This is a genomic window from Paenibacillus sp. MT124 (assembly GCF_058792755.1).
In genome coordinates, this window is record NZ_CM179500.1 from 3,455,662 (window position 1) to 3,513,332 (window position 57,671).

Genomic DNA, 57,671 nt, shown 5'->3' on the forward strand with positions numbered 1-57,671 from the left:
TACCCTCTATATTTCGCAAGATATAGTAAAGGGGCACGTAATGAAATCGCCATATATTCAATATCGCGCTGTGCCTGACGCCGGGATATTTCAAATTCACGGGCAAGCCAGCTGCTGTTCGGAAAACGTCCGCTTCGAATCTGCTCGTCAAACCAGTGAATCCGATGCATATTACTCATTTTACAGGCCCCCATTGATTCCACATTGTGCTAAACGTAAACCCATTATACCAAACGAATGGCCCGCTCCGAAGAACAGGCCTGCTACGTTATACGGTTGCTCTATCCACTCTGGATTGCACAGCTTTGGAACATTTCTTGCATACTTTCAGACTTGTCCCATCTGTTTTCGTTTGCGAATACAACAGTTTTATACGTGTGCTGCTGCATACCGGACATGTTCCCCGCCCCCTGGAAGGAATACTCCACAAGACGCGTCCTCTTTTGGTTTTTGCCAATGGTGTGAACCTCTTTTCGATGTAGTTTGTGTGTTCACCGTTATTATAGAGGTCATGGTACGACATAGAATGTCGCAGCAGTTCGTATTGAAATCAGATCGATCTACAAAAAAGAAAAGCTCGCACAGGCAGGGTATGATGACTTCCCTGCCCAATACGAGCGTCTACTTCAATTTTGCATTCAAACGGTTGGATCCGTGTGAGTACGTTTAGCAATAGTTCATTTCATAGAGCGATATTCCAGTAAATCCGTCAAATTGGAGATCTTCTGCAGCAGCTTCTCCCCGATATTGGTTTCTCTCACCAGTTTCCGCGCCAGTTCTTTGTCCACCAGTCTTTTTATAGATAATACATCCGTTCCGTTACAGAGCACATCTTCTTTTGAATTAAATTTCTGATGGGCGACGAGCTGCATGCCGAAGGAATTATACAGCAAAGTATATCCCGCGATGCCCGTTGTGGATTGATAAGCTTTGGAAAAACCACCGTCAATGACGACCATTTTTCCATTTGCTTTTACAGGGCTCTCTCCACGAATTTCTTTCACTGGCGTGTGTCCGTTAATGATATGTCCATGATCCGGATTCAAACCAAACTCCTGCAGGATCTTTCGACAGATCTCTTCCTTTTCACGTAAATGGTAGTATGGGTTCTTTCTCTCCTTATGCGCATCCTTATCTTGGATAAAGTACCGTTCAAAAGTGGTCATTTCCCTCTTGCCAAAGAGTGAGGAACATTCCCCTGTCCAGATGTACCATACCATATCCGTCGCCAGATCATCTGTCTCTTCCGGATGCGCAAAGGCGTAACGTAAGTTATCCTCAAAAACATCGAGCAGCTGGCGACCCGCATACGTCTTGTCTTCAATCTGCATTTCTTCCATATTTCCTTCTTCATCCAAAGGAATACAGCCGTGGATTAACAAATTCCCATTGTATTTTAAATAAAGGCTGCCCTTTTTCATAAGGAAATTCATATGCCGGGCCAGCTTCTCGGAATGCTGAACGGAGAACAACAGCTTCTCCATCACCTGGCGTTCTTCCTCCAGCAATTGTTCAGGGTTCTGCGGATCTACGGTTGCAAAACAGGTGTTTTCCAGCTGGTACGTTTTTCCGCAGATGTTGATTTCATTGTTGTCGTAATCGATCTGCTCCAGCAGAAGTCTTTCAGACATATTAAAGTCTGGGCGTCTTTTGATAATCGGGATTTCAAGCTTAAACTGAATCATGGCAATGGCTTGGTGAATCTTGGTGATCTGCAGAATTTCCTGCTCCGATACATTATGGCCGCCCTGCAGCTTAGGTCTGAAAGGTGGATTATCTTCATAGTATTTCTCCGCCAGGTTTAACAGTGGGCGAAGATTGATTCCGTATACATCTTCGATGATGTCCAGATTGTCGTATCTCGCGCAGATCCGGATAATATTCGCAAGGCAGACCAGAGAACCTGCATAGGCGCCGATCCAGAGCACATCATGGTTTCCCCACTGAATGTCTACAGAATGGTAGTTGATTAACGTATCCATAATTTTATCGGGGTCTGGCCCACGGTCATAAATATCGCCAACCACATGAAGGTGGTCAACCACCAGACGCTGGGTCGTATAAGCAAGGCCGATAATGAGATTGTCCGCCTGACCCAAGGATATAATCTGCCGATATATTTCCTCGTAATAAGGATCCTTATTGTTGGTTGTATCCGTCTTGTATAGAAGCTCTTCTATAATATATACGTACTGTTTCGGCAGAGCTTTCCGCAATTTGGAGCGTGTATATTTGGAAGAAGCATAAGAAACAAGCTTAAGCATGTTTTCAATCGTTTGTCTGTACCACTGGTTCAAAGCCTGTTTATTGCTCAGGTCCCCTATAACCAGCTTTATTTTTTCTTCCGGATAATATACTAACGCCGCAAAATCATTAATTTCCTGCTCTGTCCAAATCTCACGAAATAATTCTTTGATTTTCTCTTTCACGGTACCTGAACCGTTTCGTAGTACATGCTGAAAAGCCTGGAACTCGCCGTGCAAATCACTGACAAAATGCTCGGTTCCCTTCGGAAGATTGGATATCGCTTCAAGGTTGATAATCTCTGTTATGATTTTTTCTTCCGTATCATATTTCTCAGCAAGTAGATCTAAAAATTGCTCATCCAAAACAGATGTCCCCTTTCAAGGAATGATCGTGATGTATAGTTGGGTCCAATCTTTGCAAATGCAATTATAACCACTCTATATATGTTTTTTACCAAACACGGAATTCCTTCTACATGCTATCCGCAAAGGTCATTATACTCCAGTTTCTCCTGGTTCAACAAATTTCATTGAATAAATGTACTTGGCGTTTGCTTTATCTACTGGACAACATCAGTCCATATGGAAGCAACGTCAAGCTATGGCTGAATTCACATTTATCGTTTAAGTTCATTGTAGTTATTTTGAAATAATAATTGTGTTTACGCTATTCATACTTATGAAACCAGGATTTAGGAAGGAAGCGAGATTATGAGCAATCTTTCGTTAATGGGGTTTGCCCCTGCACTAGGATGGAATTCATGGAATACCTTCACGTGGGACATCAATGAGCAGTTGATTCGGGATGTTGCCGATGTGTTTGTTACAGAGGGTTATCTGGACGCCGGATACGAGTACATCGTCATTGACGATTGCTGGAGTCTGAAGGAACGGAATGCAGATGGCAATCTGGTCGCAGACCCCGCCAAATTCCCGAGTGGAATGAAGGCGCTTGCAGATTATATCCACGACAAAGGTCTGAAATTTGGCATGTATTCCTGTGTTGGTACACATACTTGTGCAGGTTATCCAGGCAGCTTCGAGCATGAATTCCAGGATGCTGCGTTATTCGCCGAGTGGGGCGTGGATTATTTAAAATATGACTACTGTTTCAAGCCGCGACATATCTCAGGTGAGCTGTTATACAAGCGCATGAGCCTTGCACTCAAAAACTGCGGGCGGGATATCCTGTTCTCTGCCTGCAACTGGGGAGAGGACAACGTATATGAGTGGATTCGTGAATCAGGGGCTCATATGTATCGCTCCACCGGTGACATTCGCGACAACTGGCAATCGGTCAAGGACCTGGCGCTGTCTCAGCTCGGCAAACAAAGCTACACTGGCTCCTTCTGCCATAATGACATGGACATGCTCATTGTTGGCATGTACGGCGGAAGCAATAACGACTTTATTGGAACCATTGGCGGCTGTAACGACACTGAATACAAAACGCACTTCTCGCTCTGGTCCATGATGGGATCACCGCTCATGATTGGATGTGATGTCCGCAAGGCCAATCAGTCCACGAAGGATATTCTGTTGAACCCGGACCTGCTTGCCATCAACCAGGATGCAGAGGCACGCGGTGCCTATCGCATCAAACCCGAGCCTCAATGGTTCCATACAGATGATGTATTCATGCTGGTGAAGGTGCTGACAGACGGAGATCTTGCCATCGGATTCTTCAACCTGAGTGACAGTCAACGCGAGCTGTCTCTTCAATTTTGGGATATGGGGCTGCCTTACGCCGCGGGTTATTCCCTGTCACTCTACGATTGCTGGGAACATAAGGAGCTGGGTGTATTCCGCGAGCGTTATGCACCGGTGGTTGGGGCCCATGATTGTCTCGTCGTGCGAGCCAAACTGGTGAAATAAATGGTACAGAGCCGGCTCTGCACCACTTGCCAGGTTCCGCTCTCGTCGGATGATGTGGGCATTTATCTCAAACTGGTCTCTCGCACAGCCCAGCAATTCCTCTGTATCGACTGTCTCGGTGTGAAGCTGAATTGCGGGCGGGATCCGATTGAGAAGCTGATTCGTTACTTCCGTGAATCCGGAAACTGTGCACTTTTTCGATAAAAGCAATATGTAATCTGTCTATCCGTTAGTGTACCGACCGTATTCCCTTACAGTTCTGCTTGTTTCTGATGTAACAGCATGTAGGCTGATGGTGTACACGATGTTGCCTTTTTGAATACTCTCGAAAAATAAAGCGGATCATTATACCCAACCGAATAGGCTATGGATTGAATGGACAAACTGGAAGACTTCAGCAGCTCACAGGCGCGCCGGATACGGCATGCCGTTATATACGCCGAGATGGATTCGCCTGTAGCTTCTTTGAACTTGCGGAACAGGTAGCTCCGCTCCAGATTCACGGCCTGTACAATCTCCGCAACCGTCAAGGTCGATTTCCAGTAGTTCTGCTCAATATAGGTTCGCGACAGCCACACATAATCTCGGGCTTCCTCCTGCGTCTCGCGTGGGAAATACTCCATGTAATAGGATAATAACAGGTGCAAACGCGCATCTGCCCTAAACACTTCACTTGGTGATGCCCCCGCATTCCAGGCCAGGTGAAACCAGGGTTCCAAGCTTTCCGGCGCAGCTGGCAGTACGGGATGCTGGACCGAAAACTGCGTCAACTCTATAAGTCGTCCTGCGTCTCGTCCGTCGAACTCCATCCATACGTATTCCCAAGGGTCGGCCGGATCGGGGTAGTAATAGATTTCTTTTTGCGGAAAAATAATAAAGCTCTCTCCGGCACCCAGCCGAAATTGCTGGCCCCCGGTTTCCAGTGTACCCTGCCCTTGCATGATATAATGCAGCGCATAAACGTCACGCACGCCCGGTCCCCACTGGTGAAGATTGACGGGTTTATGGGCGCCGCTTATAAAATAAACCTGACTCGCCCTGCTCCCGTCTGTCCATAATGAGTCCACATCCGGCTCCTCCCTTCTTGATACCAGTCATTATATATGATTTTGTGGAGTTTTTGATTTATTTTGAAGCTAGAAACTACCTTTCAAGTTGCTTATGATCGAGATAGTGGTCTCATAACCCAACAGATATATGTAAGCGCAACCACAAACATCTTGGATCGACATGAATAAAAATGCTCAATTCAGAGAGGAGAATGTTGTGTTGCTTAGAATCGTTCAGGTAGAAAATGGCCAAGTTCAGGGACTGCCTGCCGCAGACCCACGTGTTACCAGCTTTAAAGGTATTCCATTCGCCGCCCCACCGGTAGGCCAGAACCGCTGGCGTGCACCACAACCTGCATCCGATTGGGATGGGGTGCTGCAAGCTTTTGATTTTGCCCCCACCTCGATGCAGGCCCCGACCGTCATTGACGATAATAACATCTATACGCGAGAGTGGTCTGTTGATCCCGATCTGCCGATGAGTGAGGATTGTCTGTATTTGAATGTGTGGACACCTGCCAAACGAACGGATGAGAAGCTGCCTGTGTTTGTCTGGTATTTTGGTGGTGGGCTTCAGGTGGGTCATACTGCTGAAATGGAATTTGATGGTGAGCGCATTGCACGCAGGGGCATTGTCGTGGTTACCGTGAATTACCGTTTGAATGCGTTTGGTTTCCTGTGCCACCCGGAGATTAGCGCTGAATCCCCACAAGCACCTGCGAACTTTGGACATCTGGATCAACAGGCAGGTACGGCCTGGGTGAAACGTAACATCGCTGCCTTCGGCGGTGATCCGGATCAGATAACCATTGGTGGACAATCTGCAGGCGGTGGCAGTGTGCTAAGTCAGATGACTTCCCCGCAGAACAAAGGCCTGTTCCAGCGAGCTGTCATCATGAGTGGAATTGCGACCGAACTGTATCCTAATGTGCGCGTACCATCTGTCCGCGGCACACTGCGGGATGCCGAACAGAAGGGCGTTGATTTTTTCCGTTTTCTGGGCGTATCCAGTTTAGATGAAGCCAGACAGCTGGACGCCGTCACGTTGCGGGATAAAATCCTGGAATATCAAAGCTTCTGGGGAACAGTCATCGATGATCAGTTCTGTACGGATGATCCGTTCATTCGTTTCATGCAGCATAAGCGCGAACTCGTTCCCGTTATGCTTGGGCATACCTCTTCCGAGTTTTGGACCCAGCCTGCGGTAAGCAGTATGGAGGAACTGAAGCAAATGGCGACTGAACTGTTTGGCGAGGATGCGCCCGCCTTTTTGCAGCGCTGTGGAGCCGATACTGAAGATCTCGATCATGTATTTCAGCAGGCATCGATCCGCATGATTGAGCATGCGATTCAACTTGTGATCCGCTCCAATAGTGGTCATCCATCCGAGACACCGCTCTATTATTATAATTTCGACGCGGAGATTCCGGGCTGGGATCAGCCAGGTACGTTCCATTCCGTTGATCTGTGGTTTTTCTTCGAAACTCTCGCCAAATGCTGGCGGCCTTTCGTCGGTAAACATTATGACCTGGCACGCCAGATGTGTAATTATCTGTCCAACTTTATCGCGACAGGTGATCCGAATGGTCTGGATTCCACGGGCAAACCCTTGCCCTATTGGATTCCAAGCAGTACCGAGCAGCCTTACCGCATGGAATTCGGTGATACGTCCCAGTTACAGCGTGCAGAGCCGGGGCCTGTACTTGAATTGGTCATTGAACAATATTTCAAAAAGCAGAATGAGCCTGTTGTGTAAACATTCATCCGTGTATATGAATCAGACAATGAAGAGCCATGCAAGTATGCATGGCTCTTCACGTTGTCTCGCCTTTTATTGCTTACTCTACTTAGTCAAACCATAGATGATTGATGCGTTTGAAAAAGTACGAATCTGACTGAAATCAAACCTTTTGCTTTTTGCGGGACCAAACGACAACTGGAATAAGCAGCAAGGAAAGGAACCCTCCGATAAAAGAAAGGGTTGTGTAACTGGATTGGGCCACGACCATACCCGATAATGCTCCACCAGAAGCACCAGCTAGTGCGATTAACACATCCACTGTTCCCTGTGTTTTTGCCCGTGATTGAGGGGGTGTAGCGTCAATAATAGCTGCTGTTCCACTAATTAATCCAAAGTTCCACCCTAAGCCAAGAAGTGCAAGACCAAGAATGAGAAGTACCATTGAATCGCCTGGAGCAAGCGCAGACACCAGGCCAGCTAAGAGCAAGGTTATACCTGAAGCGTAGGACATTAATGTACGCCCGTATTTATCGACAAGTGCACCGGTAATCAAGGAAGGCAGATACATTGCTGCAATATGAATACCAATGACAAGACCAACATCTCCTAAACCATGCCCATGATGCTTCATATGAACCGGTGTCATGGTCATAATGGCTATCATGACAATTTGAGTTAGTACCATCACTGTAGCTCCTACGATGATACCAGATTTATTAATAATTGGTTCTTGAGGAGTTGTTCCATCCACACTGTTTTGGATGTCTTTTGCACGCTGTGCTTCTGCTATAGCTTTGGAGACGATAAATGGGTCCGGTCGTAAAAAAATGAGAAGAACCACTCCGGCAATGATATAAGCCAGGGACGCGAGCATAAATGGTCCTGTAAGGGCTGGTGCCCCTAGTGAAATGGCCACTTGCCCCGTGATGTTTACGAGATTCGGTCCGGCTACTGCACCAAATGTTGTGAAAACCATGGCTGCACTAATGGCTTTGGCACGCTGTGTGGGCTGAGCCAAGTCTGTACCCGCGTAACGAGCCTGTAGGTTTGTTGCTGTACCAGCACCATAGATTAACAATGAAATAAAGAGCAGCGGTAAATTGTCCATTACAGCAGCTAGTACAACTCCGATTGCTCCAATTCCTCCTCCGATGAATCCGGTCGCTAATCCTGCACGACGCCCAAAGTTCTGAGAAAGGCGACCAACCAATAACGCAGCACCTGCTGAACCTAATGTAAATAGTGCTGCCGGCACTCCCGCGAAACTGTCCGTTCCTAGCATATCCTGGGCAAGCAGCGCGCCCACCGTCACGCCCGCAGCTAATCCAGCTCCTCCGAAAATCTGTGAAAGAATAACGATGATCATGGTTCTTTTATACAATTGACGCTGCTTCTCAGGCGACTCCACATATTTTGTTAGTGATTCTGAGATATTTGTTTTGCCGAAGGAATCTAATGAGTGTTCAGACATTTCCTGTTCTCCCTTATGTTATATCTAGCGGTATTCAGAGTAATTTTTTGTTTTCCCATGATCGACTATCCCTCCATATATGATTTGAAAAATCCAGAGTTCCCCGCATTACTTTCCCCAGACACCTCATTAGATTGATGTCATAAACTGACACAACTGAATGTAATGCTTATTAAAATCTATTATAAATTCGAATCTCTGGTTCAGCTTGAAGCAAGTCTTTCAGTCCAACAACAACATCATTCGTGAAAAGGTCACTTTCTAAGTATGCTTTAGCTTCAGCCTCGCTGTTAAAGCCATGAAGAACTTGTACATCTTCATCACGGACTAACAATTCCTTAGATACGGCACCAGCAATACCTGAAAGAAATGGCTCTTTATATTTTGTATAAACATTTACAGCCTCCTCGCGTTCCTGTGCATTAATTATGAGTGTAATTTGAAGATATGCTTTGGCCATAATTGTAAAACCTCCATTAAATAATGTATTGATTGCATAATTCAAATTATCAATCAATTAATTGAATTATATTTCACTATGAATTACTTCGTCAAGTAAATATCTTTTGACCGGTTCTTGATTACATGGAAGAACATGATACAATTTTATTAATCAATTGAATCAATTCAATCATTAAAGCTAATGATTGATGATAAACACATTTCATATCATGTCAGAATATTATTACTTAGAATAGAGGTTATTCACGATGGAAGATAAATTGGATACAGCAAAAGCATTAAAGGAAGAACTGTATAGACAGCTCGCCCGAATCGGCAAAAGTTTATCAAGCGACAAACGACTTGAAATATTGAATGTACTAGCTCAAAGTCCTAAGACTGTTGAAAAGCTGGCACAGTTCACAGGCATGAATATAGCGAACGTATCACGCCATCTGCAAATTTTGCTTGATGCCAAGCTTGTTAAGTTCACCAAAAAAGGGACATATGCCATTTATTCCATAGCAGATCCGGAAATTATTGATTTTATGTCTTCGCTTTGGCGTATAAGCGAGAAGCAACTTCCAGATATCTCGAAATTAAAAGATGATTTTATAAATAACCTCAATGATATTCAAACCCTCTCCATGGATGAAGTCATGGAGAAAGTTGATAATGAATCCATCATCCTAGTGGATCTACGTTCGAAGGAAGAATTTGAGACAGGACATATTCCAGGAGCCATTTCAATGCCCATGGACAAGCTGGATATCATGATGCGAGAACTCCCAAAGAACGCTGAAGTCGTTGCTTACTGCCAGGGACCCGTTTGTGCATACTCAGCAATCGCGGTAGAAAAATTGCAACAAGAAGGTTTCAAAGCCTATCGTATGGATGCAGGTATCAATGAGTGGCAAAGCCATTTCATCAATTAAGCCTTCTAAACAAAAACCACCTAATCATCATTTTGATGAATAGGTGGTTTTTGTATGCAAATAGACTTCTTGCTCTGTTTATTGAACTACCGATGATATATAGCCAGAGACGAGCGAATCATAGTATCCTATCTCACCCGAAGTTCTGGATAACAATTGAGCACCTTGTACAAATGCGATAAGTGTCTTAGCTTGTCCCAGAGCAGAATTAGAGAACGAGAATTCGCCATCTGATTTCCCTTGTTCAAGTACATCATGGGCCCAAACCGTATTGGCTTTGAAAAACTGGTTTAATTCATCACGAATTTCAGTCGGAAACGAATTCAGTTCAGCAGCCATCATGGAGCACAAACAGAGCTTGGTGTTGTTTTCCAAAGTTTCACGATAGAGTTTGAAAAAAGATTCTAACTTCTGCTTTCCACTCGGATCTTGAACGTTGATTTGTTGAAGTTTATCCATAAATTCTTTGCGGTATCGTCTCAAAACAGCCTGAACCAAGTCTTGTTTAGATGGAAAATGATAATGAATACTCGCTTTACGTATTCCAATAGCATCGGCAATGTCAGCATAGCTAAATCCATTATACCCCCGCTCTTGAACCAGGATGAGGCCTGTATCCATAATCTCCTGTAATGTATTTCTTTTATTAATCATTAACGATCTCTCCATTGTCATTTATTGAATGTACCGTTTAATGATTTCATTTGCGACTCTTTCGGCTGATTGTAGAGCGCCTTCAAGATGACCTCCTTGCTGTGATGCCATTTCGGTTCCAGCGAAAAAAATATTCTGTAACGAATCTTTTTTGTTTATTACGGGACCGTAATTTGGAAAATCGAGCAGCGGCTCTGAGTCCTTCTCTACTGCAGTGTGTATATCTGAAGACCAATCTTTGTATAGAATTGCTTTTACATGTTTAGCTGATGGGCCGAATAGATGTATCAGTTGATGCATCGCAAGTTCAATGATCTGTTCTTTTTCCATACTTAAACGCATCCTAGCAGAGAGGCCAAAGAAGCCAAAAAGTGCACCAGAACCACTAGAAGGTGAGGCATCATGTATTTCCTGTAGAGGACCTACTCTACTTGAAACAAATCCGGAAAGTCCTTGATCACGCCAGAAGGGGTTATCGTAAACCGCTACAATCTTCGCTTGACCACCCATCCAGGTCGGTTTATTTATTAAATTGGATTGTATTTCAACAGGCATTTTGGGTAAGAAAGAGATATTTTGTTCAATCACCCTAGGCGGGAGAGCAATGATAAGTGAACTTGCATGAAATTCCTTCTCATGCGTTTGAACTTTCACCTTGCCATTGCTCTGCTGATGAATAGCAGTAACTTTAGCATTCAAATGAATGGCTTCGGTTGGTAGTCTGGCAACTAATGCATCAATAAGTGCTTTTACTCCACCTACAAGCCGAAATGAATAATTCATCGCTCCTGCGGGCAAATCATGCTGTAATGGCGGCTCGGTTCGGGATCGTTCTACCAGCATCTTTCCTTCAGTGAATTGTTCAAATGTCTGCAAATCAAGCTCTTTGACTAAGCGGTCCATTGCATATTCATAACGTGGCCAGTACCAAGTCGGTCCCAGATCAAATGTTCCTAATGCCGGATCCCCTTCAACCGCTAAGCTCAGGACCCTTCCTCCAATGCGATCCCTCGCTTCCAAGACCATGCATGGGATTCCCTGTGCATGAAGTAAATGAGCAGCACGAAGCCCACTTAAACCTGCTCCGACGATGATTACAGACTCATCCTTGTTATACTGCATTTTCATTCGAATACCCCTTTATAATGATAGAAAAATCCAGACTACTCCATAAAGAATTAACGAAGGCGAGCAGTAACGCCGCCATCTAAAGGCATAACTACACCTGTAATCCAGGAGGCCGAGTCACTAGCCAAGAACAAAATGGCTTCAGCAACATCATTTGTTGTTCCGTTTCGTCCGATGGGATGAAATGCATTGAAACTTGGCAACACTTCGGCGACTTCTTCTTCACTCATAAAGGTGTTGTAAATTGGGGTTTCAACAACGGCTGGTGCCACTGCATTCACTCGTATATGATCCCCAGCAAATTCCACTGCCAAGTTTTTAGTCAAAGCATGTCTACCTGCCATCGCTGCTGAATATGCAGAGGATGGTGTGGATTCAACCGCACTAATGGCCCACATTGAACCGGTATTTACGATTGCTCCGCCACCTCTTTTTTTCATCTCAGGGATCACGGCTTGTGAAGGATAGAAAGTCCCTTTAATGATTGTATCCAAATATGATTGCAAATCATCTTCCGTGTGGTCCAGAAATGGGGTTGGGTTGAATTTTCCTGTGTTATTTACTAAGATGTCCACCCCGTCAAACGCTTCAACAGCTGCTTGAACCAATTTTTTCGAGGTTTCTGGCAAGCTTATATCCCCTGAGACAGCGATAACTTTTTTGCCAGATGGGTCAATTTCCAGGGCAGTCTTCGCTAAAACATCTTCACGGCGTCCATTAATGATTACATTAGCTCCTTCTTCAAAAAAACGTTGTGCAGTTGTTTTACCAATCCCTGTTCCTCCACCAGTTACAATTACCGTTTTATTCTCGAATTTCATCTTTCTGCATCTCCTTTTTTTATCTACCAGTAGGTAGTTTGAGTTTATATTTTCTGTCTTTCATATGTTTTAAAAAATAATCAGCAACAATGTAGGTTGCTGCTGATTCCCTTATCCATTAATTATTGGATAAGGTTAAGAATTTTGGTTTTGATTACATCTCTTTGATGGATTCCAATCATTGTTTCAATCAGTTTGCCATCCTGAAACAAAAGTAACGCTGGAATGCTCCGAATACCAAATTGCGAGGCAAGCTCAGGTTGTTCATCCACATTAACCGTAGCAATTGTAGCTTTTCCTGCTAGACCATCAGCTAATTCGTGAATGATGGGAAGCTGAACTTGGCATGGACCACACCACGCTGCCCAAAAATCGATAAGCGTAATGCCTGACTCTATTTGTTTTTGAAAGGTCTGACTATTTAATGAAACTGCACTCATAAGGAATACCTCCTATTATATATATTATTCAATCGATATTATATTCAATTGATTGATTGAATTATAGAACAGCAAAAAACTTATGTCAACATCGTTTTATATTTACTATTTATTATGAACTCCCCCCGTCTCAAGTTTGTAGACCATTCTTAAGTGAAAAACCACGAAGGGAATTCGTTCGAGGAACACAAAACATAGCAAGGTGATTTCACATTTTTATTCAGACATACTTAAGACTGCTCGAAATCTTGTCTTTGCTGATATCATTTTTTCATATGCTTCACTTGCCCGTTCTAGAGGAAACACTTCAATGATTGGCCGTACATCAGTCAAAACGCTAAACTGGACTGCTGCTTCAATTTCTTTAGACTTTCCAGTGAATGTTCCCTTCACAGAATGAGACCCCTTTAAGAAATCCATTGCTGATAACTCTAGACGATCCCGTGATCCCGCTACAATAATCAGTTCGCCGCCCGTATCCAGGCCATGAATAAGAGAAGAAATTACGCTAGCATTTGGTGCCGTGGCAAGAATAACTTTTGCTCCACCAAGTGTTTTTAGAGCTGTGGCGGGGTCTTCTTTTTCCGAATCAATGTAAATATGTGCCCCGAGTTCTCTGGCCAAGCCTTCTTTATCCCCTCCACGGGATATTGCCACTGTTCGGTAACCAGCTTTGTTCGCATATTGGACGGCAAGATGTCCCAATCCACCAATGCCCGAAATGGCAACTACATCACCTGGACGCGCCGGACTATTTCTTAACGCACTAAATGTAGTTTCACCGGCACACAGTAAAGGAGCCGCCTCTTCAGAAGAGACTTCGTCGGGTATAGAAACGAGCGCATCTTCATATGCGATCATGAACTCTGCGTACCCACCGTCGATGGTCAATCCTGTCACTTGATCGTGTCCACCATGATACCCCAAGCCTACACGCTGCCCAATCTCCCACTTTGTCGATCCATTACCTCGCTCATCAACTATACCAACGACTTCGTGGCCAGGAATTCGCGGATACGCTGGAGCAAATCCTTTGATTGTACTTGAATCCCCGCTACAGATTCCGCATGCTTCTATTCGAAGAAGTACTTGCCCTTCTGCAGGTTCAGGTACCAAAATTTCAACCAATTTCATAGGTTCTCCTTTGGCCGGAACTTGAATTGCTCTCATTTTCTTCAATCGTTTTTCCCCCTATTTCGGTTAGTAATAGTAGTATAGAGAAATAATCAATATTATTCAATTGAAAGATTGAATAATTGATCAATTTAACTTCTCGTACTACAAGTTCGAAATACAGCACCATTGTCTATATATCGAAAATGTTGATCAATATAGAGTGTTATCCTGTAAGTGATTTAGATCAGATAAAATGACCATCCAGTTTCAGCAGTCTTTCCGCGAAAACCTCGTTTGCTCTGGTAGGAATATGACCTATCCGGCGAACTAAGGAAAAGTTTCGTTCGATGTGGATATCTGGAATGGTGATTTCCTTCAACATGCCAGCGGATAACTCCCTTTTTACAACCCAGCGGGACAACATGGCGATGCCTAATCCAGAGAACACCGCTTCTTTGACGCCCTGACTGCTGTTGAACACGTATGAACGGTTTACTCGGAGTCCCGTCTGAGCCAGAAATCGATCACTAGACGATCTGGTGCCGGAACCCATCTCGCGAAGTATCCACACTTGATCTTGCAATTGTTCCAGATCCGCATTCACCGAAGTGTGAAGAGGATATCCTTCCGATGCCACAATAATCAATTCGTCCTTCATGAATGGTGTCACGTTCAGATCTTGGGCCTCAATGTCCTCTTCAATCAAACCAAAATCCATATGATTACTTCGAATAGCTTCAACAACTTGAGATGAATTTCCGATGAATACTTCCATGGCCACTTCAGGGTATTGCCTGGCAAATGACGAAAACAGGCGAGGTAAAACATATTCTCCAATCGTAAAACTAGCCCCAATCTGCAATGAGCCGCTAACATTATCCTGCAATCTGGCAATATCCAATTTCGCCGACTCGTATAGATTCACCATTTCCTTGGCACGTACATATAGCAGCTCCCCAGCCTCCGTCAGTTTCACCCATTTGGGCGAACGATGCATTAACTTTACATCAAATTCCTTTTCTAATTTACGAATGTGTAAGCTAACACCGGGTTGCGATAAATGCAATAGTTCTGCCGCTCTAGAGAAATTCCGCTGTTCCACTACAGTTATATATACTTTCAAGCTTTCCACGATCATATAATGCATCTCCCTGATAGTATTTAGCCCCAAATATCATTTCAATCATTATGATTCGTTATGATCAGCATTTCATTCCGGTATTTCTCTTTTCAATCATAACTAATTATAGTTACAAGTGAACAAGAAATAAAGAAATCGGACGTGATATCCATGAATTCAACTTCTGTCTTGCTGCAAGAAAAAAAGAATAAACAAGGGGTTGTGCTGGGAATTGGGCTTACTCTAATGCTTGCCCTTGCTGCCAAATATGCAGCCAGCTTACCTTTTTTGCACATCATGGGCCAGCTTGTACTTGCTATTTTGTTCGGCATGATCTGGAGAGCGGTCCGGAATGTACCTGATCATATGGTGAGCGGAATTTCCTTTTCAGCTAAAAAGCTTCTGCGATATGGAATCATTTTGCTTGGCATGCGGCTGAATTTGAAGGATATTCTTCATGCGGGGCCCAAGGTTGCCTTGATTGCCTTTCTGAACATTACCATAACCATTTTTGTTGTGTACGGCATTGCAAAATTCTTCAACGTGGAGAGACGTTTAGGGTTATTAACTGCATGTGGAACAGCGATATGCGGAGCTGCAGCAGTTGTAGCCATTGCACCTCAGATCAAAGCCAGAGACGAAGAAACCGCCATCGGTGCAGCTACTGTAGCGATTCTGGGAACATTCTTTACGATGGTTTACACCCTTCTATATCCATTTCTACACTTGTCTGCATCCGAATACGGCGTGTTTTCAGGCGCTACATTGCACGAAATCGCACATGTGATTGCAGCTGCAGAACCTGTGGGCCCAGATGCTGTGGACCTGGCTGTCATTGTTAAATTAACGCGTGTAGCCATGTTGGTGCCCGTCGCTATCTTGATTGGATTCTGGACGAATCGTTTGGATCGCTCCAAAAATTCAGGAAACAGCAAGATGAATAAAAGAAGCCTGAAATCCCTCCCGATCCCTTGGTTTATTTTCGGATTCCTCATGATGAGTGCTCTGAATACGCTGCAGGTTATTCCTTCAGGCTTGACGAATCTAATCATTCTTGCAGCTTATATGCTGATTGCTATGGCCATGGCTGGTCTGGGCCTAAGTGTAGATACAGTTACGTTTCGGCGATTGGGCCTAAAAGCTTTTGCAGCCGGCTTTATTGGCTCCATCGTTCTTTCCCTCATCGGATATGTATTTTTAAAGCTATTTCATCTTGGCTGATGAAAATAGTTTGCCATCTATCTCACTATATAACCCCATAAGCTGGACTAACTTTACTACGACAAATAGAAAAAAGCCGCTAATGATAGCGGCTATACATGAAAATTTCTCTTGCCTAGCAATATCAATAAAGCTTTGGCAGTTTGTCCAGTGTAATGGCATAGTCACAATGATATGCGCTGCGTAACTCATTATTGGTCGTAAACTTCTCCGTCTGTCCAAAATCACGGGACCACGTCATAAACCATAACCATGGAATACGCGATTCGGATAAGTTTCTGATGCTCGGTATGGGTCCAATCTCCCCGATGGCAGCCAATTTGGGAGTGCGTGTGACACCTATCAGTTCCTCATACTCCTCACGTAAATCGGTATGTTGATGGGCCGGGGGATACATATCCCTGGAAATGATGTCCACCACGTCATCTCCGACATAACCTTCAACTAAAGGTGAATTCCAAACCCAAATCAAATGATTCAAATTATGATCATACGTATATCGCTTATACATGATACGGTACAACTCTTTCGCAATAGCCGGGCCTTGACTCCCCCACCAAAACCAGGTACCTTCCGCTTCATGAAAGGGTCTCCACAAGATAGGGATGCGTTTATCACGAAATTCCCGGAGAATCACGGCCATATGATCCATGTCGGACAATAAGGCTTTGTGTTCTTGGGTCCCCTCTACAATGGCTTTCCTCACATCATAATCTGTATGTTCCGTATAAAAACTTTTGTCCCGTCCACCAAGAGGAGAAAACCAGTGCCATGTAAACGTAAGCAGTCCTCTTTTTTTCTCCGTCCACTCCCAGGCTTTTTGCAGTGTATCCTGATTTTCAGCGACTTCCAGCAAACACTCTTCACCACTATCGTCATAATTGATGTTTGGAGAATAACCGAGGAGCTCAAATCCACATAGCGCCGGCCATTTCCCTGTTACCCGATTAACGTAGTTCAATTCTTCCTGCGCCATGGTTTGTGTATGCTGTCCTGTAATGATGCCCTTTCCTTGAATCTCGCTCAAATAGTTGAGCACTGACCGTACTTCTTCCGATGCATTAGGATTGCAAGGTATCGTTTTCATCTTTGCCTGCCTTTCTGTCAATCATGGAAGGGTTATTGGCCGCTCCATAGTTTAACGCGGTCTTTCACATACTGACCAAAAGCCTCTTCCATCTCTTCTACTCCTGCTTTCTCCAATTCAGCCATGTACTCATCCCAGACTTTATCGAAATTTTCCGGTTTGGCCATGACTGCCTCAGGAATTCGTTTCCAAGTGATATCCTTCATTTTGGCCATTAGAATTGTTGCCTGACTATCACTTGGCAGTGTAATATTGTATACCGCACCAGCCTTCCTTTCAGGAAACTCCTCTTCTTTCGGGAAAAGATCTCTCCAGTGCTCGACTTGGTAAGCAGCCAAGGCTTCTTTTTCGGGTGCACTATAGGTGGCTGTCAGAAGATCACTGTTCGTTTTCGTAAAATAATTGCCTGTCGAGTCCTCAATGCCATCCCCATAATGAACCGAAAGGTTCCAATACAGGCCAAGACCGGATTCCTTCATGTAGGCACTACCTTCACGGTCCATCTTTTCTTGAACTTCCTTCGGTACAATTCTTTTTCCGTTCTCGACAATATAGTCTTGTCCCTCGATCCCCCAGTTCATCAGAATCTGACCTTCTTCCGAAGCGAGGTAATCCAAGAATTTGATGGCAGCTACCGGATCTTTGCATTCGCTGGAAATCGCTATTCCATATCCCCCATCAAAACCAGCGGACCAGAAATTTGTATCCTTATATTCCTCAGACAACGTTACTGGATAATGACCATAAGTCTGGTCAAATTTGCCCGCAGCTTTCAGTGCTTGTTGAGCATCGCCATAATCCCATGCAGGGTCGATCAGACCAAGCACACGACCGGATGACACTTTGGATTTGAACTGATCCGTCTTTTGCACGAAACTTTCCTTATCCAGTAAACCGATATCATTCATATGGTTCAACCAGCGGAAGTATTCTCTCTCCTCCGGACGTCGGAAATGGTACGTTACATCGAATGTTTCTTGGTCCACATAGTATTCACCATCATCCGGCGCGCCTGTCGTAAAGAATCCCATGTTCGTCACCTGATACATATGCCAGTCATCCGCATTAATGGTGAGTCCGATATTTTTATTGCCGTTTTCATCTGTTGGGTGTTTAGCCAAATAGTCTGTAATTACCTTTTCATAGTCTTTTACTGTACGGATTTCGGGATAGCCGGCTTCCTTCACCACACGGTGCTGCAGCTGGAAACCACCGTCGGCTTTGAACTTTCGTTCTTCGATGGCAGACCAGGTTGGAATCGCATAGATGGCCTGATCCTCTAAACTGTACTTGGCACGGACGATTTTATCGCCAAGCATTTTTTTAATATTGGGCGCATGTTCTTCAATTAAGTCAGTTAGGTCAAGGACTGCTCCTACATCCACGAGCTTGCCCAGATCAGCCTTTGCAGCTATAAGATCGGGGACTTCCCCGGTGGCAGCCATGATCGATACCTTTTGCACAGGGTCTCCCACTGCGAATTCAGCATCCAATATGACCCCTGTTTTCTCTGTAATGACTTTTCCTATACGGTCCTTCATATTGTTCCAGTTAGGACTCCCATCCTCTGAAAAGTAAGTAAGCGTAATCGGATCCGATCCGTTTCCAGTGGCGGATTCCCCTCCACTGCTTCCACTGCAAGCTGCGAGCTGACTGATTAACAGACCCGCTGAAAGTATGGCTGCCGTTGTTTTTCGGGTTCGCTTTTTCAAAACAAACACTCCCCATGATTCATATTATTTAAGGTAAACAGGCCAATAACATATCGCTTGAATACAAAGTCATTGACGTTTCAGTGTCTCATTAGCTTTTAACAGCACCCAGCGTCATGCCTTTAACAAAGTACTTCTGCAAGAAAGGATAAACAATGAGAATAGGCACGGTTGCGATGATGGTAATCGCCATTTTCACAGCGTCAGGAGACACCTGCGACATCAATTGGGACATGTTTTCCCCGCGTATATTGTTTGAATTCGTAGTTGTACTTTGAAGCACTTTCATAAGCTCATACTGCAAGGTCGTGAGGGAATCATTTGACCCATTATAAAGGTACGTATCAAACCAAGAATTCCATTGCCCCACAGCAAGGAACAGGGCTACGGTTGCAAGTGCAGGCTTGGTAAGCGGGATTATGACACGCCAGTAAATGGTGAAATCATTAGCCCCATCAAGCTTGGCTGATTCTTGCAGCGCATAAGGGATACCATCAATAAATGAACGGATGATAAATATATTGAAGGCGCTTACGAGTCCGGGCAAAATATACACCGCGAATGTATTAATCAGATCCAGATTCTTAATAAGGATAAAACCAGGAATCAACCCGCCGGACACATACATGGTAATCGCCAGAAATACGGAAACAAAGCGTCTTCCCTGAAATTCTCTCCGAGCCAGTGTGTAAGCAACCATTGACCCGCTTATAAGACCCGCGAGTGTCCCTATAAGCGTTCGAAGAACTGATATTTTAAAGCCGGTGATCAACCCTTCATAACTAAAGATGAGCTTATAATTTTCCAAAGTGAATTGTCTAGGAAAAATAGATATTCCCCCCCGTACGGTATCCACGGAGTCGTTGAACGAAATAGCAAGCACATTCAAAAAAGGATAAAGAGTCGCAATAGTGACAATTCCTATGAATACATAAACAAAGATGTCGAATATCAAGTCTTGGGGAGATTTTGCGCCAATCTTCGGTCGTTTGCGTTTGACAGAAGAAGGTGTCTGCTGGGATGCTTCCATGTCTGTTCCTCCTCTTACATAATGCTCTCGTTAGCGAATTTTTTGAAGAGGCCATTCACGACGAACAGCAAAATCACGCTAATTACCGAGTTGAAGATACTTATAGCGGTACCGAAGGAATATCTCCCCATGGATAAACCATAATTCAACGCATACAGATCCAATACTTCGGAATAATCACTGACCATGTGATTGCCAAGCAAAAATTGTTTTTCAAATCCGATTCCAACGAGATGGCCAATCGACATAATAAACAGTACGATAATGGTTGGTCTGATGCCCGGGAGTGTAATATGCCATATTTGTCTTAATCGACTGGCTCCGTCGACTCTCGCTGCCTCATACAGTTCAGGTCCAATTCCCGAAATGGCCGCCAAATAGATAATGGCATTCCATCCGGTCTCCTTCCAAACATCCGCTCCGGTCACTATTCCCCAGAACAAATTTCCCTTGGCCATGAATTGTATCGGCTGGTCTATCAAATTCAGCCCCAAGAGCAAATCGTTTATCGCACCTCCGTCGGTTGACAGCATTTTAATGACGATTCCGGCGGCCACGACCCAAGACACAAAGTGAGGCAGGTAAGAAACCGTTTGTACGAAACGCTTCATAAACTGAACCCGCACCTCATTCAGAATCACGGCGAACAGTACTGGAAACACGAATCCTGCAACCAGTCCCATAAGGCTCATGGCCAGCGTATTTCTTAACACCAGATAGAAGTGTTCATCCTGAAAAAGTGCCTGAAAATGATCGAATCCAACCCATTTCTGATCGAAAAACCCTTTGCCCGGTCTGTAGTTTTGAAATGCCATCGTCCAGCCCCATAAAGGCAAATACTGAAAAATAAACACCCAAATCACAAATGGAAATGACATCATGTACAAGTACTTTTGATTCTTGAACACTTTCCACTTTTGTGATTTTTTTTGTTGATGCATACGAAACCTTTTCTCTTGTGTTATTGCTTTCATTTCATCCCCCCCTTTCTTCTCTCATCATAAAGCGATTACAATTTTGGCAACATATCAGAGATCCATTACAATTTCATTCAAAAATCTATACTCTTTTCAGCAAATTCATTATTTTTTTCATAAAGTGATAAATAAAAGTCCTCTGCAGTTAAACAAAGCAGAGGACTTTTTAGGACATTGAATTTTATTAATTAAAAAATTATATATTTACTTGATTTTCTCAATGAGCAGCTCTTAATTTAAACCACACACTGGTGTAATCTCCTGTAAGAGGCGGGATAATCAATCCTGCTTGCATTAAACGGTCCCCATGGAATGATCCCACGTGTCCACTCTCTCCATTCACCTCATACATATACGAATGATCTAAGCCTCTGAGCTGAAGAACATCCGTAGCAGGATTGGGCTTGGCTAACACTTGAAAATAAAATACGATCGCTTCACATCGATCTTCCGAAACAAACATCCAGGAGGTTTCATTGCCTTGAAATGGACTTCGAAGTCTAAATAAATCACCCTTTTGTATGAGGGATCGATGTTCCTTATACATGGCAACCTGTTCCTTCACCTGGATTTTCTCAGCATCGGTGAACTGGGTCAAATCAAGTTCATAGCCAAAATTCCCCGACATTGCGACGTCTCCTCTGAATTTAAGGGAGGTTTCACGGTGTACTTGATGGTTCGGAACGGCAGAAATATGAGCGCCGATGGTACTAACGGGATATACCAGGCTGGTTCCGTATTGGATTTTCAGCCGTTCTACGGCATCCGTGTTATCACTTGTCCACGTTTGTGGCATGTAATAGAGCATTCCGGGATCAAACCGACCTCCGCCGCTGGAACAGCTCTCAAACAAAATTTACGGAAATGCAGTAGTCAATTTATTTATAAGTTCATAGAGTCCAAGTACATACCGATGTGCAATCTCCTGTTGATTTTCGGGTAAAGCCGCTGCAGAGCAGATCTCGGTCAATGGGCGGTTCATGTCCCATTTCACGTAGGAAACAGGTACATTGGCAAAGATATCAGCCAGTGCATTGTACAGATAATCACGGACCTCCGGCCGTGAAAGGTCCAGCACCAATTGCCATCGCGCTTCCGTCCGCCTGCGGCCTTCTGCGTGCAGACACCAGTCCGGGTGTTTTCGATACAGTTCACTGTCGGGTGAGATCATTTCAGGTTCAAACCATAAACCGAATTGCAGGCCTTGACGTTCAATTCGTTCAGCCAAGTCACGCAAACCGTTAGGAAGCTTTCGACGATCTTCAACCCAGTCCCCGAGAGAGCTGTTATCGCTGTCACGTTTGCCAAACCAACCATCATCAAGCACCAACAGTTCAATCCCTAGTTGAGAGCCAGTTTCGGCAATGGCTTCAATCTTATCAGCTGTAAAATTAAAATAAGTAGCCTCCCAATTATTCACAAGGATCGGGCGCTCCTTATCCCTATGCACTCCGCGGCATAAACGGTTCCGATAGAGTCGGTGATAGATTCGGGACATGCCTCCGATCCCTTCATTTGAATATACCAAGACAGCCTCAGGGGTTTGGAAGGATTCCCCGGGAGCCAGCATCCAACAAAAATCAAATGGATTCAACCCGATGCCCAAACGAACGACTCCAAAAGCATCGACTTCTGCTTCAGCATGAAAATTACCGCTATACACCAAATTCACTGCAAAAACTTCACCATGCTCCTCATCGGCACCCGGGCTAACCACAGCCGCAAAAGGATTGTGCTGATGACTGCTCATTCCGCGTCTACTCCCAAGGCTTGTACCTCCTGGGCCCAGCGGCCTGCGCTGAAGCTGTGCTTCTCGTGCCCAGTGTCCCGCAAGGTATAATAGCTCATAATTGCTCTTACCGTATAAATCGACATTGGCGCTAAGCGCACGTAAAAGTCTAACGGTACTCTGACCATTGTTCTTAAATGAGGCAGATCTGGTAATAGCCCCATCCATGAAGATGCTATATTGTAGTAAAACGGTCAATCCTGAATATGCATCCTCCAATTCCAGCTCCAAGGTATCTGCTTCATGATCCGACTCCGTGTACACATAAGGCAAACCTTCAATTCCCGGTTTACCGGCTCCTGTGGAATAGCCTTTGTAGCGAAGCTCTGTGATTCGGCTTCCGTCTGCAAGCTGAACTTGATAGGCAGGCGATCTGAAATCACCTGCTCCATATTGCGGATACTCCTGAGGCATTGAATCAGGTTCCTTTTTCTCCAACCTCGGTACAAGGTTCTCTAAATTCCCTTTCTCAGACAACCGTTGACCCCAATATACCAATAATGGAAAACCGTCTATGATCTGAATAACATAACTGGTTACACGGGATTGCAGATGAAAAATATGCTGTGACTCGTCAATATAAATGGCCATTATACTATTCACTCCTGTTAAACTGGTTTGTTCCTGCTCCATAATAAAATGGATGTTATTTCCATCTCGGACTGCCGTACAATCCCTTGGGAAGTTCATCCAATGTGATCACGTTGTCATGATTGTAGACTTTTTTCAAATGTTCCTTTGTATTCGTTTTTCCATCACGCAGAACATCGCCAGTCCATGTATTGAAATAGCTCCAATGTGCACCGTACGTCTGCAGCAGATCAGGATCGGGAATCGGCCCATTTTCGGCAAGTGCCACAAGTTTCTTATGCTTGCTCAGAAACAAGAGCTCGTCGTACTTGGCAATGTTCGGGCTGTGATCACCGGGTGGATTATAAATGTCGACACTTACCATATCCACCACATCATCTCCCGGGTACCACTCCTCCTTAACAGAGTTCCAAACCCAAATGAGATTGTTTAACTCATGCTTCTCCGTCAATCGTTCGTACATTAATCTATACAATTTTTTGGCAGGTTCAGGACCTTTGGCTCCCCACCAAAACCAGCCGCCCTCCGCTTCATGCAGCGGTCTCCAAAGTACGGGAATATGGTGTTCCTGCAGCCGTTTCAATTGAGCAGCGATCGCATCAATATCCCGGATTAAAAGCTTGTAATCTTCCGATTTCGGATGATTGAGAGCATATTCTACATCGAAGGTTGTGAATTCTGTATTAAACCCCCGCCACCACTCGTGGCCTGGTTCATTGCCGCCGATCCCTTTCGGCGCATTCCAGTGCCAGCTTAAGGAGACAATGCCTCCACGCTTGTACCACTCCATCATCTTCTCTACCTCATTCGAGGTGCTTCCGTTTTCCACACGGGATGGAGAATAATCCATTAAATCACTGGAAACCAGTGCAGGGTACTTACCTGTCTGCTGGTAGATCCACGCTGCGTCCTCTAGGGTTTGCTGCCCTGATATAATCTTTTTTCCATACTGGTTGGTCATAAATTTCATTAATGCTTTGGCTTGCGGGGATGCTTTGGAATTGCTTAAGGGATCCATCTTTGTTTTTTGCGTGGTTATGCGGGGTTCTACACGTTCAAGCTTGATATATTCAATGCCATAGTACCCCCACCCCCTTAATATTTGAATGGAGTTGTTACCGCTGTTCAGAAGCACCTTTGTCATCTTTTTTTCTGCTCGAACCGTCCCTGGCTTTGGCGCACTGAGCGTCAGCTCCCCGGCTCCCGAACCATTTACTTGGATGGAAGTCGCTTTATCCCCATTTCCTTCTGGGATGTAGTATCCCAAACTTAACTCATAAAGCCCATTTTCCGGTGCTTTAACCTGGAATGTAGCGCTTCCCTTCTGAGCTGTGGCCTTTTCATCCTCTTCAAAAAAATAAGAGATATAACCTGTGCCATCGTAGAGATCGTCCTCCGCTTTGGCTGCTGTCTCATCGCGCTTCTTAATCCCGTACCCTTCGATTGAAGCATCTTTGAATGTGGCAATTATGGCCTGATTTTGATCGGAAGTAGTATGGGTTTCAACAACAAATCCCGGTACCGTAATAGCGGCTTCCACCCTGGAATGAGTAAAACTCAACATGAGAATATACAGAACGAAAATGGCCGAACCAAACATAAAACAGGTTTTATATGATGTTGAATATCTAATAGGTGAACCTGATTTTCCCTTCATTTTATTGCCTCCCCTCTGTTGATGGCATTTCTGTTATCGCTTTCAAATGATTGTATTCCCTCCTTTCATATCCACTATATTGGCACAGGGACATCCAGGACATATCACAAATTTCAGATCCTTTCATTCTAAAATCATCTATGTTTTCAGAAACCCTCAATTCATTTACATACGAATAACAGAAAACTCCCCTACTATTCGTTAATTCCATTAGTAGAGGAGTTTTGCTCATTCTTTTTTCTGATAAAAGGAAGGTGATATTCCTTCCAGCTTTTTAAATTTACTATAAAAATAATTGACGTTTGAATATCCTACCCTTTCAGCGACTTCATAAACCTTCATATCCTGAGCAAGTAATTCCTTCGCTTTTTGGATCCGTATCCGGTCAAGATATGCGTTAAAATATTCTCCTGTATAACTTTTGAAAAGTTGACCCAGATAGGAGCTGCTGTAGTTAAACAAGACGGCAAGCATTTCCAATTTTAGGTTATCCCCATAGTGGCGATCTATATAATCCAGCAATCGCTTCATTTCATTGTCCTTGCTGTTATAATCTGCACATTGAGCCAGCCTCTCCATGACAACTGATATTCGGTCAACGAGATCCCGCATATAACGGGAATGATATACTTCAGCAAGAAATTGGGCCGGCTCGCCTGGATAACCACTCATAGACCAGACACGTGGATGGACTTTTCGAACCGTTTCATTGGCCAGGTAGAAGAAGCGGTCACGAATATGCTTTTCCTCTGCTTGAGCAGCCACTTGCTGCCATGCTATTTCGTTTAAAAAAGAAGAGATCGCACTTGCATGTCCAACATCGACCAGGTAATGGAGCCTGAAGGCCTCTTCTTCTTTACTGGATAGGGAAGATCCTGAATGTTGATCCGTTTCCTGTCGATAAGATTCTGGTGTTTCCTCGGTCAGGAGCCTTCCCCTATCGTAAAAGAAACTTTGTTCCAAAAGAGATCGTGCCGTTTTGAAAGAATGAATGATGTCATCTAGTGACCGAACAGGCTGACCCAACGCTACGTCCATTTCGAATCGAAGCTCTCCGGATAAGAGTTGAAGGTTCTTATAGAGTTCACTCCACCCTGCTTCGCTTACAGGAGAGCTGCCAAGCAGCAGAACGATGTATGGAGCGAAATATAATACGACTCCTTGACGTCCGGAAGCATAGGTTCTGCTCACCATATCCTTGAAATTCTGAATTTGTTCGCTTTCTTCTTGGTCTAGGGCAGAGAAGGCAATTAAAACAATTTGATAGGTTGTCCATTTCACTTCAAATGAGTTTGACCATTCACTCAGAAGGGAATCATCTAACGCATGTTTACCGGTTAGTAATGAGTAAAGTATCCATTCTGGCGTATTTGTTTGTTGTAACAGGCTTTTTTCGTGCACCTTCGAGAGCTGTTCGTGAATCTTTTGGAGAGATGCCGACAGTTCTTCCTTGTTCACCGGTTTCAACAGATAAGCATCGACGCCGAATTGAAGGGCCTGGCGTGCATACTCAAAATCCGCGTAACCACTGAGAATAATGACATGACTGGGCCAGCCACGGTGGCGGATTTGCTGAAGGAGTTCAAGTCCGTCCATTCCCGGCATACGGATATCCACCAACAATACATCAGGAATCGTTTTTTCAAATATACGAAGGGCTTCATTCCCACCAGCTGCTGTTCCAATCACTTCGAACCCCAATTCCTTCCAAGGTATTAACGTTTGCAACCCCAACCGTAGTTTGGGTTCATCATCAACAATGATCACTGAAAACATTAAGTTCGACCCTCCTTCGGTATGCAAAATGTGATACAGGTGCCTTTCTTCTCTATGCTATTGATGGTGAGCCTTGAAGCTGTACCGTAGGTGAGTTCCAATCGGTCATTTACGTTACGAAGACCAATACGATCCCCTGACTCATCGGAGCCCGTTAACTGTTTTTCTAGCTGGCTCATTTTCATGGGTGAAATACCTGCGCCATCATCGTGGATTTCGATCAAAAGCATATCCTGATCATTAAACTTAGTCCGAATCGTGATCCGCGTTGGACCCTCTTTGCGATCTAGCCCGTGGACGATCGAATTTTCAACCAAAGGTTGAATGATCAGCGGTGGGATTTCTATCTGTTCGGTTTCCGGATCGATTTCCATACTGTATTGAAGCCGGTCTTCATATCGAAATTTTTGTAGTTCCAAGTAACAACGTACCATATTCAACTCATCCGACAACGGAATCTGACGGCTTCCGACCTCCAAACTGTTTCGGAGCAACATGCTTAGCTGCCATACGACTTGGGCCAGCCCCTCTTCCCCGCGAAGATGAGCTTCCATTCGGATGGATTCAAGTGTATTAAACAGAAAGTGGGGATTCACCTGACTTGCCAGCATCTTGAATTTGATATCATTTTGTTTTTGTAATAATAACTGTTTCTGCTGATTGCTTTCTTCCACTTCAAACATCAGTTCACTGATCCGGTGAACCAGATCATTGAATTGCCGAGATAGTTGTCCAATCTCATCTTTTCCGTCGAGGTCCAGGTATGTATCCCAGGATACCGTGCCTACTCGGGACATATGTTTACTGAGTCGGAGCAATCTCCTTGCTATAAAGGATGCGGAAATATAAACAAGCACTATTGCAATGATGAGACATCCACCTATCACCAAAGTGGCCAAACGTATGATAGCGTTTGCATCTTGCAGAATGTCCGATACCGTAAAAACGGAAATAATGCGAAATCCATTCCAGCTGTTTTGAGGAGTTACATTGGCTATGACCACCTTGGATTTCTTTCCATCCATGACAGCTTCGTAGCTGCCCTGGGTTTGAGACATCATGTTGCTCCCCCCGTGTACAGAAGCGAGGTTCTTACCGTAAAGATCTGGCCGATTGGCCGCAACAATATGGTTGTTATCATCCACAATCATTGTGGAAAATGTCTCCTGAGATAGAATCGAATTCAGCAAATCGGAATTCACGTTAATAACCAAAACACTCTCATTTTTCAGATCATCCAGATTGATTTTTCGAACGAGGCTCAGGTAATTTTTTTGATCACGTTCATCCTCAATATAGCCCCAACCAGCCAGCCCCTTTTGACTTAAGGCAGACTTGAACCAATCAGACTCTTTTGTTCGGTCATCTGGCTGCATAAATTCCCAGTTATTAAGCATGGTTGGATTGTCCGTGTATAACCGGATTGACTTAATCTCTTTATACAGCCGCATATAATCTCGAATGTCCGTGTATTGACGATAGGTTTGAATAATTTCGTTATAGCTTTCATAGCTTCGGCTTACTATGGACTTCATCCGGTTATCATTGGAGAGTTGATAGGAAATATCTATGGCAACATTGATGACCTCCTCGGTCCTTTTTTGGACACGTTCTACATTATTCGTTGCTTGCTCAAAGGCGTTCAGGATCATGACTTCCCTCAACTTGCTTGTTAGATAGATACCACTTACTAAAAGCGGGAGTACAGCCACCGTTATAAATATCAAGGACAGCTTACTTTTAAGTCTGATGTCATTTAGTCTTCGCATAAAACGCATAACACGATCCTCTTTCCTACATTTAGTTCTCCTTTTAGCATAAAACCAAATGTACTATTCTCTTTTTGGATAGTCAATGAAACATTTCGATGAGGTCTGGTTAGCAATGACCTAACGTTCTTTTCCATTTCGGCAAAAGGTACACGCTTTTACACGAGTCTTACCCACTGCATGGGACCTAAACGAAGTTTCTTAAAAACAAAAAAGCCGCTAATAATAGCGGCTTCGATGGGACCATCTTCTTGTTCCTAGACAATTGGTCTACGAAATAATGACTTACCCTGATCTCTTTTTATACTTCTTTACCAAATACGATTTCTTTAACCTCTGCAATTGGCATGTCTTCCCCAGTAAAAAGTTTATAAGCAAGTGCGCCCTGCCATAGGAACATACCGAGACCATTGATTGCTCGGGCACCATTTGCTTTTCACACCTACCTGTTGTTCTTCTGCAACTCATTCACACATATAGAGAAGTTGTATCAAGGCTGACGTTTCCAGCTTGTCAATTGCTTCACTGTAGTGGGTTATATCACAAATTTTCCAATGGCATTAGCCACACCATCTTTATCATTTGAATCGGTTATGTAAACTGCGCATTTTTTCAGTTCATTGATCGCGTTCCCCATGGCTACAGGAAATCCGGACAGATGGAATAGGCCTACATCGTTAAAATCATCCCCAAACACCATCACATTTTCTGAATTTACCCCAATTTCACTTAACACCCATTCCACGGCTTTTTCCTTTGAAGCTGTTTTATGCATGATTTGGATTAATGCTCCCCCATCCGTTGCGATGACATTCACATGATCACCAAATTGCTCGCTAAGATCCTTCCATGTGTTACAACCTAGAACTAATATTTTGGTCGGGGATAGAGAGTCTATATAGTGTTGGTCAACAACCTGAGGTTTCAGATCATTCGGACGGATACCGAATTGAGCGCATTGCGAGTCCAGAATTGGCCTACTTGTGTACCATGAATCATTAACCTCGTATGAGATTATGGATTGAGGCATGTTTAACTCGATGAATGTATTAATCTGTTGGTTGATCTCCAAAGGGATCCGAATATGGCGCTCCTTCAGTGTGGATTTGCATTTAACTAAAGCGCCATTGTAATAAATCATGTAATCTACAAACGGAAACTGCTTCACAAATTGATTTGCCGCTCTAGGCGGCCTTGCCGTGGCAACGATAATATGTATCCCCGAATCAAAACATCGTTTAACAGCCTGAACATTTCTGGGAGATATCGATTTATCACTTCTGAGCAAAGTTCCGTCCAGGTCCAGTACAATGGCCTTAATCGTAGACATCCGATTCCTCCCACAGAGCTAAATTGGTAAAATAATACTACGCCTCAAAAGGTATCGTCAATGGGAATAGTTATTTTTTCCGCTGCTGAATAACTATTGATCTTGGCCTTATTTCCATCGTTCGTTTCTACGGAGTACAGAGCATTGTCGTTTCTTGATTTGTAGTTTCATTCATTATTCAAAAAGACTTAATCACTGCATTGCTTACTTGCTTAAACTATCCCAGAAGATTTGGAAAGTACCTTTCTCCACCTCAAAAACGACGGGTACATTACCGTACCGCACCAGTCCTTCTTTGAACAGAACCAGTGGGACTTGCGTCTTGTCTTCAAGCGCTAGGTAGATGATCTTACGGTCTTCCTGACCATAAAGATGCTCTTCCAAGTCTGAAGTCATGGCTAGTGGTTTGGACTCATATAATGCGTAAATGAATTTCACTGATTTTTCGGACTGGATAATCCTCGTAATAATACAGATGAACCACCGCTTTATACTTGACGGGCAATGACAGCACGAGTTCGATTAGCACTCGATCTTCAGGGTCATCTGTGGTTAGGAATTCTGCTCTCTCCAGATTGACCTCCCGTTTGCGCCAGCCTCTACCTAATAAGGATTTGCAGTGATTGGTGATGACTCGGATCAACCATGCTTTCTGATGCTCCGCATCGTTGAACGCAGGGGCTTTTTCCATTAGCTTGATGAAGGTATCCTGAGTAGCTTCCTCCGCGTCCTCTCGTCTACCAAGGTGTACCATGGCTATTCGGAACAGAGTATCCGCATAAGTCTCATAAATGTCCATCACATGATCGCCCGGTTGGGGCACGGATCGCCGCATGGTTGTTCAGCCCTCCTTTATACCTCTAACACTCTTAAGGACGGCATTTGGTCACATTTTGTTGAAAAGTTTCAGGATGTTGAAGAAATGATTGGATTCGGCATTCAAAAATGCAGACAAAAATACCGACCCTCAAATTTCAAAGGTCGGTTTACCCATTCGGGAGAAGAAAACAATGGTTATAACTGCATTATGGTCCATCCTTTGCAGTTATATACCACCTTCTGCTCTAACTCTAGTGTTATTTGGACAATTCAGTAATATCAACGTTCATATGTTCCGTAAGCATTAAGGTAACATCCACTTTCACTTTGCTCCATAATAATGTCATTTTATGAATGTAACCTCTCACCGAATAATTTACCGTTAGACTTAGCTCGGATCTCTGTTCATCAATGATTTTAATATGGTGCTCCTTTAAGCTTTGTTTCGATTTGTACATCTCTAAGGCAATTTTCTTTTGGGTACCGTCTAAGTAATCAACATACACCGATTTCATCTTAAAGTTTGAAGCGTATATTTTATGCTTATCTACCTCCAGAGCACTTAACAGATAGGGGAGCTCTACCAGTCTCTTCACCAGTGCAAGTTCCTCAGAAGTCTGTCTCACCGTACACGCCTCCCTCTTCAAGTTTGACCGTGACCAATTGATCAAAATCGACCCATTCAAATCCATTGTCCATTTCAATTTTGATTTTCTTTCCAACGGTACTGACTGAAGTAACGATTCCGTGTATATATCGATTGCCCGACTCATTAAACACTTCAATGGTGGCTTGTAAAGTATAGTTGAGCGACATATCTACATTTTGAGCAATGATCTCCCACTCATCTTCATGAATTAGCGGTTTGGCTTGAACATGAATTTGAGTACGATGCTGTATGATTCGCTCTTTATGTTGTGGAAGCATCATACGGCTCGATTCCCATAATCCATTGGCCTCAAGTTTTTTGCTCATTTGTAGTGCCCCCCAATTTTAGATGCTCTATCTATTGCTTGACCAGCAGCTGTAATGGAGCTTGCTCGAAGTATGGCAATGTCGCCAAATCGATCCTTAATGTCGTCCATCACCTGATCAATAGCCCGTTTGTGCTCCTGATCATCAAAGAAGGATAGTTGATATGTATCCGCGTCGGATAATTGAGAAAGGGATACGCCTACACGGCGCACCGGTTGCCCATCCCAGTGTTGATGAAATATGCGTTTGGCGATCTTGCACACATCAACGGTTATGTTTGTTGGATCAGACAGTTTAACCTGCCTGTGAAAGCCCGTTGGGTGATCGAAATCTGCTCCAGACACACTCACGGAAACGACACTACCCATCAGTCCTTTTTTACGAGCTCTTCGGCATACTTCAGTACAGATATCGAGGATTACCACTTCGATCTCCCAAGCTTCTGTGTAATCTCTAGGCAAGGTCATCCCGTTGCCAATATCCTTTTGTGTACTGTGTGTGTTGACGGTTACCGGAGAGTTATCGAGCCCATTGGCGATTCGCCAGATCACTTCTCCATTCACGCCCCATTTACTTTTGAGTTGGGTAAGAGGTGTATTCGCCAAGTCTCTAATCGTTCGGATACCCATCTTCCACAGATGTTTTTCCATTCTTGAGCCAATCCCCCACATATCGCGGATGGGCTTATCTCCAATGTGGAGGTGTAATTCTTCTTTCTTTAAGTGGAAAATGCCCCCTTTGACCTTTTTAGCGATCATATCGCAGCACAATTTACTGATGATTTTGTTTTCACCGATGCCCGCTCTTGCGTAAACCCCTGTTTCATTATAGATCTTATCTTGAATTTGCTTGGCTAGATCGACTGGATCGTTACCAAACAGATGCATAGACCCTGTAAAATCAGCGAATAATTCGTCTATACTGTACGGCTCAACCAGATCGGTAAACTCTTCAATAATGGACATGATTTGAGTGGATACTTCAATGTATTCTTGCATATGAGGTCTAACAATGATTAGTTCAGGGCACTTCTGAAGCGACTGCCAGAGTGGTTCTGCGGTGGATACACCCTTCGCTTTGGCTAATGGACAAGCAGCAAGAATAATGCCAGAACGTCTTGCTGGATCGCCTGCAACGGCGAGTGGTCTATTTTTGTATTGAGGCATTTTCGCCTTTTCGACTGAAGCATAAAAGCTCTGCATATCAATGAGCATAATGGTTCGCTGCTTAGTCAACACTGAAATCACTCCTGTACTTAAGAACGTATGTTTGTATATATTATAAACCGAACACACGTTCTTTATGCAAGAGGTAAATATTTATATTCAGCGGAGGGATGGTCATACTCAACTTTCAGAAGCATGTCTTATAACAAAGAAAGACCCTGAGGGAACAAACCCTCAAGGTCGATTAGAGACTTCTTCATGATTGATTTAATTAATATAAAGTGCATATCCCTTCTATATAAACAGGTTATGGTTTGATTTGTCAGCCTGACCCAGATAGTAACCTACCCCACCAATAGTAACCTGATCCATGATCTCTTCTCGCTGGATACCCATCAGATCCATAGACATTTGACAAGCAACCATTTCCACACCTTGTGCTAAAGCAGTTTGAATCAATTCCTCCAGAGAGGCAACGTTGTTTTTCTTCATAATGCCGCGAATAACTTTAGGACCAACACCAATCATATTCATTTTGGACAAGCCTAACTTGTGACTACCACGTGGCAGCATAAGATCAAACATACGGCCTATCATGTTTTTGGATACCCGTTCCGGCTGATGCTTGCGAATAATATTTAGTCCCCAGAATGTATAAAACATGGTTACTTTGCGCCCGCTTGCAGCTGCGCCATTAGCAATAATAAGAGAGGCTATTGCTTTATCCAGGTCGCCACTGAAGACAACCATCGTACTGGCAGGTTCAACATTCTGAGCTTCCGAAACGGATGATCTGACCGGCTCTGTCTGCTTGGTTAGTACTGCTTCAATAATACCGTTCTTACCACGTTCCAACTGTATGAGTGCTGCACCAGACATTGCTGCCCATGCCTTTACATCTTCGTAAAACCCTGGATCAGAAGCTTTTACCCGCAGCGTTTCTCCATCGGATAGTTGATCCATCTTCTGCTTTACTTGTATTAACGGACCAGGGCAGCTCAATCCGCAAACATCCAATTCTTCATCGATACGCAACGGCTGAGAAGAAAGTTGATCAGCCTGATGTAATGTATTTTGCTTTAGATGAGAAACATGATTGCTATGATTTTGATCATCTGTAAGCTCATGTTTTTGACCAGTATACGGAGCTGGTTTAAATTGCGCTTGGCGATACGTTTTGAATCCACCACTCAAATTTTTAACGGTGAAACCGTGCTGACGCAAAATTTGTGTTGCAGTATACCCCCGTAAACCTACTTGGCAGTATACCCAGATTTCTTTAGAGACATTTAACTCATGCAATCTCTCACGAAGCTCATCCACTGGGATGTTTAATGACCCTGGAATATGGCCATTACGATGCTCCAGCTCGCTACGTACATCTAGTAGTATGGTTTGCTCCGGCTGGCGCACAGAAAGCTGATCATAGGTGAATGTTTTGACACGTCCGGCGATAATATTCTCTGCTGCATACCCAGCCATATTAACCGGATCTTTTGCTGATGAATAGGGCGGTGCATAACTCAGTTCAAGTTCAGTCAAGTCGCTTATATGACCCCCAAAATGAATAGCAACGGCAATATCATCAATGCGTTTATCCACTCCTTCAAATCCGACTGCCTGTGCACCCAGGATTCTTCCTTCAGGTGAAAACAGCAATTTTAGAGTAATTGCACTTGATCCTGGATAATACGATGCATGAGAAGCAGGATGAACAATCACCGTATGATAATCCACGTTAAGAAGTTTTAATATCTTTTCATTGCTGCCCGTTGTTGCTCCAGTCAGTCCAAACACTTTAATAATAGAAGTCCCTTGTGTTCCTTTGTAGGTAGAATTTATGCCAGCAATCCGATCCGCAGCAATACGTCCTTGCTTGTTGGCAGGACCTGCAAGCGGAATCGCTGTCTTGGTTCCATGGATGTAATCACTGACCTCAATTGCATCACCAACCGCATATATATGCGGTATATTGGTTTCCATGGCCTCATTAACAATGATGTGTCCACGTGTCCCCAAGGAAATACCACTGCTTTGCAGAAATGAGGTATCTGGCGACACGCCAATCGCGAGAATCACAAGATCTCCTTTTAAAATATGACCATCTGCAAGCTCGACCCCGATGCCATGCTCCAGTGAACGAAAACCCTTAACACGCTTGGAAAACTGCAAATTAACACCATGCTGCTCCATTTCTTGTGCCAGTGCAGCTGCGAGTTCAGGATCAAATGGAGTTAGCACTTGTTCGTTACCCTCGACCAGCGTTACATGTAGTCCGGCTTCCCTCAAATTTTCTGCCATTTCAACACCGATAAATCCACCACCAATAACGATTGCTGATTCGTTGTTAGATGCACTTATTGCATCTTTGATTCGATCAATGTCTGGAATGCTGCGCACTGTATAAATCAATGGATTATCTATACCCGGCAAATCAGGGACCATCGGACGTGCACCGGGAGACAGAATTAACTCGTCATAGGTTTCTTCGTATTGACCGCGCTCCTCGCTGTTCACTAGAATCGTTTGATGCTGGGGGTTGATGGATATGACCTCACTCTGTGTACGTACATCAATTCGGAAGCGATCTGCCATTCCTTTAGGTGTTTGTACTAACAAACGGTCACGCTCAGCAATCGTTCCGCCTATATAATAAGGTAAGCCGCAGTTGGCGAATGAAATGTAGGGACCCTTTTCAAATATGACTATTTCCGCATGTTCATCCAGCCGGCGTAGGCGGGCAGCTGCTGACGCACCACCCGCTACTCCACCAACAATGACCACTTTCTTACTCATGATTAACATTCATCCTCTCCAAATAAAACAGTTATAATCTGTTCAATACGTTGGTTTGCAAGTATATAATTCACTTCTAGGCCATTTCGCTCCGTATCAACAATTCCTGCACTGCGCAGCTTCTGTAAGTGCTGGGAAACGGTTGATTGCGGCAGATCCAGACACTCCTGCATATAGGAAACATTACATTTCTTTTTACGCATCAACCCGCGCACAATGCACAGGCGTATAGGATGGGAAAGGGCCTTCAGTAAGTTAGCAGGTTCCTCAAACTGCTTCAAATCACCGCTATCGTTAAAACCGAGTTTATCCAAAGTTAACCCTCCTGTATCGTTATATTAGAATAATACGATATAGTAAAATGAAAGTCAAACGACTTTGTTTGTTATTATTATCCATTGTAGTGGATGTTCTCCTATATTAACTCACTCTTAATTCTATACTTCACCTTATTATTAGGAAAAAAAAGACACTGTCATGCGCTATGACAACGTCCTTTTTCAATTAACAAATTAACTATCCTCTGCCTTACTATTCTAATTATTACATATTCAAGCCTGATCGAGATCAGGCCCAGAAAAGCTCTTTATTCAAATAAAATTAAATTTGTGACACGAGCTGTATCAAAATTTCCGCATGTTCTTGAGCTAATCCCTTGTCAATCTTGGCTTGCACTTGATGGATAAATCCGTTGATTGCGCCTTTTTTTCCTCCCTCATTACCTGACTCATCGGCTCGTTCTACTTTGGTCAATTGTTCCTTCAATCGATCAGCCAGCTCTTGATCATTAGCGAGGAACTTGTCGATAAGTCCTGCCATACCTTTATAGGTAAGGATCACCTCATAAGAAAAAGAAGAATTTGTCGTGTTCCCAGCGATATCATGGGCGGAAGCATAGACCAAATGCTCCCCAACACCATTCAAATAGGCAGGGCGATCTGCAAGCACAGCATCACAATCACTTTTAGCTATACCTGATAATGCATCCTGAGCGGAGCATTCGATCCGAACTTCCTCATCCAGCTCGTAGACGGATTTTCCTGAAAATTCGATGATAGGAGCCGTTTTGTCAATCTTAACTTCGGTAGTAGAGGGTGCCCCGGGCACACCATAAGCCGATATAGACCAATAAGTTACGGCCGTCACCCCTTCTTCGCTTACGGTAAATTCAGTGGTACCGCCTTCGGTCTCACGCTGATTGATTTCCTCAGCCCCCGTAGTTTCGAAAAAGATGGAGCTTGCTCCTTCCGAGTTTAGCGTAATCGAAACATCTTCATGGTGCCAACCCTGCTCATTTGCCTGCGGATTAAGCGCAGCTTCAGTCAAGGGAGCCGTATTATCTTTAACCGTTACGGAAAAATCGTCATAGTAGGCTGTGGAGATATTATAGCGGCTGGTTACCGCAATTAGTCTGGCATAAGCCGCTCCTTCCGGTGCCGTACCGCGGAGAGTTACTTTTTGCCATTGGTGAAGTCGCGATTCATCAAGATGCGTTTCCAAAGTAGACAAGCTCTGTCCTTCTGCATTATAAAATCGGAACATGAAACCAGGCTGGCCTGACTCAATATATATTTGAGTACTTGCGGTATACTCCTCTCCAGGCACTAATGCGATTGGATCGCTCTGCACTGCAACGGATGCAGTACGAATAAGATCCGTTGTTTTCAGGCTGTAATCACCTGCATAACTCTTGTTGCTGCTACGCTCAAATTTAACATCCCCACTTGTCGCAAACAGTGAAGTCCAGCCCGGCAGCTTTCCGTTCTCTCCTGGCTGCTCCAACCCGGCATTGTTTACCGGCAAAGGAAGCCCTGGCGGTTCGGCCACAATCTCACCATCAATTTGGATTCGATACAGAACCGTATTGGTTGCGAGATCTGTGAAATACAGGTCCCCATCCATGCCAAGATCAAATCTCGAAGCATCCGTTAATGTTCTAAAATCCAGTGTTTCGGGATCAATCACCGTCAGCTTGTTGTTAAACAGGACATACAAAAGTCCGTCTTCCGACCAGCGCATCGGATGATGATGCCACTGGGTGTAATAGAGCTTCGGATAAATCTTCTTATATTTTACAAGTTGGTACGTATCCGGATCGATTGCAAATATATATTCGTAGGATGCTCCCCAGATCAATCCATCCGGCCCGAGAGACAGGTCCCCAATGAAAATCGGATCAACAAGCTCGGGAATATCCAGCGTAAACTCCGTTATTTTTTGCTCATTTTGAACATCCCACACAAAAATTTTGGCCTCCTGCTCGCTCGGCGTGGAGCCCAGTCCTCCCCTAATGGTCGTAGATCCAAAAATCTTCCCGTCTACATAAGCCGTACTGAGCACACTCTGATTCTGAACCACGTTTCGATGGACTTTGGTTTCACCTGTAGCAGTATCATGAACTGTAAGCGATCCTCCCAGCGTCCCGTATCCAGAGATGGTCGAAATAAACAGTTTACCGTCCCCTTCAGACATATGCACAAGACGTTCCTGATCGTTTCCGAGTACAGCGAGACGCTGCGGATTTGTGCTTCCCGGTTCTTGATTCAGATCATAAACGTACAAGCCACCTTCCGGGTAGACTCCCATATAGACTTTATTTTCAATTGGGTATACACTGTCCGCTTGACCAATGCTGAAAGGTTTTGTCGTCATGGTCTCTAAGTCAACTAACGAAGATCTAGCTTGAGAACCCGTTGTTATCAGCTGTGTATCGGATACGCTTTGGAGACGATTGACGACTCCCGGCAATCCCGGAATAATCGGCGGCTGTACAATGACTTTTTGGGTATCGATATTGAGCATGGCAACTCCGCCGTCATATCGTACCGTAACGAGCGTTTTTCCCGGCAGCTCGGGATTGTTCTGAAACTCGACCCAATCCGCCCCTCTGAACCCACTCTCATAGGTCATGCCGGTTTCCTCTACCTGATGTGTCGCGAGGTCAAAGGTTTTCAGTTTTTTCTCGGACATATAATACAGCTTTCCATCCACAGAGTCAGCTGCGTGAAGACCGGTTACCTGCTGGAGCTCCACATCAAGCCAGGATCCTGTTGTAGTATCGTAGATATAACCCTCACCCGGTACACCACTTCCATCCGTATAACGTGCGAACAAATAACGGTTATCAATCGTACTCAAATCGTATACTGTATCATTTTTGACGGTAAGCGAAGCGGCAATATTCGTTTTTTCACCTGTAGCCAAATCCACACGCACGATCTGTTCATGGGCTGTACCGGCATAAATATATCCCCCCTGGTAAGCAATGGAGCGGACATATTCCTGATCAAGCGCACCGATCACACGGCCATAATCCCTCACTTGCTTGGTCACAGGATCATACTGCCAAACCTTGCCGCCCGGATAAGTCCCCACGTACACTCTACCCTGTTCATCCGTCGTGATACTATTAGAGACAGACTGTCCTTCGAATTGAGCCACTTGAACAGCCTGATGGGTGACTGGCGAATACTCCCATAATCGTGCACCCGATCCTTCGGCAGCCACATAAAGCGTACCGTTCGGCGCAACGGTATGCGCCCAGGAGCTTTCCGATGGCCCAAGTGAAACCGTCCGAAGCAGTTTGTACTCTTCGAGGTCAATCACATTCAGGAAGCCGGGCTTGCCTTTACTCGTGGCATACATGACTGGTTTTCCATCCTCATAGCCTACAGTTCCGTTAAAGACAGCTACCGTGTAATTGTTGGGAACAAGCAGTTCTTCGGGGTCGCCGAAGTTTTTTTGAGTAAGCCTGGATTCCTCTGCTTGGGCAGGAGCAGACTGCACGGGAAACATCACAATAACAAGTAAACAACTCATGAACATGGTGATCAGGTTGAAAAAAGGCTTTTTCATCACACATCTCCCCTTCTTCATGCATTAAAAATACTTGATCAACGTGGCAAGTGCCCCTTGAGCCGAATCGGATTGATAATTTTCATAAGCTTCAGATGCTTCATCCAAGGCGAACATATGCGTGATGGCAGGACTTACCGTAATTCGCTTATCAGCAAGCAGCCTGACGTATTCGTCCATATTTCTTCCTTCCGTCCACCGCACGAAACCGATGGGATAATCCTGATTGTGCTGCTCGTACTGCAGATCGTACCTTCCAGGCCCGCCTGCTCTGGAGATAAGGACCTGAGCTTCTTTGCGAAACATCAAATCTCTTGAAAACTCCATGGACAAATCACCAACGATCACGACTTTTCCCCGGTCACGAAGCCACTCAAGTGACTTGTTGATCAGCACTTCACCAGGCCCGCCAGCACATAAGAGGATGGAATCAAATCCTAAACCTCCCGTTTCGTTCATCACAAAACGCTCCACTTCCTCTTCAGTTGAAAAGCCTGCTTGAATGCCCATCTGCTCCTGAAGCAGCTGAACCCGTGCTTTGCTCAGATCGTATGCAGCCGTGTGACATGCACCAGCAGTGGCGATTTGGGCCACAAGATTACCGAGAATACCCAGTCCAACGACAAGCACCTTGTCGCCGAATCTCACGTCAGCGGTACGAAGCGCATGTATGGCGATGGCTCCGAGCCCGGTAAATGCGGCCTCCTCTGGTTTGACATGTTGGGGTACTTTGGTTATCAGATTGGTCGGTACCGAAATGATTTCTGCATGTCTTACATAAGGCACACCATAACAAGCCACTCGGTCTCCCGGTAGAATATCTCTGACTTCACTTCCCGTTTTTTCCACAATCCCAACAGCGCTATAACCAAGGTATACCGGGGATACGCCTGATCTTTTAATCGCACTCATTTCCGTACCCGGACTAATGCCGGAATATTCGGTCCTCACTTGCACATATCGTTTGTTCAGTTCGGGTATATCCGCTTCCAGTATCGTGACCTTTCCTTCCTTCGCAGCAACGATTTTCATTAGATACGGCTCCTCCTTCAATCGATTTAGCCTTTTTCCGAACCGAGCATCACCCCTTTAGCGAAATACTTCTGAGCAAACGGATAGATGAGCAGAACGGGGATCATAGAAAGTACGATGGTTGCATTTTTAATAGACTGTGGGGCAAGGGCCGAACGATCCACAAGTCCCGCGTCGTTTTCTGCGCTGTAGATTAACATATCCCGCAGCACGACCTGCAAAGGATATTTATCCGGATCGTTCAAGTAAATCAGCGGTAGGAAAAAGCTGTTCCAGTGGCCCATGAAATAAAAAAGTCCGATGGAAGCAAGCGCAGGCTTGGATAAGGGAATGACAATGTTGAACAGAATCCGGTATTCGGAAGCTCCGTCGATCAGGGCCGCTTCGCGTATCTGGGAAGACATGTTTTCGTAAAAGCTTTTAAGAATGATCAGTTCCATTGTCCAGATGGCATTGGGAAGTACGAGTGCCCAAACCGAATCTGTTAACCCCAGCTGCTGCACGACCACATAAGTGGGAATAATACCGGGATTCAAAAACATGGTGAGGACAATGGCCATCATAAAAAACTTGCGTCCGAAAAATCCTTTTTGCGACAAAGGATATGCGGCTACAGCCGTAAAGAGTAAATTCACAAACGTACCGAATGCCGTATAAAAAATAGAATTCAGGTAGGCTCTTGGAATCGTGTCATTTTTAAGCACCTCGACATAAGCCTCAAGGTTCAGCCCTTTCGGAAAAAGAAACACCTTACCTTGAACGACCGCTGCTGTATCACTTAAAGAAACGGCCGTAATATACACAATGGGATAGAGTGTCGCTACAGCAACAAGACAGAGGATCAGCGAATTCAAGACACCAAAAACCGATATTTTGCGCTCACCTACCATAAGCCATTCCCTCCCAGCCGTTTGCTGATCGCATTGGCGGACAGCAGCATCACCATTGCAACGAGCGCTTCGAATAGTCCTACTGCGGCTGCATAACTGTAATTGGATTCAAGCAGTCCTTTGCGGTATACATACGTTGAAAATACGTCTGCAACGTCATAGGTCATCGGATTATAGAGCAGCAGCACTTTCTCATAACCGACGCGAATCATGGAGCCGGTTTTCAAGATGAACATGATAAGCATCGTGGGAAACAATCCAGGAAGCGTAATATGACGGATCGTATGGAAACGACTGGCACCGTCCACCTTGGCCGCTTCATAAAGCGTAGGACTGATCCCCGCAATGGCTGCCAGATAAATGATGGATTCATACCCTGCGTTCGCCCATATTTCCGAAATGATATAGATCGGACGGAACCAGCCCGGATCTACGAGAAAGTATTTTTTCTCAAAACCAAGTGCAGCCAGCATTTGATTCAAAATACCATGGTTTGGGGAGAGAAAATCGATAATCATGCTGCTGATAATGACCACGGACAAAAAGGCCGGCAAATAACTGAAGGTTTGAACCGATTTCTTAAACCATTTGGTTCTGACTTCGTTCAGCAGAAGGGCGAGCATGATGGGAAAGGGAAAGCCGAAAATAAGCGTATATAATCCCAAGAGCAGCGTGTTCCGGAAAAGCAGCCAAAAATCCTGGTTCGTAAAGAACGTGATGAAATGCTCCAGTCCCACCCATTCACTGCCAAGCACTCCTGTAAACACACTGTAGTCTTTGAAGGCAATAATCAATCCATATAGGGGCCCGTAACGAAAGATGACATAAAATAGGATGCAAGGAAGAAACAGCAGAAGCAGCTGCCTGTCGCGCTTAATATGATTCCACGTCTGTTTAAGCCGGCCTCTGAAGCTCTTCTTTGGCACTTCTTTATGGTAAGCTGCCGAATGTTCCGTGCCGATGTCTGCCATAAGATTATCGCCTCCAATACCATTTTCCCTAAGGAGGAAACGTTCCAGGCATCGCCTCCTCCAGTTCAATCATGTCTTAAGCTCATTTATTTGGATTCGTCATATCTTTTTTGAGCTTCATTATAGATTGCCATCAGTTCCTCCACACCGCCTTTGCTGATCTGACCTCTGAAATTCTCCCACTCGGCATCTCCGTAGCCGGCGTCAAGAATATATTTGGAGTTGAATTCTTCAGCTGATTTTTGCAGTGATGTCTGCAGCTCGGCAATCTTGGAGGTTTCGTCGTCCGTAAAATTAAGTATCGGATCAAGGGGCTCGAAGCGATCCTCATTCACGATTTTATCCTGTGCCTCCTGCTCTTTCTCCGAGAAACGATAATAGATGCTTCGATGGTCCGGTCTTAGGTAAGCTCCTTCGAGCCACATGGCATAACGATCCTCGAGCACGGTTATATCCACAAGGGGAAGATCCTTTAGTTCCGGGTACACCGGATATCCGTCCTCGCCCCATTCGAAGTTCACCGTTTCCACACCGATCGTCATTAACTCGCTCCCGGATGGACTGGTCAGATAATCGAGCAGTTTAAGCGAGGTTTCTGTATTTTTGTTTTTGGCAACGGCAACGCTGAAATCTGAAACCTCGGGCAGTGTTCTAATATTGCCGGTCGGTCCCACGGGATTGGCATACCTGAGGTCATAGTCTGGATTTTGCTCTTCGATCTGGTTGTAAAAGAGATCCAGGCGTCCAATCCAGTCAAACGTGACAAACGATTTGTCTGTTGTCATCTTGGTCGTCCAGGAATCCTGCGTATCTGTCAAAAATTCGGGATCAAGCAGTTTTTCATTGTACAATTTCTTCATGAAATCAAGCATGTCCTTATGGTCTTGCTGTACTGCGGCGTACTTCCATGTACCGTCTTTTTCATCGTAATAGGCAGGGTACTGATCCGTATTGCCGAGTCCCCAGCCGAAGGCCCAATCTCTGAAGATATTAGCCAAGCTCTTGGATGCATAGGGGTAAGAATCGGGATAAGCTTTTTTTACTTTTTTCAGAGCTTCATAAAACTCGTTCGTGTTCGTCCATTCCTTGATACCAAGCTCATCAAAGATATCCTTCCTGAACATGAATCCGTGATTGACTTTGCGATTGAGATTGTAAATAGGCCAGGTATATATATTGCCGGCTTCATCGCCGAAAGATTTGATGACCCAGTCGTTTTCTTCCATATATAGCTTTTTGAAGTTAGGGAGCTGATCTGCGTATTCATTGATGGCAACCACACCGTTTTGTTTGCCGATTTTCTTGAGTTCGGCCGGTTTTAGCCCTGTAAAAATGTCCGGCAGCTTACCGGATGCCACAATGACTTTTAATTTATCCTGGTAGGTTTGTGGGGAATACGTTTGGAAGTTCACTTTAATACCGGTCCGTTTTTCAAGCTCCTGAACAACCAGTTTGCTCGGACCCAGGTCTTTTGCATTGCTTGGCAGCATGTACGTGATAGTCGTCGGCTCATCAACAAGAGGCAAAGTGAGACCCCCTGTATCACCGTACTGTCCGGGTTCCTGGGGCGGTAGGGCGGTCGCACCGCCTTTGTCTGTACCGCTGCTGCATGCGGCAAGGATTGAGGTCAACAGTGTGATCGCAAGTAGTATGGAAATCCTCTTTTTCAGCTTCATCAAACATTCCTCCTTCAGATAGGTGGATCTGATTCACTAGAGCAAGGAGTCAAGCACGTATAAGGTTTGATCACATTTCCATGAGGATGGTGCATTTTTGTAGACGACTTTGCTCTGCGCACTCCAAAAACCGGATAACTTCCAGCGTTTCAGAAGGATGCACGGTGCACACGCCGTTTTTGAGCCAATTCATGACCGAATTCAGGAGCTCTTTGTAGCTCGGTTCAAAAGAGATATGCTGGGCAGCGTTTCTGGTGTGGAGCGTTATTCCAAAGTTCTCTGGACCATTTCGGATTCCGCGGATCATCCCCATCCTCCCCTCCTTCCAGGTTCCAGTAATGAGATCGCCATGATCGGTAGAGAATGCGGTCACTTCCCTGCATCCAGAGCCCATGACTTGAAAGAGTAGTTCTGCCGAATGGATGCCGTACCAAAAATAATGTCCCTGCGTAGATTCGATGTGCATGGGGCCGTACACGTCCGCCCCCAAGATGTCTCCTCTTGTGCATTCAGGCAGGGCTTCGGCATAACGCAAGCTTGAAGCACTCATTAAAGGGATTTGAAACTCTTCTGCAAGTCTGATGATTTCACCTGCGTCTGCTGAAGACAAAGCAAAAGGTTTATCGATAAATACGGGTTTACGGTAAGAACAGATCGCCTTGAACTGATTCAGATGTATCCTTCCGTCGGCACTCAAGATAAGGATGGCATCGGTATTTTCTGCAACTTGCTGCATCGTGGGCATCAGTCTCACTCCGTATTCTTTCGTCATCCGACCGGCAAACGTGTTAACACGGGTGATGCTGAGTGGAAAATCCGGAGATCCGCCCGCATATGCAGCCGTCACAGTCACATCTGCAAAAAGAGTCTCCTGCCTTTCGTGAAGAATACGGGTGAATGCCAGGGCATGAGAACTGTCAAGGCCGATGATTCCGATATTCATGACTGGGAAAGCGCAGCAACCCTAAGCCACTCATCCAGATGCTGCTTCACAAAATCATCATCATTCAGGTGAGGATACTGGCGGTATACACGATCGATTTCCTCATTTTGCCCGTCGGATAAGGTCTCCTGCGGATTCAAGCACCATATGCCTCTCATGAGACCCTGCCTTCGAAGAACCTCGTGTATCCCCGGTATACAGCCAGCAAACTGATGGGCAGGATCAAAAAAAGCGGCATTGGCATCTGTAATCTCCACGTTTCGCGTGAGCAAGTCCCGTGACAACGGTGATCCCTTGGGCTTGCGGAGACGCTTCACTTCTTCCAGCAGCTGGACCGCTTGATGTGTCCAGACAGCGAAGTGACCCAGCAGCCCGCCAACGATTTCTTTTTCCATGGGACCTTCTTCCGTTTCGAACCGAAAAGTTGTAAGTAGATCCATCAAGATGTTGTCATCGTTCCCTGTGTACAATGCAATTTCATTGCGGCGGCTTGAGCAGCAAACCGCTCGGACAACATCAATCGTTTGATATCGGTTAAAAGGAGCTATTTTGATGGCGATGACATTATCAATTTCAGCAAAAGCCTGCCAAAAATCGAAGCTTAGCCAGCGGCCACCAACAGAAGGCTGAAGATAAAATCCGATGACCGGCATCAATTCAGCTATCTTTTCCGTATGCCGAAGTAGATCCTGCTCACTCCAATCATGAAGTCCACCCATACTCAGCAGCACCGCATCATATCCGAGGGCTTTACTAATCTGGGCTTCTTCCTTCGCCTGTTCACTATCCCCGCAAACGCCCGCCACCTTGATGAAGGGCCTTTGCAGGCGAGCTTGCTCCGTTTCCTCTGCGGCCAAGCGAAGTACCCGTTCATAGAGGTTAACCTTGGGATCCCGAATCTCAAATTGGGTGGAATGCACACCAACTGCAATTCCGCCAGCTCCTGATGCGATGTAGTATTTTGTCAGCACCCGCTGATAGACTTCATCCAGCTCTCTGCTTTCATTTAAAGCAAGCGGATGAGCGGGGATGACCAACCCTTCATGGAATGCAGCTGCCTGTTCCGGTGTAAGTGAAGCTTGTTTATTGTGCATTCAGAACCTCCCCTTCCTCTCCGAAAAGTGGGTTGGTTTGTTCCACGTAGGTCTGCCGGATTCAACCCATTCGGCAATGAAATCAATCATTTCCAGCAAGCCTACTCTCGGATAACCGAATTCGCGAAACGCCTTAGCTGCATTGCTGAGCAGAGCCGTTTCGGATTCACTTCCCTCAAACGATGCGGTAAGACCAAACCTAATGGCAAACTGCTGTGCTGCCCAGCGTACGGACATGGTTTCAGGTCCAGTCACATTCAAAATTTCGGGTGGACTTTGGCACTTAAGCAGGCTCCTTAAGGCAATCTCATTGGCATCTCCCTGCCATATCACATTGGCATGCCCCATCGTAAGTGATATTGACTTGCCTTCATGGACCTTTTGGGCAATTTCGAGCAGCACCCCATAGCGTAAATCAATGGCATAGTTCAAGCGGTACAGCAGCATCGGCGTGCCATACGTATGAGAGAAGTATTCAAACATTCGCTCTCTCCCCAGAGTGGATTGTGCATATTCACCGAGAGGTTCCGGGGGTACTGATTCATCTACTCCGCCGAGAGCCACCGGGGAAAAGGGATACACGTTCCCGGAAGAAAAAACGACGATACGCGAATCTTTATACTTTTCTGCCACTCTTCCCGGCAAATACGTATTCATTGCCCATGTATAATACTCTCTGCCCGTTGTACCAAACTTGTTGCCAGCCATATATATGATGTTGTCCGCTGCAGGCAGCTGCATGAACTCGTGATCGTCTAGAAGATTACAGGAAATCGTCTTCACTCCAGCGCTTTCAAGATCGTTCTTCACCTCCTGATCCTGAAACCGGGATACAGCAGTCACCTTCTTGTTCATTCCTCCCGCTCTGATGGCTTGTGCGGCCAATCTCGCAAGACTTGGGCCCATCTTCCCGCCTGCGCCCAAGATAAGAAGATCCCCGTCCACTTTATGTAAGTCATTGATTAGCCGATCTGATGCCTCCGAAAGCTTTGCTTCCAATTCAGCCACGGTCTTCATCCGAATACGGTCACCTCTCCCTGTTAACTTTCATAGTTGGATCATATGTGGTTCTTATTTTCAATAAGAAATTAGCATACGGCACGTTTTCTGTCAACTGGTTCTTTTGTAGTTCATATAAAATAAAAAAGGCACTACCTGATGGCAGTGCCTTTTTAAAGCTTCTATTCGTTTTTTTATAACTTGAGACTTTCAGACGGAAGCAACACTTCAGCGAGTCCCTCTTCATCCATTAAATAAGACATGTACTGCTTCAGGTTTTCTCCGAAACGAATCTGAGTTTGCATGGAAATCGACAGATCCCGATACGTCATGTATTTCGAACTATAGTCTCGATGAAGCTCCAACCTGGACGGTTTGTTTTTAAGCTCCACTGCACATGTTTCGGTTATATATCTGCTTGCAGGTAGACTGTAGGTCTGCTGCCTAATATAGGTCTGTGCCTCATCTGAATTAAGATAATTCACAAAACAGGCTGCCGTGTCCTTTTGGCTCGATTCTGCACTGAGAGCAATGGCCGTTGACAGAAGAAGTGTCCTATCATTCTTAAAATGTGGTAACTGTGCAATATCAAAGGAAAAGTCCGCATTTTTAAGCTCATTCAGCATGTAATATGTGGTTAGCATGACGGATATCTTCTGCTCCTTAAACAACTTCTCGGCTTCAAATTCACCTTGGGCCAAGGCAAGCGGAAATATGCCTTCCTCCGTCACAAGATCCCTCAGCCATCTTAATCCTTCTGTAGGAAAGCTAGTTCCGTTCGGAGCTGGACTGGAATCCGTCGAAGATAGATCGTCCTCGTTTTGCATCCAAAAAATTGGCCACCGGTTCATGGAAAATAACTGAAAAGCGATACTGTAGCGATGAGGCGCCTTAAGTTCTCTGAGCAGCGCCGCCAGTTCATCCCAGCTCCAGCTGCTATTGGGTTCCCCCAGTCTCTTCTCTCTCAGATGCTCCTTGTTGTAACACAAAATAACAGGTGAATATATGAAAGGCTGTGCTGCCAAAACACCCGATTCCTTCTCAAAATAAGTTGTCAGAAAAGGGTAAATTGTATCGTCTCGATCCTGGTCGACCAACAAATCAAGGTACTTTTTTTCTTGGAATTGGTACATATCCTGCAAGTTGATGGTTAACGCATCGACAATCCCTAGTTTGACAAGATTAGCGATACTGTCTGAATTCATATAAGGAAGCTCAATGGTCTCCACATGAATATGTGGGTGTTTCTCGTGGAAACGCTTAATAAGCTCCTCCATCCCTGCTTCTTTATAAAGTGAGGGATATACACCAAAACGAATGGTTTCCCTCGAAGCAGGCTTTGCCACCTGCGTGCCCACCCTGGGGATTTTAACGATCAATCCCTCCTGTACAAGCTCATCCAGTACGTATCTCACGGAATTTTTACTTAAATTGTACTGTTCTGTTAGTGCCAACTCAGAAGGCAGAAATTCTCCCGGGCTGTAAGATCCGGAGTTAATTTTTTGCTTCAGGTCGGCAGACATATGTCTGGTTCTGGTCTGAAAAGTATGACGATCTATTTTCGCCATGGGCCGTTCCACCTATCCTCTTCATCTTTTTTTATAATTTACCTATATTTTCATTGTATTTCCTGATTATTATTTTTATTATACCAGATATGAACCAGTTTTACACATAGTAAGTAAATGAATTCACAACCACATTCACTCCAAGTTTCTTGGAAACAAGAAAAATCCAGAACTGGTTGTCCCGGATTTCCTTGTGGTTAACTCTGCTGCCCATAAGTTTTATCCCTATATACTTAACATAATTCCAAGTGAATTCGCGCTCCCTGGTGGTTAGGCTCCAGCTGTAACGCTTCATTAAATCGATTTTTGGCCTCTTCTTTGTTCCCAAGACCCAGTAATCCAAGGCCAAGCATAAACAAGCAGTGGGTTTGATTCCGCATATTCAAATCATCCTCAAATACCAGAAAATCGGGCAAGGATACAGCAAAGTAGTCGATTTTCACATCATCAAACAGATGCCTTTCAGCGTAGTCGATCAGCTTGTTAAATCGGCGCTTCGCTTCTTTCGAATGGTTTAATTGATCCCACGCAAGTCCTTGATAAAATATCATCTCCGGTGGCTGATCATTGTAATACATCGCACTCGCTGGTTCCTCCAACCCCTCTGAAGCGAGTTTCCAATGATAGACAGCCTCTTCTAGCTGTCCAAGTCCCTGATAGGCCATGCCCAGCTCATAGTGAATATTGTTCTCTTGCGCGCCTTCAAGCTTGCCCTCACCCAGATTCTCCGGATATTGAAGCGCCCGTTGAAGCAGCAAAATGGCTTCTTGATAGGATTGACGTGCATTCTCCTGCTTGGCAAGCTCAACGAGAGCTAGTGTATATTGTCCCGTTGCTTTTCCCTCTCCGCCTTCCCAAGGATGAAAGCGGCGACTTAATAATAAAGACAGTGCTTCATGATGGTTGCCTTGCGTGTTCAGCAGTGTAATATATTCCAGATAAAGATCGTCGCGTTGCTCGACCAGGTGCATATGTTTCTGAAGCTTCGATAAACGTTCCTGTGCAGAGACGCCCGTTTTTTTATACAACTGATCGAGTTCGTAGAACACCCGGGCATCGTTTGGATCACATTCAAAAGCTCGGTTAAGAGATTGCAGTGAAGCCTCTGCATCATGGCGCTTGTTATAATAGGCCAGCGCAAGATTGCGATGAGCCGTGGCGAATTGATGTTCAAGGCCAATGGAAATCTCCCAGTGCTTTATGGCCTCTTCCGCTCGTTTTTTATCGTAATAGAGGTTTCCTAAATAATAATGGGCCTTACTGTCTGATGGATTTTTATTGATTGTATGAAGCAATACACTTAGATCAAACAGGCTGTTCGGGAAACAGTAATCCGGGGCAGCAGTGCCTCCAAGGTGACGTTCATGTTCTGCTTTCTCAATGAGTCCCATCTTGTCATAGACATAGGCAAGTGTGTAATGAGCCATAGGATACGCCGATCCATCCTGATGGGATGAAACTTCTTCTAGTAGACGTGAAGCTTCCTCATAGAAGCCGCTTCCTACATAATCCCAAGCCAGGTTCAAGTAATTATGCGCGTCATCTCTCAACAACCGGCGGAGTTCCGATTTCACCAGATGAGCCTCTTCGTTTTTCCCCATGGCTTCGAGATTCATGAATTTCTCATATCGGGCACCAAAATCCGCAATGTCCATTGTCAGCGTTTCGTCTGCAAACCTAATAGCTTCCTCATAACGACCTAACTTGCGAAGCAGCGCCGTTTTTACTAGCCTTGATTTGTAGTTTCTTGTATTGCGAATCAATGCACGTTCTACCAAATCCAGTGCTTCTATATATGCGCCCTGCTCGGTAGCAATTTGGCTTAATGCGTAGTAGCCACTATCCTGATATGCTGCAGACCACACTGCTTTATAAAAGGCTTTAAAAGCCTCTTCATTTCGTTCTTGGAGTCGGAGCGTCAAGCCAAGTTGATAGTAAGCTTCACTGTCGTACGGATTGGGATTTCGCCAGGTCAATGACTTAATTGCCTTACGGAAATGCGTTTCCGCTTTCTCCAAAACCCCTCTGCGAAGCAGCAGTGTACCATAAGCAATGTTGAGACGAATGTCAGAAGCATCTCTTCTCAATCCTTCTTGGTAATAGCTTTCCGGTTCAAACGTAGCGTGCCTGTACTGCTCCAAATGAAGACCGGCAAGATACAACTGTTCTGTACTCTTCAGTTCTTCTGGGAGAGGAAGCGGTTTGGCGGCATCCGGTATCTGTTCAATGGATGGTTTTGCCGGCTTGTAGCTAATGAGCAGCTTTTGCTTGGCATCTCGCACTGTGACAAGTAAGTCATGCGGTTGATCTTCATCGTCCAACGTAATGATTGTTTTGTAAGTCGACTCGGGCGAAAGTGTAACAGTATCATTGACATACGTACGCTTACTTCCCTTCAATGTTATGGTTGCTCCTTCAAAGACCGATGTAGCGTAAGCCATAACCGTCGCCACTCGGAGCTGTTCCTCTACTTCTAAATTCACTGCCGCGTCCACGGAAGCATTTTTGACGACTCCAATGTTTTTGTACGGCATGAAATATTGGGTAAACGACTTTTCTTCGTACGGCTGGAGCCAGGTGAAATCGGGTTGATTATCGGTGAATACGCCAGTCATCAATTCGATATAAGGTCCGTCTTCATCCGTCAGACTTCGGTCCCAGGCTTGGCCGAACTCACCGTTGCCCCACGTCCACTGCTTCTTGCCTGGGGAGATATGGTGGTTGGCTACATGCAGCAATCCGGCTTGCACGCCATGGTCATAACCGCCTACAAAGTCATATTCTGATTTGTAGGCCATATAAGAAGTCGGGACCGGGATATTTTTATACCTGGAGATATCGACGCCTTCGGAATAATCCATTTTGTAATAAGTTCCTGTAGCAATCGGGAATTTGGATACATCCCTTTTTCCGTGATCAAAGACTGCTGTGACATCAGGTGGAAATACGGTCTGTGTATGATCATTGACAGCCACGGCCGGGTTGGCCCACCACAAAAAGGTTTGCGGCTCGGAGGTCCGGTTATACATTTGCGCCTTAATTTCAATATAAGCCTTACCTGGATGCAATGTGAAACCCGTAGTTACTTTTGTGCCGTACATGCGATCAATCTCACTAACCCATACGGTTGCGCTGCCGTCCTCATTCTCCGTTGCCGTGTGCTGTACAGGTCCAAACGTATTCGGTCGATGATGCTGCGGCCAGTTAAATTCGATACCTCCTGAGATCCATGGGCCAGCAAGCCCAACGAGAGCCGGTTTAATAACACGATTGTAATACACGAAATCATAGTTGTTTGTTTTATCTAATGCGCGGTAGATCCGTCCGCCGATTTCAGGCAACATTTCGACGCGAATGTATTCGTTTTCAAGAATGGCCATGCAGTAGGATTTGGATTCTTTTTCATCCAGGATTTTATCGATGACTGGATGCGGGTAGACTCGTCCGGAACTCCCCTGGTACACGCGCTTCTCCAGAAACATGGGATTTTTGTAAGGTTTGCCCGTTCCGTAAGTGGGAATTTCAACCTGTTCCTCCCATACCCGCACCTGATTAGAAACGGCTGATAAATCTGTTGTACTCATATCGAGATCCTCCTTTGCGTTATACGTTTAATCCTAATGGCGCTCCCCCTTTTATACAATTAACGAAAGTCGGTAGTTGATGGATTATATTCTTAAACTTGATTGTACAAATGTAAGTAATAAAATAACCGCTCTATTCAATAGAGCGGTCTCTAATAAGTTTATATAACAATTAAATAGTGTGTTATTCTGAAGCCATGGCATCAGCTTTTGTTGGATGGACGGTGCCAAATGGATGTTCCGGTGGAGCGTAAATTACATACACTTTAAGTGGTTTGTTACCTGTGTTTGTTATGTTATGCCACTTGCCAGCAGGTATCATGATCGCATAGTCTTCGAAGGCATTCACAACAAAATCGAGATTCTCTTTACGATTCCCCATTTGAACCAGTCCTTGACCTTCTTCAATCCGTATAAACTGATCCGTATTCGGATGAACTTCTAATCCGATATCTTCACCTACATTTATGTTCATAAGAGTTACTTGGAAGTGTTCCCCCGTCCATAAAGCTGTACGAAAATTATTATTAAGCTTAGTTACTTTTTCGATATCGACCACCAAAGGTCTCTTCCCATAATCCTTTAGAAGCATCACTTGCTGCCCTGTATTTTCCATACCCATTTGAGATCCTTGGTCTAGTGAATGATTGTTTCTTTCTGTATAAGCTGGATAATAATATGGATTATGTCCAATTGTGTATCCACCATATTGATGTGCTGGTGTGTGGTAGTAATACAATTTGCACCATCCCTTTACAAATATTATGAAGTCAGTATATGACTACATACAGGGAATGTGCCTAGCGAAACAAAGGGCTGAACTGGTTCCTCAGTTTTCATGGATACTTTTTTCGTCTAAAAATTGATTAGATACATCTTTAAAGTGAAGTTGCATCAATTCCTCCAGGGTTTTTCTTCATTATCCCGCGAATCACTTTAAGCCCCACACCAATCATGTTCATTCTGGACAAGCCAAGCTTGTGACTATTTTCTGAGTCAAATTTCATTTCTATTTCTAATCTCCACCTTGAAGTAAGGAAAGAGCCGCTAAGGTAATATCGACTCTAATAGGATATATGTTTTGTCTCTCGACAGTACCTAATATGAAATACCTACACGATATCTGATATAAGAGTCATCTTTAACTTGCTTATAGGTGAATTCTGCTGTATCACTCACGGATATCTCCGTACCACCTTCAGGCAGAACATCACGCTCTACACGGTATACACCTAAATGTTCCCCATCCGGTAAGTACGTAGGACACACGATCGTCCATTCCAATGTTGATTCTTGAAGCAGCGAGTACACTCGGTGATGTTCCTCGGCAGCACGGGTGGATTTACGCCTCTATTCACTGGATTGATATCGTAGAATATTTGGATTGAATCTGCTTTGCAGAATACCCGCTGTCCCTACAGTAATGATTCGATTTAACCCTTCTTCCCGCATTGCTTCAATGATTAACGGCATACTTTCGGATAGTGTATTGGTTCCATCTGTGTTCAGTGCACTAATAACGACATCGGCACCACGGATAGCACGCATAATATCCTCTTGGTTCAACACATCCCCTTGAATGATTGTTAAATGTTCATCATGAACCTGGCATTTTTCAGGATGACGAACCAATACAGTTACATGATGCTGATCCTTAAGTGCATAGGCAGTGATCTGACTGCCGACTCGTCCAGTTGCACCCAATACTAGAATTTTCATATTTCTAATGCTCCTCCATCTTCTGCAGTGTTCCTCGGTAACAACATTTCTGAATAAAAGTATCAGACAGTATATAACAAAATCAATAGAAGACATCTATTAAAAAGAAAAAAGCCGCTGATCAGCGGCTTATTTATCATCAATTGAACCGTATTACATCCTCATCACCATCATCATCAATAGAACGTAGGAGCTTAATTCTGATTTACTTGTAGTCCACAAGTATACGAATTAATATTCGGACAAGCTTCCTCAATTGCTCAGGATCTGCAGTTTCACAACGGCTCTGAAGGTAACTGTCCGTCTACTCATAGCAGACCCTGCTATTCACTGGACACGCCAAGCGCTTTGTTCCGTTCCTTAAACCTCTCGTTATGTGACGATACATAAGCCATTTTAGGCGCCTCGGGATCGATATAAAGTTTGGCGCTGTTAAGTGCTAAGGCGGCATCCGTAAATGCCCCTGAAATCAGGTTGAGCTTGCTTTCGTAATTGGCGAAGTCACCAGCCCCGAAGATACCCGGCAAGTTCGTCTCCAGTTTCGGGCTGACAAATATGTTCCAGTCATCCATATCCAGTCCCCAATCCTTGATCCCTGTGAAATCGGACTTCAGTCCGTGGTTGACGATAACCTCATCTACTTCTAGCTCACGTGAATCCCCTGATTCGATGTGGCTAATGGTCACCCGTTCAATCGACTTTCCGTTGCCGCTGTATAACTGCGTAACTTCATATGGCGTAAGCACATCGGCAGAAGACTCCCTCATTCGAACAACGTTTTTTTCATGCCCACCGAAGTGGTCGCGTCTATGCACGACAGTGACCTGAGCAGCGATGGAAATCAGCTCGTTGGCCCAATCGACAGCGGAATTTCCCCCTCCCGAAATAAGGACCCGTTTTCCTCTAAAAGGCTCCAGTTCTTGCACCGTATAGTGCAGATTGGATACCTCATAGCGCTCAGCCCCTTCCAGCTCCAGCTTCGCCATTCGCAGAATACCGCGGCCAATGGCCAGAATGACCGTACGTGTCCAGTGCTTCTCCCCCGTTGCCGCCTCCAGGATGTACGTCGAATCCGCTTGTTTCTCCAATCCGACAATGTGCTGGCCGAATACAAGGGTCGGGTCGAACGTCCTCGCCTGCTCCGCCAATTGGGCGATTAATTTCTCGCATAAGATCGGCGTAACCCCTCCAACATCCCAGATCATCTTCTCGGGATAAATAAGCATTCGCCCGCCCAGCTCGTCTTTCGCTTCGATTAGCTTTGTCTTTAAATCACGCATTCCACTATAAAAAGCAGTATACATTCCCGCAGGACCACCGCCAATAATTGTCACATCGTATAATTCAAGCTGCTCAGTCAATTGATGTCCTCCTCCAGCCGGCTTATGTAACATCCGTATTTATGATAATCATTATCAATAACATTGTAGTCTCGACAGCTTGACAAAAACAATGGACAAAACCGACGGTTGCTTTATACAAAATGGAGGATGCAGTTCCGCCAGTCACAAGGGAAACCAAACTAAGCGAACGTTTGCAGGATATCATCAATTTTTTTGCCGTTGGAGATCATTCCGTTATTCATTCAAGAGAGATTGAACTTTCCTCGCCGGTTCACTTTCAAGCTGCTCATAACGATTCATAAGCAAGACACTCAAGAAATACGACTAGCTTTGCTACATCATTCGAGTTTTTATTCCATTTTTCAACATCCATGTTAAAATCGATATAACTAAATAAACGCTAATAAGGAGTATATTTTTAAATGAAAGCTATTCTTATTGACGATGAAGTTTTAGCGTTGTCTTATTTGGAGCTTCAACTACTGAAGATGGAAAACTTCAGCCTTGATATTATCGGTAAATTTACAAACCCATACGATGCCCTGGATATCGTTAAACATGCCAAAGTGGATATCGCCTTTATTGATATAGAGTTACCTGAGATCAATGGTATTGAACTGGCGGAACGCTTGTTGGAGTATGACCCTGACCTGATGGTGGTATTTGTTACAGCCTACCAGGAATACGCTGTGGACGCCTTCGAATTAAACGCCATAGATTACATTGTGAAGCCGGTCCGCTTTGACCGGTTGTCCAAAACAATGAATCGGATATTGGGCAAGAGTACCGCCAAATTGGATACCCCTGATCCCCATCAACCTCTCAGGATGACCATGTTCAAACAAGTCATGATTGAGGAGCCACAATCGCCTGGACAATTTACGTTGATGCAATGGAGAACCTTCCGAGCGCAGGAGCTTTTCCTGTACCTGCTTCAGCATAGGGGACAGCTTGTTCGTAAATCGTTTATCGTTGATTTATTATGGAGCAATACAGATGTGAACAAGGCCTACTCACAGTTATACACAACCATTTATCATATTCGCAAAACTCTTACTGCGTATGGAAACAGATTTCAGATTAAGAGTGCAAATGAAGGATATTTATTAGAGCTGGACCATATCATTTTGGATGTATCACTGTGGGAAGACTCTATGCAGACAATCGATATCTCAGAGGACAACCTGGAGCTTCATCTGGAGAAGTTAAACAGCTATACGGGTGAATATTTGCAGGAATACGATTATTGGTGGGCAGAGGCAGAAAGGCATAGGCTCAAACAATTATGGCTAAACACAGCTCTAAGTGTTGGCAGTTGGTATGAAGCTCAGCAGAGATTTGGCGATGCGTTGACTACATACTTGCAAATTCACCGCCTCTATTCAATAGAGGAAAAGTCTTCGTTTGCCTTGATGAAGCTGTATGACAAATTGAACGAGCCACAGAAAACGCTGGAGTGTTATCAAGAACTCACGACACGACTAAAAGAAGAATACGATATTCTCCCAGGGAACGATATTCAACTATGGTTTAAGGAATGGCAAGAGAAACAACTGCCCTCTTAATCCGCATTTTAAATGTATAGCAAAAAGAGAGGCCTATTTACTAGCCCACTATAACGTATGATAAAGGATTGTTCATGTTGCCCTCATTCACAACTATTAAGAAATTCATATCCAGACACAGGATGGCTTGGCTCATCCTCATTTACTTAGCAGCTTTAATTGGAGTAAGGTTTTTCTGGTATACGGAGTTCTCCCCTCCTAATCAGCCACATGCAGCCCAGGGAGAACTTGATCTGTCCCACTGGAAATTTACAGATCAACAGACGATCACACTGAACGGGCAATGGAACTTTACCCCGGGTACCTTCATTCATCCAAGCACATCCTTTAGTCATACATCACATTCTGCTCATTTGACAGAGGTTCCCGGTACTTTTAATGATACGAGTCCAGAATCCAATTTCGGAACTTATCGACTTCGTGTACTTTTGCCTACATCTAATGCGTCTTATGGCATTCATATTCCTGAAATCAAGACTGCTTATCGCTTATATGTTAATGGAAGCCTACTATACGAATCAGGCCATCCTGATGACAACCCGGTTGGAACGATCTCTAAGGTTGTACCCTATACAGGTAACTTTACCGTGGAGCAGTCCACCATGGATATCGTCATTCATGTCAGTAATTTTCACTATCATAACAAAGGTGGTATCATTCAATCCATTAAATTTGGAACTCCTTCTGCTGTCCTGAATGA

General features: G+C 44.6%; 47 protein-coding genes and 3 pseudogenes (2 of these 50 only partly in view). 7 read left to right on the plus strand and 43 right to left on the minus strand.

Translation table 11 applies throughout. The features are described 5' to 3' along the window. The 3 genes from AC3RCI_RS15745 to AC3RCI_RS15755 all read right to left on the minus strand — a co-directional run. Positions 1–179: the 5' portion of a helix-turn-helix transcriptional regulator gene (locus AC3RCI_RS15745; RefSeq protein WP_336781664.1), read on the minus strand. Its footprint begins 742 nt before the window's first position; only the first 179 of its 921 coding nucleotides appear in the window; its start codon is at positions 177–179; its stop codon lies off the left edge, out of view. An 89-nt stretch (positions 180–268) separates the two neighbouring features. Continuing rightward, a complete protein-coding gene (locus tag AC3RCI_RS15750; RefSeq protein WP_154894122.1) occupies positions 269–457 on the minus strand; it encodes a hypothetical protein in 189 nt (62 codons plus the stop codon). Positions 458–677: 220 nt separating this feature from the next. After that, complete coding sequence (locus tag AC3RCI_RS15755; protein ID WP_492525366.1) at positions 678–2,609, minus strand: fructose-1,6-bisphosphatase; 1,932 nt, start codon at positions 2,607–2,609, stop codon at positions 678–680. Between the two features lie 348 nt (positions 2,610–2,957). On the opposite strand from AC3RCI_RS15755, the gene AC3RCI_RS15760 reads away from it, so the two are divergent. Continuing rightward, positions 2,958–4,121, plus strand: coding sequence for a glycoside hydrolase family 27 protein (locus tag AC3RCI_RS15760; protein WP_492525367.1), 1,164 nt, complete (start codon positions 2,958–2,960; stop codon positions 4,119–4,121). Beyond that, on the plus strand, positions 4,122–4,325 hold the full coding sequence (locus tag AC3RCI_RS15765; RefSeq protein ID WP_492525368.1) for a hypothetical protein: 204 nt from the start codon (positions 4,122–4,124) through the stop codon (positions 4,323–4,325). 47 nt (positions 4,326–4,372) lie between these two features. On the opposite strand, the gene AC3RCI_RS15770 is transcribed toward AC3RCI_RS15765, so the two are convergent. Continuing rightward, the gene (locus AC3RCI_RS15770) at positions 4,373–5,188 is read right to left on the minus strand and encodes a helix-turn-helix transcriptional regulator (RefSeq protein WP_492525370.1); all 816 of its coding nucleotides are present in this window, start codon (positions 5,186–5,188) and stop codon (positions 4,373–4,375) included. Between the two features lie 202 nt (positions 5,189–5,390). Here AC3RCI_RS15770 and AC3RCI_RS15775 point away from each other — a divergent pair, with 202 nt between their 5' ends. Then, the gene (locus AC3RCI_RS15775; protein WP_492525372.1) at positions 5,391–6,926 is read left to right on the plus strand and encodes a carboxylesterase/lipase family protein; all 1,536 of its coding nucleotides are present in this window, start codon (positions 5,391–5,393) and stop codon (positions 6,924–6,926) included. 145 nt (positions 6,927–7,071) lie between these two features. Here AC3RCI_RS15775 and AC3RCI_RS15780 read toward each other — a convergent pair whose 3' ends face one another. Continuing rightward, a complete protein-coding gene (locus tag AC3RCI_RS15780) occupies positions 7,072–8,382 on the minus strand; it encodes an MFS transporter (RefSeq protein ID WP_492525374.1) in 1,311 nt (436 codons plus the stop codon). Positions 8,383–8,554: 172 nt separating this feature from the next. Next, positions 8,555–8,842, minus strand: a complete 288-nt coding sequence (locus AC3RCI_RS15785) for a hypothetical protein (RefSeq protein ID WP_492525376.1) — start codon at positions 8,840–8,842, stop codon at positions 8,555–8,557. Between the two features lie 250 nt (positions 8,843–9,092). On the opposite strand from AC3RCI_RS15785, the gene AC3RCI_RS15790 reads away from it, so the two are divergent. Continuing rightward, positions 9,093–9,758 carry an ArsR/SmtB family transcription factor gene (locus AC3RCI_RS15790; protein ID WP_492525378.1) on the plus strand — a complete coding sequence of 222 codons (666 nt, stop codon included), beginning with the start codon at positions 9,093–9,095 and terminating at the stop codon, positions 9,756–9,758. Between the two features lie 78 nt (positions 9,759–9,836). Here AC3RCI_RS15790 and AC3RCI_RS15795 read toward each other — a convergent pair whose 3' ends face one another. From AC3RCI_RS15795 to AC3RCI_RS15820, 6 genes are all read right to left on the minus strand, one after another. Then, positions 9,837–10,412 (minus strand): TetR/AcrR family transcriptional regulator, encoded by a 576-nt coding sequence (locus tag AC3RCI_RS15795; RefSeq protein WP_492525380.1) that lies wholly within the window; start codon positions 10,410–10,412, stop codon positions 9,837–9,839. A 21-nt stretch (positions 10,413–10,433) separates the two neighbouring features. Then, complete coding sequence (locus AC3RCI_RS15800) at positions 10,434–11,540, minus strand: flavin monoamine oxidase family protein (protein WP_492525382.1); 1,107 nt, start codon at positions 11,538–11,540, stop codon at positions 10,434–10,436. Between the two features lie 50 nt (positions 11,541–11,590). Continuing rightward, positions 11,591–12,361 (minus strand): SDR family NAD(P)-dependent oxidoreductase, encoded by a 771-nt coding sequence (locus tag AC3RCI_RS15805; RefSeq protein ID WP_095357774.1) that lies wholly within the window; start codon positions 12,359–12,361, stop codon positions 11,591–11,593. A gap of 122 nt (positions 12,362–12,483) precedes the next feature. Continuing rightward, complete coding sequence (trxA, locus tag AC3RCI_RS15810) at positions 12,484–12,801, minus strand: thioredoxin (RefSeq protein WP_492525384.1); 318 nt, start codon at positions 12,799–12,801, stop codon at positions 12,484–12,486. 216 nt (positions 12,802–13,017) lie between these two features. After that, positions 13,018–13,980 (minus strand): zinc-binding dehydrogenase, encoded by a 963-nt coding sequence (locus tag AC3RCI_RS15815; RefSeq protein WP_176475951.1) that lies wholly within the window; start codon positions 13,978–13,980, stop codon positions 13,018–13,020. A gap of 181 nt (positions 13,981–14,161) precedes the next feature. Then, entirely contained in the window at positions 14,162–15,055 is an 894-nt protein-coding gene (locus tag AC3RCI_RS15820; RefSeq protein WP_492525386.1) for a LysR substrate-binding domain-containing protein, read from the minus strand. A gap of 153 nt (positions 15,056–15,208) precedes the next feature. Between AC3RCI_RS15820 and AC3RCI_RS15825 the strand changes: the two genes are divergently transcribed. Beyond that, complete coding sequence (locus AC3RCI_RS15825) at positions 15,209–16,258, plus strand: YeiH family protein (RefSeq protein ID WP_492525388.1); 1,050 nt, start codon at positions 15,209–15,211, stop codon at positions 16,256–16,258. Positions 16,259–16,382: 124 nt separating this feature from the next. Here the strand turns inward: AC3RCI_RS15825 and AC3RCI_RS15830 are convergent, their stop codons facing one another. The 31 genes and pseudogenes from AC3RCI_RS15830 to AC3RCI_RS15980 form a co-directional block, all read right to left on the minus strand. Next, entirely contained in the window at positions 16,383–17,345 is a 963-nt protein-coding gene (locus AC3RCI_RS15830; protein ID WP_492525390.1) for a glycosyl hydrolase, read from the minus strand. Between the two features lie 32 nt (positions 17,346–17,377). Next, positions 17,378–19,057, minus strand: coding sequence for an ABC transporter substrate-binding protein (locus AC3RCI_RS15835; protein ID WP_492525392.1), 1,680 nt, complete (start codon positions 19,055–19,057; stop codon positions 17,378–17,380). Positions 19,058–19,148: 91 nt separating this feature from the next. Then, positions 19,149–20,087: a carbohydrate ABC transporter permease gene (locus AC3RCI_RS15840; RefSeq protein ID WP_336781674.1), complete on the minus strand. Its 939-nt coding sequence runs from the start codon at positions 20,085–20,087 to the stop codon at positions 19,149–19,151. Positions 20,088–20,101: 14 nt separating this feature from the next. Then, complete coding sequence (locus AC3RCI_RS15845; protein ID WP_336781675.1) at positions 20,102–21,061, minus strand: ABC transporter permease; 960 nt, start codon at positions 21,059–21,061, stop codon at positions 20,102–20,104. Between the two features lie 220 nt (positions 21,062–21,281). Continuing rightward, positions 21,282–23,444 (minus strand): annotated as a pseudogene (locus AC3RCI_RS15850) (alpha-galactosidase). A gap of 55 nt (positions 23,445–23,499) precedes the next feature. Next, positions 23,500–25,101, minus strand: a complete 1,602-nt coding sequence (locus AC3RCI_RS15855) for a glycosyl hydrolase (protein WP_492525394.1) — start codon at positions 25,099–25,101, stop codon at positions 23,500–23,502. Between the two features lie 228 nt (positions 25,102–25,329). Then, positions 25,330–26,877 carry a response regulator gene (locus AC3RCI_RS15860; RefSeq protein ID WP_492525396.1) on the minus strand — a complete coding sequence of 516 codons (1,548 nt, stop codon included), beginning with the start codon at positions 26,875–26,877 and terminating at the stop codon, positions 25,330–25,332. Beyond that, positions 26,877–28,655, minus strand: a complete 1,779-nt coding sequence (locus tag AC3RCI_RS15865; protein WP_492525398.1) for a sensor histidine kinase — start codon at positions 28,653–28,655, stop codon at positions 26,877–26,879. The genes AC3RCI_RS15860 and AC3RCI_RS15865 overlap by 1 nt, the downstream gene beginning before the upstream one ends. A 292-nt stretch (positions 28,656–28,947) precedes the next feature. Then, positions 28,948–29,073, minus strand: a pseudogene (locus AC3RCI_RS15870) (quinate/shikimate dehydrogenase); the annotation flags it as partial. Positions 29,074–29,181: 108 nt separating this feature from the next. Continuing rightward, complete coding sequence (locus tag AC3RCI_RS15875; RefSeq protein ID WP_492525400.1) at positions 29,182–29,976, minus strand: Cof-type HAD-IIB family hydrolase; 795 nt, start codon at positions 29,974–29,976, stop codon at positions 29,182–29,184. Positions 29,977–30,180: 204 nt separating this feature from the next. Continuing rightward, positions 30,181–30,372: a hypothetical protein gene (locus tag AC3RCI_RS15880; protein ID WP_492525402.1), complete on the minus strand. Its 192-nt coding sequence runs from the start codon at positions 30,370–30,372 to the stop codon at positions 30,181–30,183. Positions 30,373–30,388: 16 nt separating this feature from the next. Beyond that, positions 30,389–30,811 (minus strand): RNA polymerase sigma factor, encoded by a 423-nt coding sequence (locus tag AC3RCI_RS15885; RefSeq protein ID WP_492525404.1) that lies wholly within the window; start codon positions 30,809–30,811, stop codon positions 30,389–30,391. A 241-nt stretch (positions 30,812–31,052) separates the two neighbouring features. Beyond that, entirely contained in the window at positions 31,053–31,421 is a 369-nt protein-coding gene (locus AC3RCI_RS15890) for a YhjD family protein (RefSeq protein WP_154894106.1), read from the minus strand. Next, on the minus strand, positions 31,405–31,770 hold the full coding sequence (locus AC3RCI_RS15895; RefSeq protein WP_402876608.1) for a YolD-like family protein: 366 nt from the start codon (positions 31,768–31,770) through the stop codon (positions 31,405–31,407). Before AC3RCI_RS15895 ends, AC3RCI_RS15890 begins: the two co-directional genes overlap by 17 nt. Then, on the minus strand, positions 31,767–32,984 hold the full coding sequence (locus tag AC3RCI_RS15900) for a DNA polymerase IV (protein WP_419720032.1): 1,218 nt from the start codon (positions 32,982–32,984) through the stop codon (positions 31,767–31,769). Before AC3RCI_RS15900 ends, AC3RCI_RS15895 begins: the two co-directional genes overlap by 4 nt. Positions 32,985–33,230: 246 nt before the next feature. Further along, complete coding sequence (locus AC3RCI_RS15905; protein WP_492525406.1) at positions 33,231–35,732, minus strand: FAD-dependent oxidoreductase; 2,502 nt, start codon at positions 35,730–35,732, stop codon at positions 33,231–33,233. A 2-nt stretch (positions 35,733–35,734) separates the two neighbouring features. Beyond that, positions 35,735–36,046 (minus strand): ArsR/SmtB family transcription factor, encoded by a 312-nt coding sequence (locus tag AC3RCI_RS15910; RefSeq protein WP_246058114.1) that lies wholly within the window; start codon positions 36,044–36,046, stop codon positions 35,735–35,737. Positions 36,047–36,332: 286 nt separating this feature from the next. Beyond that, entirely contained in the window at positions 36,333–39,587 is a 3,255-nt protein-coding gene (locus AC3RCI_RS15915) for an NHL repeat-containing protein (RefSeq protein WP_492525407.1), read from the minus strand. A 24-nt stretch (positions 39,588–39,611) separates the two neighbouring features. Further along, on the minus strand, positions 39,612–40,619 hold the full coding sequence (locus AC3RCI_RS15920) for a zinc-dependent alcohol dehydrogenase (RefSeq protein ID WP_492525409.1): 1,008 nt from the start codon (positions 40,617–40,619) through the stop codon (positions 39,612–39,614). Positions 40,620–40,645: 26 nt separating this feature from the next. After that, complete coding sequence (locus AC3RCI_RS15925) at positions 40,646–41,509, minus strand: carbohydrate ABC transporter permease (protein ID WP_127537015.1); 864 nt, start codon at positions 41,507–41,509, stop codon at positions 40,646–40,648. After that, positions 41,503–42,480, minus strand: coding sequence for an ABC transporter permease (locus tag AC3RCI_RS15930; RefSeq protein ID WP_492473383.1), 978 nt, complete (start codon positions 42,478–42,480; stop codon positions 41,503–41,505). Before AC3RCI_RS15930 ends, AC3RCI_RS15925 begins: the two co-directional genes overlap by 7 nt. An 86-nt stretch (positions 42,481–42,566) precedes the next feature. After that, positions 42,567–44,156 (minus strand): extracellular solute-binding protein, encoded by a 1,590-nt coding sequence (locus AC3RCI_RS15935; protein ID WP_492525411.1) that lies wholly within the window; start codon positions 44,154–44,156, stop codon positions 42,567–42,569. A gap of 70 nt (positions 44,157–44,226) precedes the next feature. After that, complete coding sequence (locus tag AC3RCI_RS15940; RefSeq protein ID WP_492525413.1) at positions 44,227–45,099, minus strand: Gfo/Idh/MocA family oxidoreductase; 873 nt, start codon at positions 45,097–45,099, stop codon at positions 44,227–44,229. Then, positions 45,096–46,193 (minus strand): dihydrodipicolinate synthase family protein, encoded by a 1,098-nt coding sequence (locus AC3RCI_RS15945; protein ID WP_492525414.1) that lies wholly within the window; start codon positions 46,191–46,193, stop codon positions 45,096–45,098. The genes AC3RCI_RS15940 and AC3RCI_RS15945 overlap by 4 nt, the downstream gene beginning before the upstream one ends. After that, a complete protein-coding gene (locus AC3RCI_RS15950) occupies positions 46,194–47,210 on the minus strand; it encodes an NAD-dependent epimerase/dehydratase family protein (RefSeq protein WP_492525415.1) in 1,017 nt (338 codons plus the stop codon). 176 nt (positions 47,211–47,386) lie between these two features. Next, entirely contained in the window at positions 47,387–48,760 is a 1,374-nt protein-coding gene (locus AC3RCI_RS15955) for an ABC transporter substrate-binding protein (protein WP_492525417.1), read from the minus strand. 233 nt (positions 48,761–48,993) lie between these two features. Beyond that, complete coding sequence (locus AC3RCI_RS15960) at positions 48,994–52,344, minus strand: DUF5107 domain-containing protein (protein ID WP_492525418.1); 3,351 nt, start codon at positions 52,342–52,344, stop codon at positions 48,994–48,996. A gap of 184 nt (positions 52,345–52,528) precedes the next feature. After that, on the minus strand, positions 52,529–53,083 hold the full coding sequence (locus AC3RCI_RS15965; RefSeq protein WP_492525419.1) for a cupin domain-containing protein: 555 nt from the start codon (positions 53,081–53,083) through the stop codon (positions 52,529–52,531). A 139-nt stretch (positions 53,084–53,222) separates the two neighbouring features. Further along, positions 53,223–53,351, minus strand: coding sequence for a hypothetical protein (locus tag AC3RCI_RS15970; protein ID WP_336781693.1), 129 nt, complete (start codon positions 53,349–53,351; stop codon positions 53,223–53,225). 91 nt (positions 53,352–53,442) lie between these two features. Further along, positions 53,443–54,063: pseudogene (locus tag AC3RCI_RS15975) on the minus strand (NAD(P)-dependent oxidoreductase). A 323-nt stretch (positions 54,064–54,386) separates the two neighbouring features. Beyond that, a complete protein-coding gene (locus AC3RCI_RS15980; protein WP_492525421.1) occupies positions 54,387–55,424 on the minus strand; it encodes an NAD(P)/FAD-dependent oxidoreductase in 1,038 nt (345 codons plus the stop codon). A gap of 404 nt (positions 55,425–55,828) precedes the next feature. On the opposite strand from AC3RCI_RS15980, the gene AC3RCI_RS15985 reads away from it, so the two are divergent. Then, positions 55,829–56,971: a response regulator gene (locus AC3RCI_RS15985; protein WP_492525423.1), complete on the plus strand. Its 1,143-nt coding sequence runs from the start codon at positions 55,829–55,831 to the stop codon at positions 56,969–56,971. A 602-nt stretch (positions 56,972–57,573) separates the two neighbouring features. Beyond that, positions 57,574–57,671, plus strand: partial view of a hybrid sensor histidine kinase/response regulator gene (locus AC3RCI_RS15990; protein WP_492525425.1) — the 5' end (the start) only. Its footprint extends 2,479 nt past the window's final position; only the first 98 of its 2,577 coding nucleotides appear in the window; it begins with the start codon at positions 57,574–57,576; its stop codon lies off the right edge, out of view.

Bases quoted from the DNA above. Each gene is read 5' to 3' on its own strand.
- AC3RCI_RS15840 (WP_336781674.1), bottom strand. From the start codon at position 20,087: ATGGAAGCATCCCAGCAGACACCTTCTTCTGTCAAACGCAAACGACCG.
- AC3RCI_RS15920 (WP_492525409.1), bottom strand. From the start codon at position 40,619: ATGAAAATCGTTGCTGCGAAGGAAGGAAAGGTCACGATACTGGAAGCG.
- trxA (WP_492525384.1), bottom strand. From the start codon at position 12,801: ATGAGTGCAGTTTCATTAAATAGTCAGACCTTTCAAAAACAAATAGAG.
- AC3RCI_RS15790 (WP_492525378.1), top strand. From the start codon at position 9,093: ATGGAAGATAAATTGGATACAGCAAAAGCATTAAAGGAAGAACTGTAT.
- AC3RCI_RS15900 (WP_419720032.1), bottom strand. From the start codon at position 32,984: ATGCTCATTGATATGCAGAGCTTTTATGCTTCAGTCGAAAAGGCGAAA.
- AC3RCI_RS15795 (WP_492525380.1), bottom strand. From the start codon at position 10,412: ATGATTAATAAAAGAAATACATTACAGGAGATTATGGATACAGGCCTC.
- AC3RCI_RS15760 (WP_492525367.1), top strand. From the start codon at position 2,958: ATGAGCAATCTTTCGTTAATGGGGTTTGCCCCTGCACTAGGATGGAAT.
- AC3RCI_RS15800 (WP_492525382.1), bottom strand. From the start codon at position 11,540: ATGAAAATGCAGTATAACAAGGATGAGTCTGTAATCATCGTCGGAGCA.
- AC3RCI_RS15855 (WP_492525394.1), bottom strand. From the start codon at position 25,101: ATGAAGGGAAAATCAGGTTCACCTATTAGATATTCAACATCATATAAA.
- AC3RCI_RS15765 (WP_492525368.1), top strand. From the start codon at position 4,122: ATGGTACAGAGCCGGCTCTGCACCACTTGCCAGGTTCCGCTCTCGTCG.
- AC3RCI_RS15820 (WP_492525386.1), bottom strand. From the start codon at position 15,055: ATGATCGTGGAAAGCTTGAAAGTATATATAACTGTAGTGGAACAGCGG.
- AC3RCI_RS15845 (WP_336781675.1), bottom strand. From the start codon at position 21,061: ATGAAAGCAATAACACAAGAGAAAAGGTTTCGTATGCATCAACAAAAA.
- AC3RCI_RS15935 (WP_492525411.1), bottom strand. From the start codon at position 44,156: ATGAAGCTGAAAAAGAGGATTTCCATACTACTTGCGATCACACTGTTG.
- AC3RCI_RS15875 (WP_492525400.1), bottom strand. From the start codon at position 29,976: ATGTCTACGATTAAGGCCATTGTACTGGACCTGGACGGAACTTTGCTC.
- AC3RCI_RS15825 (WP_492525388.1), top strand. From the start codon at position 15,209: ATGAATTCAACTTCTGTCTTGCTGCAAGAAAAAAAGAATAAACAAGGG.
- AC3RCI_RS15940 (WP_492525413.1), bottom strand. From the start codon at position 45,099: ATGAATATCGGAATCATCGGCCTTGACAGTTCTCATGCCCTGGCATTC.
- AC3RCI_RS15925 (WP_127537015.1), bottom strand. From the start codon at position 41,509: ATGGTAGGTGAGCGCAAAATATCGGTTTTTGGTGTCTTGAATTCGCTG.
- AC3RCI_RS15930 (WP_492473383.1), bottom strand. From the start codon at position 42,480: ATGGCAGACATCGGCACGGAACATTCGGCAGCTTACCATAAAGAAGTG.
- AC3RCI_RS15785 (WP_492525376.1), bottom strand. From the start codon at position 8,842: ATGGCCAAAGCATATCTTCAAATTACACTCATAATTAATGCACAGGAA.
- AC3RCI_RS15880 (WP_492525402.1), bottom strand. From the start codon at position 30,372: ATGACTTCAGACTTGGAAGAGCATCTTTATGGTCAGGAAGACCGTAAG.
- AC3RCI_RS15970 (WP_336781693.1), bottom strand. From the start codon at position 53,351: ATGAAATTTGACTCAGAAAATAGTCACAAGCTTGGCTTGTCCAGAATG.
- AC3RCI_RS15905 (WP_492525406.1), bottom strand. From the start codon at position 35,732: ATGAGTAAGAAAGTGGTCATTGTTGGTGGAGTAGCGGGTGGTGCGTCA.
- AC3RCI_RS15885 (WP_492525404.1), bottom strand. From the start codon at position 30,811: ATGCGGCGATCCGTGCCCCAACCGGGCGATCATGTGATGGACATTTAT.
- AC3RCI_RS15985 (WP_492525423.1), top strand. From the start codon at position 55,829: ATGAAAGCTATTCTTATTGACGATGAAGTTTTAGCGTTGTCTTATTTG.
- AC3RCI_RS15780 (WP_492525374.1), bottom strand. From the start codon at position 8,382: ATGTCTGAACACTCATTAGATTCCTTCGGCAAAACAAATATCTCAGAA.
- AC3RCI_RS15865 (WP_492525398.1), bottom strand. From the start codon at position 28,655: ATGCGTTTTATGCGAAGACTAAATGACATCAGACTTAAAAGTAAGCTG.
- AC3RCI_RS15945 (WP_492525414.1), bottom strand. From the start codon at position 46,193: ATGCACAATAAACAAGCTTCACTTACACCGGAACAGGCAGCTGCATTC.
- AC3RCI_RS15915 (WP_492525407.1), bottom strand. From the start codon at position 39,587: ATGAAAAAGCCTTTTTTCAACCTGATCACCATGTTCATGAGTTGTTTA.
- AC3RCI_RS15830 (WP_492525390.1), bottom strand. From the start codon at position 17,345: ATGAAAACGATACCTTGCAATCCTAATGCATCGGAAGAAGTACGGTCA.
- AC3RCI_RS15950 (WP_492525415.1), bottom strand. From the start codon at position 47,210: ATGAAGACCGTGGCTGAATTGGAAGCAAAGCTTTCGGAGGCATCAGAT.
- AC3RCI_RS15860 (WP_492525396.1), bottom strand. From the start codon at position 26,877: ATGTTTTCAGTGATCATTGTTGATGATGAACCCAAACTACGGTTGGGG.
- AC3RCI_RS15960 (WP_492525418.1), bottom strand. From the start codon at position 52,344: ATGAGTACAACAGATTTATCAGCCGTTTCTAATCAGGTGCGGGTATGG.
- AC3RCI_RS15805 (WP_095357774.1), bottom strand. From the start codon at position 12,361: ATGAAATTCGAGAATAAAACGGTAATTGTAACTGGTGGAGGAACAGGG.
- AC3RCI_RS15895 (WP_402876608.1), bottom strand. From the start codon at position 31,770: ATGAGCAAAAAACTTGAGGCCAATGGATTATGGGAATCGAGCCGTATG.
- AC3RCI_RS15955 (WP_492525417.1), bottom strand. From the start codon at position 48,760: ATGGCGAAAATAGATCGTCATACTTTTCAGACCAGAACCAGACATATG.